Raw genomic sequence first — 51,727 nt, 5'->3', positions numbered from 1 at the left:
TTTTTTGTGTTGGTGTGTGGGGTGGAGGGGGGTTGTGTGGTGTGGGGTTGTGGGGTTGTGTTGGGGGTCCAGCTAGCGTGGGTTTAGGAGCACCTGGGGTGTTTTTACTGGGATCTTGTGAATGGCCTCTTTTTAAAACCAATAAATTTTCAGGATTTAATTTAACGAGCTTGGGTTTTGAAGGAAAAAAATCTTCTCTGTGTTCAAATAAAAAATAAATCAACCAGTGTAACAATACAGACAGAATGAGAGAAAAGAAAAAATTCCTGTTAGAATGATCCACAGGGTCAAAATTTTTCCCTAACTTAGCAGGTTGTAGTTTAGAATTTTCCGTCATATAAATTTCCTAATTTTGAATTCTTTATATTATTTTCAGCTTCTTTAATCAGTTCTTCTTTAGATGTTTTTGGGCTTATTTTGTCTAAAAGCAGGGCGTATTTATCGCTTAGTAAGACCAAGTAACGCTCCTTATTGGTTTCTATGGAAATGATTTTATGGTTTGCATCAACACGACCCAAAACACTAACTTCTAACTTGAAATCTTTTGCAGAAAAAGACCCTTGTGTGGGAACAATTTTTTTTTTGATTATATACAATATTAAGAGTAAGGTAGCAATAACCGCTAGCGCCTTGTAAGCATGGCTTAAATCCAGTGGGGGTTTTAACTCTAGAGTGTTTAAAGGGCTTTGGGGTTGCTCGTTGGTGTCTTTTTGTGCAAGGTTAGTTTGCTGAGATTTTTCTTTCAGGCTAGGCGGTGGGGCTAAATGAAAACCTTTAGGCAAAAAAAGAAAGCGGAGCTGTTTTTTATCCTTGCTGCTTGAAGCTTGGATTTCTAATTCCACTTTAGCTTTTTTAGACAAGAGATAGATGTCATTTTGATAGGAAAACATTTCTAAGGCATTCAAAGAGGCTTCTTTAAAATCCATCATTTTTTTAGAATCCAATTGAGCGTTTTTTAAAACGATCACTTTTTGCCCTTCAACTTCCATGATTTTAGGCGTTTTGTTAAAAGGCGTTTCAAAAGTGAGCGTGGTTTGCACGGCTTTTATGGGTAGTGTTGCTGAATCGTTTGAATCAGGTTGGACTTCTTTTAATGCATTTTGCCAATGCATAAGTTTAATGGGAGCGTCATCGTTTAAAGGTATTTTTTCTTCAGCCAGTAACATAAAAGTAGCGCTCAATAACAAGAATAACAATCTCATGAATTTTTAGCGAGATAATACACAATGGCGTTAGAATCTAGGATTTCATTCAAACGAATGGCTAAATTCCTTTCAAAAACCATCACCTCACCCTTACCAATCACGCGCCCGTTCACAAAAGTGTCCACGCTCTCTCCGGCGGGTTTTTGCAAATCAATCACAGAGCCTTTTTCAAAACGCAAAATTTGTAATAAAGGGATTTGTGTAGAGCCAAGTTCTGCGCTAAAAACAATCTCCATGTCTAAAAGGTTTTTATAATCGCAAATGAGTTCTTCTAAATAAGTGGAAAGCTCTAGTTCTCTTTCTTTATTCGCTTTCTCTTTTTCTTTTTCGGCTATTTTTAACTTATTAGCTTCTGTTTCTGACATAAAACCTTACTCTTTCAAGAATGATTTGACTTTGATTATAAAATCTTAATTTTACTATAAATTTTATAACAAATAAAGCCACTACGCTTTAAAGCTAGCTTTAGAAACGCAAAATTCCTTTAAAAAACACGCACCGCATAAGGGGTTTTTAGCCTTGCAGGTGTAGCGGCCAAACAAGATTAAGGCATGGTGGAGTTTGGATAGGTTGTCTTTAAAAAGATCGCTGAGTTCTTCTTCGGTTTTAATGGGCGTGTTAGCGTTGCTTAAACCTAAGCGGTGTGTCGTGCGGAACACATGGGTATCTACCGCTATATAGTTTGCATCAAAACACACTGAAAGCACCACATTAGCGGTTTTTTGCCCCACGCCATCTAGGCTCATCAATTCTTTTTGCGTAGAGGGGATAACGCCCTTAAAATCCCTAACCACTTTTTGCGCCATACTGATTAAATGCTTGCTTTTATTGTTAAAATAAGAAACGGATTGGATGATCTCTTTAACTTCTTCTAAAGAAGCGAGTGCTAAATCATTCACGCTTGGGTATTTTTCAAATAACTTGGGCGTTATTGTATTCACTCTAGCGTCCGTGCATTGAGCGCTTAAAATGGTAGCCACCAGCAATTCATAGGGGTTTTTATGGCGCAATTCGGTGGTTTGGTTGGGGTAATGTTTTAAAAGCAGTTCTTTGATTTGTTGGGCTTTTTGGTAAGTTTTAGCGCGTTTTAAACCCATTTTCACACGCTTTCTTTGATGAGAAGGTATTGCGCTTCATGGGATCTTAAAGCCACTTGAATGCGGTTGATTTTAACCGAAAGTGTGGCTTTTTTCATGGAATAATGCAAAAGGGTGCATTGAACCCCTTCATGGATACCAAAAGACAGAAAGCGTTTTTTAAGGGATTCATCGCAGTTAGCGATTTCTACGATTTCATAAACTTTGTCTTTAATGGCTTCATTGAGCGTCATTTTAATTTCCTTTTTGATTCAATATTTTTTTTGACTTCATCCACGATGATGTCAATGGGCGTGAAAATGCGGCGCAAGATTTTAAAAGGAGCTTGGATAATATCTGTCGCTAAAGTCACTTTGGTTTTAGGGTTATCCAGCGTGCCTTTGACATTCACATTAGTGGTTACTTTTCCTTCTTTCCCTAAAATGAGGTAACCCACGATAGGGATTTTACTCAAAACATTACTCAAAGCCTTGATGGTGGAAACTTCTAAATTCAAATCTAATTTGTTTTTGTCTAATTCAATGATCCCATTGCCAGCAACATCAAGCGTTTTGCCGATAAGATCAATTTTTTCTAACCCTAAATATTCTTTAGTGATCCCAAAAACAACAGACCCCTTTTTGATTTGATAGCCATTAGCCCCTAAATGAGGGTTCCTAAAGACAATGAGAGAGGGAATGGTGTTGATGAGATTGATCATGTTTTGCATGAGAGCGAAATTTTTTAAGCTTGTGTTTTGGAATTTCAATTCGCCGTTGAAAACCTGATCTTCAAGAGCCCCAATAAGTGTGAATAAGCCCCCTTCTACGAAATCTTTTTGGAGAATAGTGTTGATATAATCCCCGCTAAAATTATGAGCCTTAAGATACAAAGCCCCATGCACTAAATCCGCCATGATCATGGCGTTTTTATAATTGCCATCAATTTTCACTCTGTCATCTTGAGCGACAATATCAAGATTTTCTAAAGGAAAAGGCATTTTTTTATAGATTAACACGACATCTTTAGCATGGATGCGTGTAGAGATAGGGATAATTTTGTGGGCTTTTTCATAGCGTTGTTTGGCGCTAATGAAAATATCTTCATCTTGGATTTCTTTAGAGCTAGGCTTTTCTTTTCGTTCTTTTGAGAATAATCCCGCAATCGCTGGCATTTTGCTATCTAAAAAATCGTCAATACTCAAATCAATATTATTAAGGGTAATATCCTTTTGATCCCCCTTAACTTTTATAGATATGCTTTTGCTTGGAGTATAGACAGAAATTTCATCTTTATTGATAGAGCCAAATAAAGAGAGGGAATTAAATTGATTGCCGTTGCTATGATAGATGGGTAAAGTGATTTTTAAATCCTTAGCAAAAAAATCAATATTGACAAAATCGCTCGTAGAAACTTCTAAAGAGCCATCTTCTAAGGCGAAATATTTCATAATAGGGGAATAGGGCTTGATTTTTTTCAAATCTTTGACTCTAAAAACATAGGCGTTATCTTTAAATTCGCCCTCTAATAAAAGTTGTGGCACGCTCCATTGCATGTGGTTGGGGTTAGAAAAATCAAAGTTCAAAGAAAGGTTTTTAAGAGTGTCTCCTGTAGCATAGAAAACATCTTTGGTGAATTTATCTTCACTTTGGGCTTTAATGGTGTCTATGATTTTTCTTCTAAACGCCTCTGAGTTTTCACCCTCTTGAATAACAGAATGCAAGCTTTTTAAATCTAAAGAAAATTTAGTAGGCTGTGGGTTATCTGGGTCGTTATTCAAGCCATAAGAACGCATGTTGATATTATTGTTAGTGTTGAATCGTATTTTATGGACTAAAGAATCTAAAGAAAGGGTTTTTTTATTCAAATCTAAAGCGATTTTAGCGTCTAAATCCAGCATGTTTTCATAGCGGGTGTGGGTAGTTTCTATGTAGATGTATTGGTATTCTTGGGTAATATCCAGGCTTACGCTAGCGTTTTGCGTATAAAGGGGGATATTATAGAGTGAGAGGGTGCCTTCTTGCAAATTAACATTGCCTTGAACGCTAAATAAAGGGGCGGTGTTTTTTAAGAATTGCAAGGTGAGTTTCAAATCCGCGCTAGATGGCATGCTGATTTTATCCAAAGGCAAAACGACTTTATAAGCGCTCAATAAATCCTTAATGCTATCGCCATAATAATTAGGGGTCGTTTTTAAAAAAATCTCCAACTTAGGGGCTTCTAACAAATTGGAAAAAGTGGCGTAAGAGCCGGTTAATTCCATGGTTTCATAAGTGATTTTTTGGGGCTGTATGAGGAGCTGTTTGTTTTTGAAGATCAATTCGGTTTTATCCATTTTAATGGGCGATAAGCCATCATTAAAAACGACTGAAGGCTTCATCAAAGTGGCTTTAACTACAGAATTTTCCAAAAGCGATGGGACAAACTCGCTAGGAGTGAAATTAGCTTTGATTAAAGCGTTATCAATCTTAAAGCTAGCAAATTGGATTTTATCAAAAATCCATGTTTTTAAATTTTTTTGCGATTGGTGTTGGAAAAGAGACTTTAAAAACGCTAGGCTTTTCATTACAGAAGTGTTAATTTTTAATTCTATGGTTTTTAAATCGGTTAGTCCTTGCAAATAAATTGCAGCGCTGGGTTCGATTAAGGGCTTGACAATCAAATTAAACGCCATTTTCCTAGCTTTGGGTGAATAGTGGGCGTTGCCATCCACTTGGACTTTAATATCTTTAAAAAGCAGATTGATGATTTTAAGCTTGATATTTTTATCATCTTCTAGGGAAAATTCCCCTTTGACTCCTGGGAATTCCAACTCGTATTTATTCCCGTCAAAAAAGATATTGGCTTTATTTTTATCGTCTAAAATGATTTCTTTGACTTTAAGTTTTTCAAAATAAGACACCGCCCAAATGCCATAGCGGATATTTTTAATCAGATCAGAAACTTCTAAACGCTTTTTAGTGGGTTTTTGATGGAAGAAAGAAGAGAGATCAATGCGTTCAACTTCTAAAGAAAGCTTGTTGTTAAGTTTTAAGTATAATTCAGAAATGCCAAGCTTCCCGATTTTTAAATTTTGTATGTGAATGCCGTTTGAAAGGGTTTTGTGAATGACAACTAAAAGAGTGAATACTGCCACAAACAAGATAATGACATTAAATACTTTCTTGGATACATGTTTTCTTTTATTCATCAGTATTCTTTTTTACTTAAGTATACCAATTTATCCTAACAAAGTGGTGGTTGTCCCACAAGGTTCGCTCAAAAAAGTGTTTTTTTCTTTAAAAGAGCAAGGCGTGGATATGAACGCTTTGGATTTGCTTTTTTTACGCCTGATGGGCATGCCTAAAAAAGGTTATATTGATATGGGCGATGGGGCTTTAAGGAAGGGGGATTTTTTAGTCCGTTTGATTAAAGCAAAAGCGGCGCAAAAAAGCGCGACTTTAATTCCTGGAGAAAGTCGCTATTTTTTCACGCAAATTTTGAGCGAGACTTATCAGTTAGGAGTTGGCGATCTCAATGAAGCTTATGAAAGCATCGCGCCACGATTGAATGGCGCTGTGATAGAAGATGGGGTGATATTACCAGACACTTATCATTTGCCTTTAGGGGAGGACGCTTTTAAAATCATGCAAACTTTAATCGGTCAATCTCTCAAAAAACACGAAGCCTTAAGCAAGCAATGGCTTGGATACTACCATAAAGAAGAGTGGTTTGAAAAAATCATTCTCGCTTCCATTGTGCAAAAAGAAGCCGCTAACACTGAAGAAATGCCCTTGATTGCGAGCGTGATTTTTAACCGCTTGAAAAAAGGCATGCCTTTGCAAATGGATGGGGCTTTGAATTATCAGGAATTTTCACACGCTAAAGTGACAAAAGAGCGCATTAAAACCGATAACACCCCCTACAATACCTATAAATTCAAGGGCTTGCCTAAAAATCCCGTAGGGAGCGTGAGCCTAGAAGCGATTAGAGCCGTGGTTTTCCCTAAAAAAACTGACTTCTTGTATTTTGTGAAAATGCCGGATAAAAAACATGCTTTCAGCGCGACTTATAAGGAGCATTTAAAAAATATTAATCTTTCTAATAATCATTTTTAAAATTAGGGTTAATGGGGCGTTTTTTCTTTTAAATTGGTTAAAAAGTGTTTAGTATTTTCTCATTTTAATTTTAAGTTCTTACTATTAAAGCATTTTAGATTTTGTTAAAAAAGGCTTGCTACAATTTTAGGCAAATTTTGATTGCTAGGGCTTAAAACAGCTTTTAGCACAAAGGAGAATGAATGGCTAAAATGAGCGCTCCAGATGGGGTTGCCGTTTGGGTGAATGAAGACAGGTGTAAGGGTTGTGATATTTGCGTATCGGTATGCCCTGCTGGGGTTCTTGGCATGGGGATTGAAAAAGAAAGGGTGCTTGGAAAAGTGGCCAAAGTAGTCTACCCAGAGAGCTGTATCGGTTGCGTGCAATGCGAGTTGCACTGCCCGGATTTTGCGATTTATGTGGCTGACAGGAAGGATTTCAAATTCGCTAAAGTTTCTAAAGAAGCCCAAGAAAGAAGCGAAAAGGTTAAGGCCAATAAATACATGCTCTTAGAAGAGACTATTTTAGAAGGGAGAGGCAAATAATGCGTGAGATTATTTCTGACGGGAATGAATTAGTCGCTAAAGCGGCGATTGAAGTGGGGTGTCGGTTTTTTGGGGGCTATCCTATCACGCCAAGTTCGGATATTATGCATGCGATGAGCGTGGCTTTACCCAAATGCGGCGGCCATTTTATCCAAATGGAAGATGAAATCAGCGGGATTAGCGTGTCTTTAGGGGCGAGCATGAGCGGGACGAAGTCTATGACAGCGAGCTCTGGTCCTGGTATTTCATTAAAAGTGGAGCAAATCGGTTATTCTTTCATGGCAGAAATCCCTTTAGTGATCGCTGATGTGATGCGTTCAGGCCCATCAACCGGAATGCCCACTCGTGTGGCTCAAGGCGATGTGAATTTTTTAAGACACCCCATACATGGGGATTTTAAAGCCGTTGCGCTCGCTCCTGCTAGTTTGGAAGAAGCTTACACCGAAACCGTTCGTGCGTTTAACCTGGCTGAAATGCTCATGACTCCTGTATTCTTGCTCATGGATGAAACCGTGGGGCATATGTATGGCAAGGTGCAAATCCCGGATTTAGAAGAAGTGCAAAAGATAACCATTAATCGTAAGGAATTTGTGGGCGATAAAAAAGACTACAAACCTTATGGGGTCGCACAAGATGAGCCGGCTGTCTTAAACCCTTTCTTTAAAGGCTATCGCTACCATGTTTCAGGCTTGCACCATGGACCTATTGGCTTTCCTACTGAAGACGCTAAAATCGGGGGGGATTTGATTGACAGATTATTCCATAAGATTGAATCCAAGCAAGACATTATCAATGAAAATGAGGAAATGGATTTAGAGGGCGCTGAAATCGTTGTTATCGCTTATGGTTCGGTTTCTCTAGCGGTTAAAGAGGCCTTGAAAGATTACAACAAAGAAAGCAAGCAAAAAGTCGGCTTTTTCAGGCCTAAAACCTTATGGCCAAGCCCGGCTAAACGCTTGAAAGAAATAGGGGACAAATACGAAAAAATCCTTGTGATTGAATTGAATAAGGGGCAGTATTTAGAAGAAATTGAAAGGGCTATGCAAAGAAAGGTGCATTTCTTTGGGCAAGCCAATGGGCGCACGATTTCGCCCAAACAAATCATCGCAAAATTGAAGGAGCTTTAAAATGGCGTTTAATTATGATGAATATTTGCGTGTGGATAAAATACCCACTTTGTGGTGTTGGGGCTGTGGCGATGGCGTGATTTTGAAATCCATTATCCGCACGATTGACGCTTTAGGCTGGAAAATGGATGATGTGTGTTTGGTGAGTGGGATTGGTTGCAGCGGACGCATGAGTTCGTATGTGAATTGCAACACCGTTCATACCACGCATGGTAGGGCTGTGGCGTATGCGACAGGGATTAAAATGGCTAACCCTAGTAAGCATGTGATCGTGGTTTCTGGCGATGGCGATGGCTTTGCGATTGGAGGCAATCACACCATGCATGCATGCAGAAGAAACATTGATTTGAATTTTATTTTAGTGAATAATTTCATTTATGGTTTGACCAACTCCCAAACTTCGCCCACCACGCCTAATGGCATGTGGACGGTTACGGCTCAATGGGGGAATATTGATAACCAATTTGACCCATGCGCTTTAACCACCGCTGCAGGGGCGAGCTTTGTGGCTAGAGAGAGCGTTTTAGACCCTCAAAAATTAGAAAAAGTGCTTAAAGAAGGCTTCTTGCACAAGGGCTTTAGCTTCTTTGATGTCCATAGTAATTGCCATATCAATTTAGGGCGTAAGAATAAAATGGGCGAAGCGTCTCAAATGCTAAAATGGATGGAAAGCCGATTGGTGAGCAAACGCCAATTTGAAGCCATGAGCCCTGAAGAAAGGGTGGATAAATTCCCTACCGGCGTTTTGAAGCATGACACGGACAGGAAAGAATATTGCGAAGCGTATCAAGAAATCATTGAAAAAGCACAAGGAAAACAATAATGGAAGCGCAATTACGATTTACGGGCGTTGGAGGGCAAGGCGTGCTGTTAGCGGGAGAGATTTTAGCTGAAGCGAAAATTGTGAGTGGGGGCTATGGCACTAAGACTTCCACTTACACTTCGCAAGTGCGTGGAGGACCCACTAAAGTGGATATTTTGCTAGACAAAGATGAAATCATTTTCCCTTATGCTAAAGAGGGCGAGATTGATTTCATGCTTTCAGTCGCTCAAATCAGCTACAACCAGTTTAAAAGCGATATTAAACAAGGCGGTATCGTTGTCATTGATCCCAATCTGGTAACCCCCACTAAAGAAGACGAAGAAAAGTATCAAATTTATAAAATCCCCATTATCAGTATCGCTAAAGATGAAGTGGGTAACATTATCACGCAATCTGTGGTAGCGTTGGCCATTACCGTGGAGCTTACTAAATGCGTAGAAGAAAATATCGTGCTAGACACCATGCTTAAAAAAGTCCCTGCAAAAGTTGCTGACACCAACAAAAAAGCCTTTGAAATTGGCAAAAAACATGCTTTAGAAGCTTTGAAAGTTAGGGCTTAATGGCTCTAAACTCTTGTTTTGAATTGATTTTCTTAATAAATTTTTGAGAACTTGATTGTAATGGGTTCAAGATAACTCAAGCTCTAAAAAGGGGCTTTGCTTTTTTACCCATTTCAGATTAAGACGCTCGTAAACACCAAAGGCAAAAACACCAATGATTTTTGAAAAGCAAGACTACCAGCAAGAGTGTATTAATAACATTATCACGCTTTTAGATGGCTTTGATTTTAAGCGCCACGATGCCTTAAATCTAAAAGATTGTTTAAATCAATTTCATGCTGCATGCGAAATTCCTGTCAAAAATTTAAGCGGCAAGCTCAATGTTGATGTCTTGATGGAAACAGGCACGGGCAAAACTTTCACTTATTTGAATTTGATTTTTGTGCTCCACAAGGCTTACAAGCAAAATAAATTCATCATCTTTGTCCCACGAAAAGCCATTTTGGAGTCGGTTAAGCAAAATATCCGCCTTACGAAAGATTATTTTTATTTAGAATTCAAACGCCACCTGAAAACCTACACTTATGAAGGGGTTAGATCGCCAAGCAATATTATCAATCATTACATTAAAAACCAAGATGAACTGAGCGTCTTGCTCCTCACTAACAGCGCGATTGACAAGGAGGGAAACATACTCAATAAAAACAGCGAAAACCTTTTTAACACCAAAAGCATTTTTGAAAATATCGCTGATTTAAAGCCTATTTCCATCATAGACGAGCCGCATTTGCTTAAGGGTGAAGCGTTTGGTAAGTATTTTAGTAAAATAGGCGCGCTTTATTTTCGCTTTGGGGCGACTTTTGCCAAAGAAAAAGAGCATGCTTTAAGCAATGTAGCCTTTTGTTTGGATTCAATCAGCGCGTTTAGAAATTACCTTGTCAAACAAATCCGCATCCATTCTGTCATGCAAGATGTGCAAAGCCCGTTTTTGCTCAATGCGGATTCAAAAAGCGCAAAAATTGCCTTTTACAAAGCGGGCATTCTTAAACAAATCACGCTTTCAAAGGGAGAGGATTTAGGCAAAATTAACGCTTCTTTTAACGGCGTTAGCTTGGTCAAAACCACCAAAGACAAGGTTTATTTGAGCGATGGCGCTACGCTTGAAAAGGCTTCTTATAAACTCGCGCAAGATGAAATCAGCACTCTTTTAGAAAAAGCCATTGACTTGCATTTTGAAAAAGAGGCGTTTTTATTTGATCAAAACATTAAAGCGTTAAGCCTGTTTTTTATCCCAAAAATTGAGGATTTTAGGCAAATTGATAACAAAGGCACGCCCTTTATTAAAACCGAATTTGAAAGGCTTTACAAACTCAAACGCGCTTCAATTCTAGCAAAGGAAAATTTATCGCCAAGCTATAGAGAATATTTGAAAAGAGATTTTGATGATAGCGGTAATTTACGCGTCCATCAAGGCTATTTTAGCGGCGATAGCATAGTACTCAATAAAGGCAAAAAAGAAAGCAGCAAAGAAAATATTGAAGCCAACGACATTAAAATGATTTTAAGCGAAAAAGAAAAACTGCTTTCATTCCAAACGCCTTTGCGTTTTATTTTTAGCGTGTGGGCTTTGCAAGAGGGTTGGGATAATCCAAACATTTTTACCCTTATTAAACTGGCAAATTCCACCAGCGAAACAAGCCGCCATCAGCAAGTGGGGCGCGGGTTAAGAATCGCGCTTAATCAAGAGGGCAAGCGCATTACGCATGGATTTTTAAAAGGCAATGACAACGCCTTTTATAAAATAAATTACCTTGACATGCTAGTGAGTGGCGAAGAAGTGGGCTTTATAGAGGATTTGCAAAAAGAGATTGAAGCGAGTAACTTTATTGGTGGTGGCAGTGCACTAGACAGAGAGATTTTAGCCAGGTTAGGGCTTAATGAAAGAAAGATCAATAAATTTTGCGATGCATTAGAAACATTAAACGCCGTAGAATTTGACGAAACAAACAACGCTTACAAAATCATTGCCCCTATTTGCGAGATAATGCAAAACAACGAAGAAAGGATAAAAAGCTTTTTAAGCGATGAAGAATATCACGCCGTTTTAAGTGCCTTTAAAATGGCTGAAGATCCAACCAACAAGCGCGATCAAATTATAAACGCTAACCAGCCTCCAGAAAAAATCAAAATCCGCCAAAATTTAGCTAAGGAATTTAAAGAGTTATGGCAAACCATCAACGCGCAAAGCCAATTAAGCTATCAAAATATCCAAAAAAACAAGCTGATAGAATCTATCGCCAAAGCGTTTAATGAAAGCCATGTGATGTGTGAGGCAATCATCTTTGAAAGCAAAAGGTATGATGCAAAAACAAATCAAATCATCACAGAGCAATCAAACACCCTAAAAATCAAAAACTACGCTAACGCTTTACAAAAAGAAATAAACGCGCTTCTGCTTGACTTTGCCAAAGATGAGCGCTTACCCTTAAAATTCACGCTTGAACTCTACAACGCTTTAAACAAAGAGCATTTCACAAACTCACCCAAAAAAGCCTTTAAATTGCTTAAAGGCATCATTAAAGATAAGTTGCATGAAAACTTGCTTTCTTGCGTGAGTTATGGATTTTGCCAAAACGCCTTTTCTAATACGGCTTTTGATAAAACCGATCCGCTTTATTGTGAAGATGGCTCGCCCAAAAATGAGATTGAAAAACACAAATTAGGCAAATACAAAAGCGTGCAAACTCCAAGCCCAAACTATCTTTATGAGACGATCATTTATGATTCTAAAATTGAAGAAGAAGTGAGTGAAGAGGGGGTGCAAACACTGGAAGGTAAAAGCATAGAAGTTTTTGCCAAGCTCCCTAAATTTAAAATCCCAACGCCTTATAAAAACTATGAGCCCGATTTTGCTTATTTGCTTAAAGATGAAAAGGGTGCAAAAATCTTTTTTGTTTGCGAAACCAAAGGTTATGACAAAGAAAGCGATATCCCACCAGATGAAAAGCGTAAAATGGACTACGCTAAGATCTTTTTTGAAACGCTATCTCAAAATTTAAAGAACGCGAAAAAAGAAATACGAGTCGTTTTTGCCACACGCATTAACAAACAAGATTTATTGAGCGCGCTTAAAAGTGCATTAAAGGAAACGCCATGACAGACAAAAATCAAGCCAAAAAAATGGGTATCAACATTATCCAAAGCCAGCAAGAAAATAACCCCCTTTTTGACATGCTTTTAAAGAATTTCCCGCAAACGATAAAAGACGGACAAGTGAGCTTAAGCGCTATCAAAATGCTTTTAGGCTTTAATGAAAGCATGAATGATAAAGCCGGCTATGAGCTCACTTGGACGGGAAAAGGGCTTGCCAACGCCCTTTATTCTGAACCTTGCCAAAAACAACTCAAATTACAAGAAATTTTTACGCCCCAAACTTCAGCAAGCAAACACCCCAACAACGCTATTATCATAGGCGACAATCTTGATGCGCTCAAACTTTTAAAATCCGCTTACAGTGAAAAAATCAAAATGATTTACATTGATCCGCCTTACAATACGACAAACGAAAATTTTATTTATCCGGATAATTTCAGGCAAGATTATCAAAAGATTTTAAGGGAAGTGGGCTTAATGGAAATAGATGAAAACGGAAAGGAGATAGAAAGCGAGAGCTTGAAATTTTTTAAAAACACTCAAGGGAGCGGAACGCATAGCGGTTGGCTTTCTTTCATGCTGCCTCGCCTAAAATTAGCGTGCGATTTGCTTAAAGAAGACGGCGTGATTTTTATTAGCATTGACGATAACGAGTGCGCGAATTTAAAAATCTTGTGCGATGAAATTTTTGGGGAGAATAATTTTGTAGCTGAAATTGTTAGGAATACTAATAGTTCTAAAAATCAAAGTTTGTTCATTTCTGTTTCGCATGAGTATTGTTTAATTTATGCAAAAAATATTTCATTTTTAAGTAAAAAACATGAAAATAATAAATGGCAAGTTTCAAAAAATAATGTTAAAGAATATTATTCAAGGGTTAAGACTTTACAAAATAAAGATTTAAGTAGTGATGAAATTACAGAAGAATTAAAAGAACTAACAAAATATCCAAGATTTATGGATTTTACAAATTATTGGTATTTTGATGAAAAAGGGCTTTATCGTAAGGATAATTTGGGAGGTGTAAAGAATGGTAATAAGTTTAAGATTATAAACCCCTTGACTAATCAAGAAGACCCTATTCCGCCCGGTGGATTTAGATATTCCAAAGAAAAATTACAAGAGTTAATTAAAGACAATCGCATTCATTTCCATACAGATGGGAGTTTGCCTACTCTTAAAAGATATCTAGATGAAAATCATACACAGCGTCCTAAATCTATAATGAGTGATGATCAACGCCCTGACTATGCCCTATTACAAGAATTGTTTAATGGGATTATGGTTTTTGATAATCCTAAGCAAATGGCATTTATGCAGAGAATTATTGAGATTGCTACCGAAAAAGGCGACATCATCTTAGATTTTTTTGCCGGGAGCGGGACAACCGCTCATGCGGTGATGGAATTAAACGCAGAAGATAAAGGCAATAGGGAATTTATTTTAGTTCAAATTGATGAAGAGATAAAAGAAGATAAAAGCGCTTATGATTTTTGTAAGAATGTTTTAAAAAGCGCAAAGCCTATCATTAGCGATATTACCATAGAAAGGGTTAAAAGAGCCGCTCAAAAAATCATCGAATCTTCAAAAGATAGCGGTTTGGATTTGGGTTTTAAGGTTTATACTTTACAAGACAAAGCGCAACTTACAAACGACAAAGAAGAAATAACGCTTTTCAACCATTCCCATTTAACGCCCTTTGACAAAGCCCTAAATTTAGCCTTACAATGCGGCAAAACGCTCAATTGTGCGCTAGAAACTATCATCAAAGACAAACTCTACAAGTGTGAAGACGCTTACTTTTGTATCGTGTGCGATAAAGAAGTGCAAGAGTGTTTAGCCAAAAGCAAAAACGAAAGGATATTTTTAGACGGCTATGAAGAGATTGATTTAGAAGCCTTTCTCAATCTCAACGCCAGCTTTAAAGAGCGTTTAAGCGTGGTGTATTGACTGAAAAGAAAAGGGGTTAAAAACCGCTTGAGTGGTCTTGCCTCTCATTTTTTATTTATTTTGTTTTTGAGTATAATCCTACGAAAATTTTAAGGAATGGCATGGAGTTTTTGGGACTGCTTTTGAGTCTAGCCGCTATTTTGATAGCGTTTAAAAAGCCTGAAAAAGAAAATTGGGCGTTTGGGATTTTGATTGTGGTGTGGTTGGTGGAGCTGATTATTTTTATAGCCCACAGCTCTAGCGTTTTGCCTAATATGAATTTATAGGGGGATGCATGGATAAAGAAACCCGATTTTATAATCTTTTTTCTTTGGCGATCTTAGGGATTTTAATCTTTCCTGTGGGTTTGGCGAATTTTTATTTTGGCTATGTTTTGAAAGATTCGCCTTGTATTTTTTGCTGGGCGCAACGCATCAACATGATTTTAATAGGGGCTGTGGCGCTTTTGGTGGTGCGTTTTGGGTTTAAGCCTAAATACATCGCCTTACTATTACTCATGGCTAGTAGCGGGTTATATGAGAGCTTTTATCATACCAGTAGCCATGCTTTAGAAGATGTGGGGCAGGGCTTTGCGATCGCTATTTTGGGCTTGCACACGCAGTTTTGGGCGCTTTTTGTCTTTTTTAGCGTGGTGGTGCTTTTAGCGGTTTTGCTCTTCTTTGCCCCTAATGCCCAACTTTTTAAAGATGATTCATTAAACGCGCTCCAAAAAAGCGCTTTTTATATTTTCTTTATTGTGGTGGGTTCTAACGCCGTGCAAGCGTTTTTCTCTACCGGGCCTTTCCCTTACATAGGGCAAAGCGATCCAGTGCGTTTTTCTTGGAATTTGAAAGAATCTGTTTGGTCTATGGAAAATTGGAATCATTTGAAATTCCCAAGAAGCGTTTTGGGCAGAAGAGATGTGGGCGAGCCTTTGAAATTGAGCACTTTGCCTAAAGATAATGATTATGAGCGTTCGCCTCTAGAAATTACAAAAACTCTAAAGATTGGAAAAAAAGAAGAGCTTTTTTTAAAACTGAATGGAGCGATCACGGATTTGAGTTTCAATGAAGACAGGGCGATCCTTACTACAGAAAACCAAGGCCTTTATCTTGTGGGTAACGATTTGAAAACCATTCATAGCCATATGGTGCTAGATAGCTATTATAGCGTGACGGTGGGGTCGTTCGTGGGGGCGGATTTTAACGAAGATGAAAACATTGTGATCATGGGCAATAATAAAACGAGCGTAGAAATCACTCCTAACAAAAACGCTAACGCGCTTAAAAATTTCCCTTATTTTTTAGAGGGGGCTGACTCTTTTGATGAAGTGGAACGTAGCCGCTTAAAAACTTCTAGGGCGAAAAACTATTATGTGAGCGCTGCAAGAAGAGGGGCTAAATCCACTTATTTGATCACCGCTCCTAACAAGCGTTATAAGGATTTGATTATCATCTCCATGCTTAATAGCGATAAGCAAGTGCATGGGGAGTTTTTACTTGAATTGGGCAATGCCAAACTTAAAGCAAAAAGGGAACTGGGCGAGTTAGTTATCAGTGCGTTAGCGTTAAAGGATAATAAGCTTTATGCGTTCAGTAAGGAATTTAACACGCTTTTAGTCATAGACCCTACAAAAGAAGAGATTCTTGAAGTTTATGGCTTGCCTAAAGAGATTAAAAATATCAGTGCTGGAGGGTTTAGGGATAATGAGCTTATCCTTGTGAGCTATGAGAATGATAAAAATATTCTCTACACCCTTAATTTTTAAACTCTTTTAAAGCTACTTTTTTCTAATATATTAACGCATTAGAAGATGGTCGCTATTTTAGAATAGAGGAAAGTCCGGGCTACATTAGACAAAATTCCATCTAACGGATGGCTAGCGCAAGCTAAGGGAAAGTGCCACAGAAAGCAAACCGCCTTTTTAAGGTAAGGGTGAAAGGGTGGGGTAAGAGCCCACCAGAGCTAAAGCGATTTAGCTTGTTTGGGCAAACCCAATTTGTAGCAAGAAGTGCATGGTAAGTCTAAATTGATACACGCTTCGCTTGAGGAATATTGCAAAATATTTCCCAGATAAATGGCCATCCATTGACAGAACCCGGCTTATTCTAATGCTCAACTGCGTGTTGATTTTTTAAATAAAGTTTCAATCATTTTATTTTTTTTATTTTTTACCTAATTATTGCTTAAAACCTTAAAGATTTGTGTTACACTCTGTAGAATTAAAATCAAAGGAGATAGCGTGTTAGAAAAATCTTTTTTAAAAAGCAAGCAATTGGTTTTATGCGGATTGGGTGTTTTGATGTTGCAAGCTTGCACTTGCCCAAACACTTCACAAAGGAATTCTTTCTTGCAAGATGTGCCTTATTGGATGTTGCAAAATCGCAGTGAGTATATCACGCAAGGGGTGGATAGCTCGCACATTGTGGATGGTAAGAAAACTGAAGAGATAGAAAAAATCGCTACCAAAAGAGCGACAATAAGAGTGGCGCAAAATATTGTGCATAAACTCAAAGAGGCTTACCTTTCCAAATCCAATCGCATCAAGCAAAAGATCACTAATGAAATGTTTATCCAAATGACACAGCCCATTTATGATAGCTTGATGAATGTGGATCGTTTAGGGATTTATATCAATCCTAACAATGAGGAAGTGTTTGCGTTGGTGCGTGCGCGTGGTTTTGATAAGGACGCTTTGAGCGAAGGGTTGCATAAAATGGGATTAGACAATCAAGCGGTGAGTATCCTTGTGGCTAAAGTGGAAGAAATCTTTAAAGATTCTATCAATTACGGAGATGTTAAAGTCCCTATAGCCATGTAGGATTAGAACAATAAGGGTTCTTCGCTATCGTCTGTTTTTTGGGGGGTGGGGGTGATGGAATTGGGAGTTGAGTAATAGGGGATTTTATCCACGATTTCTTTACGCAAGCCTTTGGGGACATCAAACTTTCTTTTTAAAGAAGGTTCAATCGCTAAAATGTTACGCATGAAATACGAATACACAGGCGCGCTCACAACGCCTCCTGTCGCTCCTTTGCTAATAGGCGTGTTATCGTCCCTCCCAAACCAGATCACGCTTTGTAAGGTGGGGGTAAAACCAATGAACCAAGCGTCAATATTGTTGTTAGAAGTCCCGGTTTTACCGGCAATTTCTAAACCTTTAATGCGAGCCAAACTCCCTGTGCCGTTTTCTACCGCATTCATCAGCACTGAAAGGGTTAAAAAAGCCTGTTCTTTGGAAGTGATTTTCCTGGTTTCCATAGGCGTGAAAGTTTTGACATCGTTTTGTTGGTTGGTGATGCTTTCAATGAGCATGGGTTTGAGCATGGTGCCGTAATTAGAAAATAAAGAATACTTTTCAGCCGCTTCAATCGGTGAGATAGCAAAGCTCCCTAACACAATAGACAAGTCTTTAGGGAGGTTTTTAAACCCCATATCGCTTAAAGATTGATAAATTTTTTCAAAGCCAAGCTGATCGCTTAAATTGATCGTGGCTAGATTTAACGAATGGCTCAAGGCTTCTTGCAAGGTTACAAGCCCTAAAAACTTGCGAGAATAATTGCTGGGGTGCCATGCATGGTTTTGTTTGCTGTTTTTACTATAATTGCCATTTTCAAAGTTTCGCGCGGTATCAGGGATTTTAGAAGTCGTGGAATAGCCATTATCAAAAGCGATTTGATACACAAAAGGCTTGATCGCGCTCCCAAACTGCCGTTTGGCTTGCGTGGCGCGATTGAAAGCGCTTTTTTTATAATCAATCCCCCCCACTAAAGCTAAAATCTTACCGGTGCTCGTGTCTGTAACGATCATGCTAGCGTTCAAGTTGTCTTCATCTTCATTAGATGCGTTAGTTTTTGGCTCTTCTTTAGCGATTTTTTCTAAGATTTTTTGATGCCCAAAACGCAAGGACTCTAACGCTAAGCGTTGGTAATCCAAATCTATCGTGAGCTTTATGGTATAGCCTTGAGTTTTTAACCCGTCTAATTGATCCAATTGCTTCAACACTTCATCTACAACATAGGGAGCGGTATTTTGCGTGGAAGTTTGGTTATAGACGATTGGCACTTCATTGAGAGCGGATTTGAGCTCGTTAGAAGAGATCCAACCCAAAGAATACAACCGCCTTAAAATATCATTAGCCCTAGAAAGTGAAAATTCTAAATTTTTGGTAGGGTCATAAAAACTCGGAGCTCTGGGCAAGGCGACTAACATGGTGATTTCTTTAAGCGTGAGTTTGTCAAGGGGTTTTTTAAAATACCCTAAACTTGCGGTTTTCACGCCATAATACCCATGCCCAAAAAAAGTTTGGTTCAAATAACGCTCTAAAATTTCTTCTTTGCTTAAGACTTTTTCAATGCGTAAAGAAATGATAGCTTCTTTGAGTTTTCTGGTTAATGTTTTTTCTCGTGTGAGCACCATGTTTTTAACGAGTTGTTGGGTTAGGGTGCTACCCCCTTCAGTGTAACGACCGCTTTTAGCGTTTTTAATCATAGCACGCATGATAGCGTCTAAATTGATCCCCCCATGTTCAAAAAAGAGGGTGTCTTCTACCGCTAAAAGGCTTTCAATAAATCGTGGGGGGATTTCTTCAAAACGCGCATAAAAACGAAATTCCTTATCATAGATATTAGCGATCAATCGCCCTTTTCGGTCTAAAATCTGTGAAGCGACGCCCGGGCGATAATCTTTAATTTTAGCAATATCCTTATCCGTAGTTACCCAAACTTGAGCGATAAGAATGGCTAACAACCCTATGATAATTAAAAATAAAACGATAAAACCATAAAAAATCTTTTTTAGCATTTAACCACTCTTAAAAGAAGATTGTATTTTAGAATAATCTAAAAGGGTGTTCGCAAGCTCTTTAGTGTCTTCTAGGCTGTTTTTGAGGGACAAAGAGACGCGTAAAAGGGGTTTAGAAACCGTGGGGGGGCGGATAGCCCCCACTAAAAACCCCTTTTCTTTCAAAAAATGATGGGCGTTTAAAAGAGCAAGATTGTTTTCAAATTCTAAAGTAAAAAATCCTGTGGGCGTTCTAATACCTAAGGTTTCAAAAATAATTTGTTGGTGTCTGCTAAGCTCATTTTTTAATTCTTGTTTTTGCACGATAAAGTATTCTAAATGGGCTAAAGTTAAAGCGGTGTCTAACAGGCTTAAAGCGGTGGTGTAAATCACGCTTTTAGCGCGATTAGTTAAAAACTCTATGATTTGTAAAGGGGCTAAAATACACGCCCCATAGCTCGCAAGCGCTTTAGAAAAAGTGCTGAGCTTAATGATTTTGTCTTTTTCCTTGATGCGATAATATTCTAAAAAACCCAATAAATTCTCGCCGATAGTCCCAAAACTATGGGCTTCATCAACGATTAAAAAAGCGTTAGGAGTCTCTTGAGTGATTGCATAAAAATCATAAGGAGCGATGCTCGCATCCATAGAATAAACCCCCTCAATGGCTATGAATTTGAGTTTATTTTTAGGAGCGTTAAAGAGTTTTTGTTGTAAATCTTTAGCGTCATTGTGCGAGAAAAAAACCACTTGATCAGGCTTTGCTTTCGTGCTAAAAATCCCGCTTGCATGGTAGTGATCGTCTATGAATAAGAGAGCGTTTTTGACTAAAAGGGTGTCTATTAAAGCCAGATTACCCAAAAAACCACTCCCCACTAAAAGAGTGCTTTCAAACCCCAACAAATCCGCTAATCGTTCTTCTAATTCTGCATGCAAAGGGTGGTAGCCATTCACTAGCATGGAAGCCTTGGGGGAATGAGCGTCAAAGGATTGGAGCTTATCAAAAGCGTTTTGAAACAAGTCTTTTTTAACGCTCAAACCCAGATAATCATTAGAAGCGTAATCCTTTAATGAAGGGTCAAACAACTCTCTTTTGCGGTATCGTTTGGCATGGTGTAGGGCTTCTAAGGATTTAGAAAACATCAAAACACTTCATTGAATGGAATCATTCGCCTTTTTGAATTTTTTCAATGATTTTATTGAGCTCGTCTTGTTTTTCGTAAAACATCTTATCAATATTTTCTTTAACATGTTTAGCGCTATCTTCCATTAAATGCACTTTATGCTCTAAGTATTTTGAATCGGTAATGTGGTCTTCTTGAACGGCTTTAACCAAATCATTAGCTTCAGCATGCACGCTCGCATGGTGGCTTTCTAAAGCTCTATAGCCTGAAGTGTTGGAAAAATTCTCTTTGCCCGCGCCCTCATAATACCATTTGCCTAAGCGGCAATTCTTATGGCTGGTGATGTCAAAGGAGTTGAGGCCAAAAACCATGCCATAAAGATTGTTTTTAAAGACCACATGATCAAGTTTAGCTAGACCGCAAAACACCCGGTTATTGATATTGTAGATGGTGTATTTTGCCGCTTGCGCGACAATCATGTTATTTTTCACGGTGGATTTAAGCTCTTCTACATCGCCCTTAATAGAGCCTACAATAGAATTAATATCGTGGGTGTTGGTTTGAATATCGTTCGCTTCTTGTTGCATGCTTTTAACCACGACAGCGATTTCTTTAGTGGCTTTTTGGGTTTTTTCAGCGAGTTTTCTCACCTCATCAGCCACTACCGCAAACCCTCTCCCATGCTCGCCCGCTCGCGCGGCCTCAATAGCGGCATTTAGGGCTAATAGATTGGTTTGTTCTGCAATATCATCAATCAAAGAAATGACTTGAGTGATTTCATTGCTCCGTTGGTTTAGGGAGTCCGCTAATGAAGTGGCGTTTTGCATCTTTTCATAAAGCGATTCAATGTCTTGACCCGTTTTATTAACCGTCCCTAATCCTTCAGCAGAATGCTCTTCACCATTTTTAGCCGCATTTAAGAGTAAGCCAGTTTCTTGATGGAAATACTGCATGCTTTCTTGCGCGTTCTCTAAGCCTTCTTTTAAGCTCGCGCAAAAAGTCTTAAACAAATCATTTTTATGGTATTCCCCCACACCCCCTGTTTTTTTGGCTAGTGAAAAATACTGCACGCCGTCAATATTTTGGCTTTTTAAAGAATAAGAAACCCCTTGTAAATTAATGCTCTCTGCATTTTCTTTGAAATGAACGCTTTGTTCTTCTAAATTGTTCAAGCTTGCAAGATTCCCACTCTTAAAAACGACTTTATTGTTTTTAATACCTACAAAACCTTCATGCAAGCACAAATTTAAAAGGCTTTGATAGAGGTTGATTTCTTTTTTTAACTCCGTAATTTCAGAATCTTTTTGATGGATTTGAAGTTGCAACTGCTTATTCCCAAACATGGTGGCATTCCTTATTTAAATTTGAATCTTTTGAGATTATACCCAAAATTACCAAACATTTTAACCGCTCGTTAGTATTGTTGCTTCAAATACAATTCAGAAAATAAACCCTGTTTATCCATAAGGGTTTCAAAGTTGCCTTGTTCCACAAGTTTTCCTTTGTCTAACACAATAATTTCATTAGCCTGTCTGACACTACCCATGCGGTGCGTAATGATTAAAGCCATCTTAGATTGCGATTTTTTAAAAATAAAATCCAAAAACTCTTTTTCTATAATAGGGTCAATAGCGCTGCTTGGCTCATCTAAAACAACACAATGACTTGGTTTTAAAAAGGCTCTTATAGCGGCTATGCGTTGCTTTTGGCCCAAAGAAAAATCTATTCCATTATATTGTGTTCCAAATAATGCGTTGCTGTAATCATTAAGACAATTTTGAAAATTTTCATCAAAAGATTTTAAGATTTCTCTCTTTTGCTTTAATTGCTCTCTTGTGGGGTTGTTTTGCATGAAAAGATTATCATCAATGCTATACCCAGCATAAAGAGAAAAATCTTGGAATAGAGCGCTCATTTGTCGGTGGTAGCTGTTTAGCTCTAAATCTTGTAACGAGTATTTGTTATTGATAATAATTTGACCTGAATTTGGGATATAAAACCCTAGCAATAATTTAATCAGCGTAGTTTTTCCGCTAGCATTCTTGCCGACTAATGCATAAATTTTATCAGAGTGTAAAGAGAGATTAAAGTTTTCAAAAATAAGCTTTGAATTAGGATAAGAGAAACTAACATTTTCAAATGTAATGCTATGGATTTTTTCTTCTAATTTGATTTGCGTTTCTGGTTTTGGTGTTTTGTAATCTAAAATACAGAAATAATTTTCAAAGTATTTATTGATAGCAAAAAACCACTTTCCATAAAATGATAAATCTTGTAGTTGCTGCTGGGTAGAGCTAAATGCTTGGATATACCCAGCAATTGCTCCCACACCAATTGATTTTGAAAGGATAATAAAACCATTAAGAAGAATAATGCGACACTTAGAGTGGTGATTAAAATATCAGCATATATGGTAAGCATTAAGTTTTTTTGGGCGATTTTCACAAAATTATTAAGATACAATTCTTTGTTTTCAATGAATTTATGATGAAAATTTAGCATGAAGTTAAATAATAGGTTGTCCTTGTTCTTTTGGTTATCTAGTCCAGAATATAGATAATTTTGTATGCTCTCTTTTTTGTCTTGAAGCTTATCTATGGAAGCACTATGTTTTTTTGCTATATGATTGGAGATGAAAATACAAGGCACTGTTGCAAAAATCATTATAAAGGGTAGATAAATACTAATGGAAAATAATATCCCAAACAGACTCACAAGCCCTATAATGCGTTGCAAGTTAAAAAATAGATTACTGACATAATTTAGGGGACGGATGTATAGACCGTTATGGATAGCGTTAAGCTTAATAGTGTGATCTTTGTTTTCAAAAAAATTTAGATTTTTAACTTTTGTGAGTTTATTAGCAAGCTGAGTGATGATGTTTATAGAAAATTGTTCAGCAATAATGGTTTGCAAGCTTGATGAAATTCCTGAGAACACATGCGTTAAAAACAGCAAGGCTCCCCATAGTAGCAAAGTTGGTAACAGCAAGCTGTATTCAAAATGCGTATGCTTTTGTAATAGATTTACCACAATATCAATCAATCTTATCATAACAAGAATATTTAGAGATGGAAGAATGCCGACAAATAGCACTATAATTGATGCCAACACGACATATTTTGGTGAGCTTTTATAGAGTAAAATAAAAGTCCTTAGGGGAATGTTTTTTATGGTATCCATTGGTGTTTGCATTCAATAAGATTTGGTATAAATTTTCTTTATTATAGCCCATTTTCATGCTCCTTTAAATTTTGCTTTTCAAATAAAGCCCTTTAAAATTTCAAACTTTAACCGATAATAGTTCCAACCAAAAGCAAGGATGCCTTTGGGTTTTTTATAACAAGGAGTTACAACAATGGCTTTTCAGGTCAATACAAATATCAATGCGATGAATGCACATGTGCAATCCGCACTCACTCAAAATGCGCTTAAAACTTCATTGGAGAGATTGAGTTCAGGTTTAAGGATTAATAAAGCGGCTGATGATGCATCAGGCATGACGGTGGCGGATTCTTTGCGTTCACAAGCGAGCAGTTTGGGTCAAGCGATTGCCAACACGAATGACGGCATGGGGATTATCCAGGTTGCGGATAAGGCTATGGATGAGCAGTTGAAAATCTTAGACACCGTTAAGGTTAAAGCGACTCAAGCGGCTCAAGACGGGCAAACTACAGAATCTCGTAAAGCGATTCAATCTGACATCGTTCGTTTGATTCAAGGTTTAGATAATATCGGTAACACGACTACTTATAACGGGCAAGCGTTATTGTCTGGTCAATTCACTAACAAAGAATTCCAAGTAGGGGCTTATTCTAACCAAAGCATTAAGGCTTCTATCGGCTCTACCACTTCCGATAAAATCGGTCAAGTTCGTATCGCTACAGGCGCGTTAATCACGGCTTCTGGGGATATTAGCTTGACTTTTAAACAGGTGGATGGCGTGAATGATGTAACTTTAGAGAGCGTGAAAGTCTCTAGTTCAGCAGGCACAGGGATTGGCGTGTTAGCAGAAGTGATTAACAAGAACTCTAACCGAACAGGGGTTAAAGCTTATGCGAGCGTTATCACCACAAGCGATGTGGCGGTCCAGTCAGGAAGTTTGAGTAATTTAACCTTAAATGGGATCCATTTGGGTAATATCGCAGATATTAAGAAAAACGACTCAGATGGGAGATTGGTCGCAGCGATCAATGCGGTTACTTCAGAAACCGGCGTGGAAGCTTATACGGATCAAAAAGGGCGCTTGAATTTGCGCAGTATAGATGGCCGTGGGATTGAAATCAAAACCGATAGCGTCAGTAACGGGCCTAGCGCTTTAACGATGGTTAATGGCGGTCAGGATTTAACAAAAGGCTCTACTAACTACGGAAGGCTTTCTCTCACACGATTAGACGCTAAGAGCATCAATGTGGTTTCGGCTTCTGACTCACAGCATTTAGGCTTCACAGCGATTGGTTTTGGGGAATCTCAAGTGGCAGAAACCACGGTGAATTTGCGCGATGTTACCGGGAATTTTAACGCTAATGTCAAATCAGCGAGTGGTGCGAACTATAACGCTGTCATCGCTAGCGGCAATCAAAGCTTGGGATCTGGGGTTACAACCTTAAGAGGTGCGATGGTGGTGATTGATATTGCCGAGTCTGCGATGAAAATGTTGGATAAAGTCCGCTCTGATTTAGGTTCTGTGCAAAATCAAATGATTAGCACCGTGAATAACATCAGCATCACTCAAGTGAATGTTAAAGCGGCTGAGTCTCAAATCAGGGATGTGGATTTTGCTGAAGAGAGTGCGAATTTCAATAAAAACAACATTTTGGCACAATCAGGCAGCTATGCGATGAGTCAAGCCAATACCGTTCAACAAAATATCTTAAGGCTTTTAACTTAGTTTTAAGAAAGGTGTTTGTATGGGGCTAACGCTTTAAGCGTTGGCTTTTGGCTTTAATTTTTACTTCTTTTTTAATAAAATACTCTTTTTGATTCCTTTTTATTACAGGCGGTTATTGTGTTGGATAGTTTTGAGATTTTAAAGGCTTTAAAGAGCTTGGATTTATTGAAAAACGCCCCTGCTTGGTGGTGGCCTAACGCTTTGAGATTTGAAGCTCTACTGGGGGCGGTTTTAACGCAAAACACGAAATTTGAAGCCGTTTTGAAATCTTTAGAAAATCTAAAAAACGCTTTCATTTTAGAAAATGATGATGAGATCAATCTTAAAAAAATCGCTTATATAGAGTTTTCAAAGCTTGCAGAGTGTGTCCGCCCTAGTGGGTTTTATAACCAAAAAGCCAAACGACTGATTAATTTGAGCGGAAATATTTTAAAAGACTTTCAAAGTTTTGAAAATTTTAAACAAGAAGTAACCAGAGAGTGGCTTTTAGACCAAAAGGGTATTGGCAAAGAAAGCGCGGATGCGATTTTATGCTATGTGTGCGCTAAAGAAGTGATGGTGGTGGATAAATACAGCTACCTTTTTTTAAAAAAATTAGGCATAGAGATAGAAGATTATGACGAATTGCAACATTTTTTTGAAAAAGGCGTTCAAGAGAATTTAAATGCCGCTTTAGCGCTTTATGAAAACACCATTTCTTTAGCGCAACTTTATGCGAGATTCCATGGAAAGATTGTAGAGTTTTCCAAACAAAAATGGGAATTAAAGCTTTGATTTTTAGATTTTTCTTAATCTTAAGCCTTTTAAAAGGCGTTTTACTGGCCAAAAAGGATGGGGTTTTTTTCAAACCTTTAGAGCCTACTAAAAAATATTTTGGCTCTTTTAAAATCGGCTATCTTTACCAGCATGCAGAAACGACTAAAAGATCCCCCATCCGCCCTAAAAACCGCCCTCCTATTTTAATGGATAAAATTTACCATGACGCTTCTTTAGGCTTTCAGGCAGGATATATTTTAAAAAAGAACGCTTTATTAGGGGGGTATTTGGATGCAGGAATGGGCGATTCGTATTTCATGAGCGCTGGGTTTATGGCTGGAGTTAGGCTTTTTAAGGGGTGGGTTATCCCTAAAATCGCCTTAGGCTATCAGCTTCAAATTTTAGGGGCTAAGATTGATAAGTATCAATTCAATATCCAATCAGCAGTGGGGAGTGTGGGCTTGTTTTTCAATGCGGCTAAAAATTTTGGCTTGAGTATAGAAGCAAGGGGCGGCATCCCTTTTTATTTTATCCAAAGCAAATTTTCTAAAGCCTTTGGCACGCCGCGATTGAATATCTATTCTGTTGGTATCACTTTTACTTTTTATGATTTTACCAGATTTTTAGGGTAAAATATTCGTTTTAAAAACAGACTATAGAGTATAAAAACCATGATTAGACAAACCTTTAAGGATTTATGATGATTTTCATTGATGCATGTTTTAGAAAAGAAACACCTTATACGCCTATTTGGATGATGAGGCAAGCGGGGCGTTACCTTAGCGAATACCAAGAGAGCCGTAAAAAAGCGGGGAGCTTCTTGGAATTGTGTAAAAATAGCGATTTAGCCACAGAAGTTACCCTACAGCCAGTAGAGATTTTAGGCGTGGATGCGGCTATTTTGTTTAGCGATATTTTAGTAGTGCCTTTGGAAATGGGCTTGAATTTGGAGTTTATCCCTAAAAAGGGGCCGCATTTTTTAGAGACTATTACGGATTTAAAAAGCGTGGAAAGCCTGAAAGTAGGGGCTTATAAACAACTAAACTATGTCTATGATACGATTTCTCAAACGCGCCAAAAGCTTTCTAAAGAGAAAGCGTTAATCGGTTTTTGCGGATCGCCTTGGACTTTAGCGACTTACATGATAGAGGGCGAGGGGAGCAAATCGTATGCCAAAAGCAAGAAAATGCTTTACAGCGAGCCTGAAGTTTTAAAAGCGCTTTTAGAAAAATTAAGCCTTGAATTAATAGAGTATTTGAGCTTTCAAATCCAAGCAGGGGTCAATGCGGTGATGATTTTTGACTCATGGGCTAGCGCTTTAGAAAAAGAAGCGTATTTGGAATTCAGTTGGGATTATTTGAAAAAAATCTCTAAAGAGCTTAAAAAACGCTATGCGCATATCCCAGTTATCCTTTTCCCTAAAGGGATTGGTGCTTATTTGGATAGCATAGACGGGGAATTTGATGTGTTTGGCGTGGATTGGGGCACGCCTTTAACTGCGGCAAAAAAGATTTTAGGCGGTAAGTATGTTTTGCAAGGGAATTTAGAGCCCACCCGCCTTTATGATAAAAACGCTTTAGAAGAAGGGGTTGAAAGGATTCTAAAAGTCATGGGCCATCAAGGGCATATTTTTAATTTAGGGCATGGGATGTTGCCGGATCTGCCTAGAGAAAACGCGAAATATTTAGTGCAATTAGTGCATGCTAAAACCAGACGATAGGGGGATTGATGAAAACGATTATAAGATATGCTAGTTTATGGGGCTTGTGTGCAGTTTTAACTCTAGCCCAAACCCCCTCTAAAACCCCCGATGAAATCAAGCAAATCCTTAACAATTATAGCCATAAGAATTTAAAGCTCATTGATCCGCCGACAAGTTCTTTAGAAGCAACACCGGGTTTTTTGCATTCGCCTAAAGAAACAGCGACCACTATCAATCAAGAGATCGCTAAATACCATGAAAAAAGCGATAAAGCCGCTTTGGGGCTTTATGAATTGCTAAAAGGGGCTACCACTAATCTTAGTTTGCAAGCGCAAGAACTCAGTGTCAAGCAAGCGATGAAGAACCATACCATCGCCAAAGCGATGTTTTTACCCACCTTAAATACGAGTTATAATTTTAAGAATGAAAATAGGGATACTCCGCACTTTAAGCATTACAACACGCAACAACTCCAAGCTGAAGTCAAATTGAATGTGTTTAATGGCTTTAGCGATGTGAATAATGTCAAAGAAAAGTCTGCGACTTACCGATCCACTGTGGCTAATTTAGAGTATAGCCGCCAAAGCGTGTATTTGCAAGTGGTGCAGCAATATTATGAGTATTTTAATAATTTAGCTCGCATGATCGCTCTACAAAAGAAATTAGAGCAAATCAAAACAGACATTAAAAGGGTTACCAAACTCTATGATAAAGGGCTAACCACGATTGATGATTTGCAAAGCTTAAAAGCGCAAGGGAATTTGAGCGAATACGATATTTTGGACATGCAATTTGCTTTGGAGCAAAACCGCTTGACTTTAGAATACCTCACCAATCTCAGTGTGAAAAATTTGAAAAAGACTACGATTGATGCGCCTAATTTGCAATTAAGAGAAAGGCAGGATTTGGTTTCTTTAAGGGAGCAGATTTCCGCAATCAGATACCAAAACAAGCAACTCAATTATTACCCCAAGATAGATGTGTTTGACTCATGGCTTTTTTGGATCCAAAAACCCGCTTACGCTTTGGGGAGTTTTGGGAACTTCTTCCCCGGTCAGCAAAACACGGCTGGGGTTACTGCGACTTTGAATATTTTTGATGATATAGGGTTGAGCTTGCAAAAACAATCCATCATGCTAGGCCAATTAGCGAATGAAAAGAATTTAGCGTATAAAAAACTAGAACAAGAAAAAGACGAACAGCTTTACAGAAAGTCGCTTGATATTGCCAGAGCCAAGATTGAATCTTCAAAGGCTAGTTTGGATGCGGCTAATCTTTCTTTTGCCAATATTAAAAGGAAATATGACGCTAATTTAGTGGATTTCACCACCTATTTAAGGGGCTTAACCACGCGCTTTGATGCGGAAGTGGCTTACAATTTAGCGCTCAATAATTATGAAGTGCAAAAAGCCAATTACATTTTCAACAGCGGGCATAAAATAGATGACTATGTGCATTAAGGGAATAAAAATGATGCGAAAAATTTTAATAGGACTTTTTTTGAGTTTTTTGAATTTGGAAGCTGGCGAAAAAGTGTATGCGATTTTCAATGTGAAAGCGACACAAGATTCCAAGCTCACCCTAGACAGCACAGGGATTGTGGATAGCATTAAGGTTACTGAGGGGAGCGTGGTCAAAAAGGGCGATGTTTTGTTGCTTTTGTATAATCAAGACAAACAGGCTCAAAGCGATTCTACCGAGCAACAACTCATTTTCGCTAAAAAGCAATACCAACGATACAGCAAAATTGGGGGTGCTGTGGATAAAAACACTCTAGAGGGTTATGAGTTCACTTACAGGCGCTTGGAGTCTGATTACGCTTATTCTATTGCGCTATTGAATAAAACCATTTTAAGAGCCCCTTTTGATGGCGTAATAGCGAGTAAAAACATTCAAGTGGGCGAAGGGGTGAGCGCAAATAACACGGTGTTATTGAGACTAGTCAGCCATGCCAGGAAATTGGTTATTGAATTTGATTCTAAATATATTAATGCAGTCAAAGTGGGGGATACTTACACTTACTCCATAGATGGGGACTCCAATCAGCATGAAGCTAAAATCACCAAGATTTACCCCACGGTTGATGAAAACACCAGAAAAGTGAGCGCTGAAGCCCTTTTGTCTAAGCCTATGGCAGTGGGGCTTTTTGGCGATGGGTTTATCCAAACGAAATAATAGGATATTTTGATGTATAAAACAGCGATTAATCGTCCTATTACGACCTTGATGTTTGCTTTGGCGATTGTCTTTTTTGGGACTATGGGTTTTAAAAAATTGAGCGTGGCGCTTTTCCCTAAAATTGATCTGCCTACGGTGGTGGTTACTACGACTTATCCTGGGGCTAGCGCTGAAATCATAGAGAGTAAGGTAACCGATAAGATTGAAGAAGCGGTGATGGGGATTGATGGGATCAAAAAGGTTACTTCCACGAGCTCTAAAAATGTGAGTATTGTTGTCATTGAATTTGAGTTAGAAAAGCCTAATGAAGAAGCCTTAAACGATGTGGTTAATAAAATTTCTTCGGTGCGTTTTGATGATTCCAATATTAAAAAACCCTCTATCAATAAATTTGATACCGACAGCCAAGCCATTATTTCATTGTTTGTGAGCAGTTCAAGCGTGCCGGCTACAACCCTTAATGACTACGCCAAAAACACCATTAAACCCATGCTCCAAAAAATCAATGGGGTAGGGGGCGTGCAGCTCAACGGCTTTAGGGAGCGCCAGATTAGGATTTATGCCGATCCCACTTTGATGAATAAATACAACCTGACTTATGCGGATCTTTTCAGCACGCTTAAAGCGGAGAATGTGGAAATTGATGGGGGGCGCATTGTCAATAGCCAAAGGGAATTGTCTATTTTGGTGAATGCGAATAGTTACAGCGTGGCGGATGTGGAAAAGATTCAAGTGGGTAATCATGTGCGTCTTGGCGATATTGCAAAAATTGAAATCGGGTTAGAAGAAGACAACACTTTTGCGAGTTTTAAAGACAAACCCGGTGTGATTTTAGAAATCCAAAAGATTGCCGGAGCGAATGAAATTGAAATCGTAGATAGGGTGTATGAAGCCTTAAAACACATTCAAGCCATTAGCCCTAGCTATGAAATCAGACCCTTTTTAGACACCACGAGCTATATCCGCACCTCTATTGAAGACGTGAAATTTGACCTAGTCTTGGGGGCGATTTTGGCGGTTTTAGTGGTGTTTGCGTTCTTGCGTAACGGCACGATCACTCTCGTTTCAGCGATCTCTATCCCAATTTCTATCATGGGAACTTTTGCGCTCATCCAATGGATGGGCTTTTCATTAAACATGCTCACCATGGTGGCTTTAACGCTAGCGATAGGGATTATCATTGATGATGCGATCGTGGTGATTGAAAACATCCATAAAAAGCTAGAAATGGGCATGAACAAACGAAAAGCAAGCTATGAGGGAGTGAGGGAGATTGGCTTTGCTCTAGTGGCGATTTCAGCGATGCTGCTCTCTGTTTTTGTGCCTATAGGGAACATGAAAGGCATTATTGGGCGCTTTTTCCAAAGCTTTGGGATCACGGTGGCTTTAGCGATCGCTCTCTCGTATGTGGTGGTCGTTACGATTATCCCCATGGTAAGCTCAGTCGTGGTCAATCCCAGGCATTCTCGTTTTTATGTGTGGAGTGAGCCTTTTTTTAAGACTTTAGAGTCTCGTTATACCAGATTGCTCCAATGGGTATTAAACCACAAGCTCATTATCTTTATAGCGGTGGTTTTGGTGTTTGTGGGTTCGCTTTTTGTGGCTTCTAAATTGGGTATGGAGTTCATGCTGAAAGAAGATAGGGGGAGGTTTTTAGTGTGGCTTAAGGCTAAACCGGGCGTGAGCATAGATTACATGACGCAAAAGAGTAAGATCTTTCAAAAAGCGATTGAAAAACATGCTGAAGTGGAATTCACCACCTTGCAAGTGGGTTATGGCACCACACAAAACCCTTTTAAGGCTAAGATTTTTGTGCAGCTCAAGCCTTTAAAAGAGCGTAAAAAAGAGCATGAATTGGGGCAATTTGAGTTGATGAGCGTTTTAAGGAAAGAGTTGAGAAGCTTGCCTGAAGCTAAAGGTTTAGATACTATTAATCTTTCTGAAGTTGCTCTTATAGGGGGCGGTGGGGATAGTTCGCCCTTTCAAACCTTTGTGTTCTCCCATTCTCAAGAAGCGGTGGATAAAAGCGTAGCGAATTTGAAAAAATTCTTATTGGAAAGCCCTGAATTAAAAGGCAAGGTTGAAAGCTATCATACAAGCACGAGCGAATCGCAACCGCAATTGCAACTCAAAATCTTAAGACAAAACGCTAACAAATACGGCGTGAGCGCTCAAACCATTGGATCAGTGGTGAGTTCTGCTTTCTCTGGGACTTCTCAAGCGAGCGTGTTCAAAGAAGATGGTAAAGAATACGACATGATCATTAGAGTGCCTGATGACAAGCGCGTTTCTGTAGAAGACATCAAACGCTTGCAAGTGCGTAACAAATACGATAAATTGATGTTTTTAGACGCTTTAGTGGAAATCACAGAAACTAAAAGCCCGTCTAGTATTTCTCGCTATAACCGCCAACGCAGCGTTACGGTGCTTGCTGAGCCTAATAGGAATGCGGGCGTTTCTTTGGGCGAGATTTTAACGCAAGTGAGCAAAAACACTAAAGAATGGCTGGTTGAAGGAGCGAATTACAGATTTACCGGAGAAGCGGATAACGCTAAAGAGAGTAATGGGGAGTTTTTGATCGCTCTAGCGACAGCGTTTGTGTTGATTTATATGATTTTAGCGGCGTTGTATGAGTCCATTTTAGAGCCTTTTATCATCATGGTTACCATGCCTTTAAGCTTTTCAGGGGCGTTTTTTGCTCTAGGTTTAGTCCATCAGCCTTTGAGCATGTTCTCTATGATAGGCTTGATCTTGCTCATTGGTATGGTGGGTAAAAACGCCACGCTTTTAATTGATGTAGCGAATGAAGAGCGTAAAAAAGGTTTGAATATCCAAGAAGCCATTTTATTTGCCGGCAAAACCCGTCTAAGACCGATTTTAATGACGACCATTGCGATGGTTTGCGGCATGCTGCCTTTAGCGTTGGCGAGTGGGGATGGAGCGGCGATGAAATCCCCTATAGGGATTGCGATGAGTGGGGGCTTAATGATTTCTATGGTGTTAAGCTTACTGATTGTGCCGGTGTTTTATCGTTTGCTCGCTCCCATAGACGATAAAATCAAGCGGTTTTATCAAAACCAAAAAGCTTTAGAATGAAAAAGATTGTTTTCATTTTGGCTCTATGGGTGGGCTTGTTGGGGGCGTTTGAGCCTAAAAAAAGTCATATTTATTTTGGGGCTATGGTGGGTTTAGCCCCCATTAAAATAACCCCAAAACCGGCTAGTGATTCTTCTTATACGGCTTTTTTATGGGGGGCTAAAGGGGGGTATCAATTCGCTTTTTTTAAAGCTTTAGCGTTAAGGGGTGAATTTTCCTACCTTATGGCAATCAAACCCACCGCATTGCACACGATTAACACTTCTTTATTGAGCATGAATGTAGATGTGTTGAGCGATTTTTACACTTACAAAAAATACAGCTTTGGGGTGTATGGGGGGCTTGGGATAGGGTATTTTTATCAAAGTAACCATTTAGGCATGAAAAATAGTTCGTTTATGGGTTATAACGGCTTGTTTAATGTGGGGCTTGGCAGCACGATTGATTACCACCACCGCATAGAGCTTGGGGCTAAAATCCCTTTTTCAAACACCAGAAATTCTTTTAAAAATCCTTATTTTTTAGAGAGCGTTTTTATCCATGCGGCTTATAGTTATGCGTTTTAAAAAAGGTTCCAAATAGCCCAATGATGGCTTCCATTTGCAAGATACGATCCCTATAACCACACAAAGAGATCGCACATTCTTTTTTAATTGTTATAATGGATAAAAAGTATTAGCAAGTATTAGCATGACCGCATGAAAGGGTTTAAAATGATTGATAAAAATGATAAAATAAATTTAAAAAACAAACGCTTTAGTAAAAACCGCTCTTTTAAGGGCATTAAAAAGAAAATCGCTAAAAAATATAAAATCAAAAACTCGCCTTTGACGATTTATTCCTTAAAAATGCATTCAAATTCTTCCGTATCCTTTAACAAAAAAATCTTCTTAGGGCTAGGGTTTGTTTCAGCTTTGAGCGCTCAAAGTGAAGATTATAAGAGTTCGGTGTATTGGCTCAATAGCGTGAATGAAAATAACAGCAACAAATCCTACTATGTCAGCCCTTTACGCACTTGGGCTGGGGGGAGTAGGAGTTTTACGCAAAACTATAATAATAGCAAGTTATACATAGGGACAAAAAACGCTTCCGCAACGCCCAATCATTCTTCTATATGGTTTGGGGAAAAGGGCTATGTAGGTTTTATTACAGGGGTTTTTAAGGCTAGAGACATCTTTATCACAGGGGCTGTTGGATCGGGTAATGAGTTAAAAACCGGCGGAGGGGCGATACTTGTTTTTGAAAGCTCAAACGAATTAAGCACTAATGGGGCTTATTTTCAAAATAACAGAGCCGGGATGCAAACTTCTTGGATCAATTTGATTTCCCATCATAGCGTGAATTTGACAAACACGAATTTTGGCAACCAAACCCCTAATGGGGGCTTTAATGTGATGGGGCGAAAGATCACTTATAATGGCGGGATCGTCAATGGCGGGAATTTTGGCTTTGATAATGTGGATAATAATGGCGCAACCACCATCAGCGGAGTAACTTTCAACAATAACGGCACGCTCACTTATAAGGGGGGGAATGGTATCGGGGGGAGCATCACCTTCACTAACTCTAATATCAATCATTATAAACTCAATCTTAACGCCAATAGCGTTACCTTTAATAACAGCACTCTAGGGAGCATGCCTAATGGCAATATTAATACTATAGGGAATGCCTACATTCTTAATGCAAGCAATATTACTTTTAATAATTTGACCTTTAATGGAGGTTGGTTTGTTTTTAATAGACCTGATGCTCATGTTAATTTTCAAGGCACAACCACGATCAACAACCCCACTTCACCCTTTGTCAATATGAGCGCTAAAGTTACCATTAATCCTAATGCGATTTTTAACATTCAAAATTACACGCCTAGCATAGGGAGCGCTTACACGCTTTTTAACATGAAAAATGGCTCTATCACTTACAATGATGTCAGCGACTTATGGAATACCATCAGGCTTAAAAACACACAAGCCACAAAAGACAACAGCAAAAGCGCCACTTCCAACAACAACACCCACACTTACTATGTAACCTACAATTTAGGCGGCACGCTCTATCATTTTAGACAAATTTTTAGCCCTGATTCTATTGTTTTACAATCTATTTATTATGGCGCGAACAATATTTACTACACCAATAGCGTGAATATCCATGACAATGTCTTTAATTTAAAAAATATTAATGATGATAGAGCTGACACGATTTTCTACCTCAACGGCTTAAACACTTGGAATTACACTAATGCGAGATTTGCTCAAACCTATGGCGGAAAAAACAGCGCTTTAGTCTTTAACGTTACGACCCCTTGGGCTAATGGCAGTATCCCTAAATCTAACAGCACGGTGCGTTTTGGGGGGTATGAGGGAGTCAATTGGGGGAAAACGGGCTATATCACCGGCACTTTCACAGCCGATAGGGTTTATATCACCGGTAACATGATGACTGGTAACGGCGCTCAAACCGGTGGGGGGGCGACTTTGAATTTTGTGGGCACGGCTGAAGTCAATATTGCCGGGGCTACTTTTAAAAACCTAAAAACCACTTCACAAAACTCTTACATGACTTTTATGGCGTTAGGGGATAGCTCTGGGAGCGGCAAGATCAATGTCTCTCAGTCTGATTTTTACGATTGGACGGGTGGAGGATATGATTTTACCGGTAATGGTGCTTTTGATAGCGTGAATTTCAACAAGGCTTATTACAAATTTCAAGGCGCTAAAAATTCTTACACCTTTAAAAACACGAACTTTTTAGCAGGGAATTTTAAATTTCAAGGCACAACCACCGTTGAAAAATCCGTTTTAGATGACGCTTCTTACACTTTTGATGGCGTAAATAACACCTTTAATGAAGATAAGTTTAATGGCGGTTCGTTTAACTTCAACCACGCAGAGCAGACAGACGCTTTTAACAACAACTCGTTTAATGGCGGATCGTTTAATTTCAACGCCAAGCAAGTGGATTTTAATCATAACTCGTTCAATGGGGGGGTGTTTGATTTCAATAACACCCCTAAAGCCAGTTTTACTGATGACACTTTCAATGCGAATAACCAATTTAAAATAAATGGCGCTCAAACAACTTTTACTTTCAATAAGGGCGTTGTTTTCAACATGCAAGGGCTCTTGAGTAGCTTAAGCGTAGGCACGACTTATCAATTGCTTAACGCTAAAAGCGTGGATTATAAAAATAATAACGCTTTGTATCAAATGTTGCGTTGGACGAGCGGGGAAAACCCTAGCGGCACGCTAGTTGATAAGGATCAATCCGTGCCAAGTAGCGCTAAAATTTATAATGTCCAATTCATTGATAACGGCTTGACTTACTACATCAAAGAAAATTTTAATAATGGGATCACGCTCACTCGTTTATGCACTCTAGGCTATACGCATTGCGTGAGTATCAATAATGATGTATTCCATCTTAAAAATATCAATAATAACGCCAGTAACACCGTGTTTTATCTCAACGGCATGACGACTTGGAAGAACGCTGGCACAGGCGTTTTCACGCAAGATTATAGCGGCGCTAACAGCGTTTTAGTGTTCAATCAGACCACCCCTTTTCTTGATGGGGCGAATCCCGCTTCCAATAGCGTGGTGAGTTTTGGGAAAACTTCAGGGGCTGAATGGGGGCTAGTGGGCTATATTCAAGGCGTTTTTAAAGCCAATCAAATTGATATTACTGGCACGATTCGCTCTGGTAACGGCGCTCAAACCGGTGGGGGCGCGACTTTAGTGTTTAACGCTCAAAAGCGTTTGAATATCGCTAACGCTAATTTGAATAACGATAAAGCCGGTTTGCAAGATTCATGGATGAATTTCATTGTCAATAACGGCAACTTGAATGCAACAAACGCAAATTTTAGCAACCAAACTCCGCATGGAGGCTTTAACCTTAAGGCCGATAACATTACTTGGGATAAAGGCTCTGTGAATGGAGGGGGGAATTTTGGCGTGGATAACGCTAGCGCTAACGGAAATGCCGTGATTAAGAATGTTAATTTTAGCGATAACGGCACTTTGATTTATAAAGGGGGTGAAAACAACGCCGGGAATTCCCTGACCCTAGAAAACAACACTTTCAATTCCTATAATATCAACGCCAAAGCGCAAAACCTTATTTTTAATAATAACTCGTTTAATGGCGGGAGCTATTCGTTTAACGACACTAAAAACACCACCTTTAAAGGCACAAATACGCTTATTAATAGCGATCCTTTCAGCCGCCTTCAAGGATCAATCGCTATTGACAATAATAGTGTTTTTAACATTGAAAGGGATTTGACCAACAACACCACCTACACGCTTTTAAGTGGGAATAACATTAAATACAATAATGAAATTTTGGCGGATAACGCTTTTTCAAAAAATTTATGGAATCTGATCCATTATGGTGGCGAACGAGGGACTTTATTAAGAACGGATAATAACACTTTTTTTGTGCAATTCACGCAGAGCAACGGTCAAAAATTTGTTTTTGAAGAAACTTTTAACCCGGGCTCTATCACTTATAGATACCTTACGCTCAACTCTTCGCCTTTCCACACAGAAACTGATTCTAAGGATATTTGGAGTCAAGTGAGGAAGCAATTTGATTTCATTCCAGGGAAAACCCCTGTGTGTGTTGGCGTGTGCTATATCGCACCCTATAAAAATCAAGACCTTATTGGATCTAGCGCTTTTGCGTGGTCGCTGAATTTTGGGGCTACGGTGGTAGGGACTTTGCTTTTAGGGAGCGCTCAAGAAAAGGCTAATGACAATGGCGGATCGATCTGGTTTGGTAAGAATAATTTGCTGTATTTGCATGGCAATTTCAACGCGACTAATATCTTTTTAACGAATAATTTTAATGTCGGCAACCCTAATGCTGGCGGTGGGGCGACGATTAGTTTTAACGCTGATGAAACCTTGAACGCTGACGGGTTGAATTACACGAATTTCCAAACCGTGGCTATGGGCTTACAAACCAGCGCGAGCCAGCATTCTTGGGCGAATTTTAATTCCAGGCTTTCTATGGAGATTAAAAACTCTAACTTTAGGGATTTCACATGGGGAGGCTTTAATTTTAATTCAGGGCGTATCACTTTTGAAAACACCACTTTTAGCGGCTGGACCAATATTAACGGAGCGACTGAGAGCGGCTCATCGTATGTGAATATGGTTGCGAATACGGATTTGGTATTTTCTAATTCCATTTTAGGAGGGGGTATCCGCTATGATTTGAAAGCTAATAACATTATTTTCAATAACTCTCAAATAGTCATTGATGTGTCTAAGAATGTGAATCAGTCTTCATTGAATGGGAATGTTACTTTCAATAATTCCAGGCTTTCAGTCAAGCCCAACGCTGCTATTAATGTTGGGGATAGCCAAACCCAAACGGCTTTAGAAAACGCTTCAAGCCTTTCTTTTTACAACAACAGCGTAGCGAATTTTAACGGCGCAACCGCTTTTAACGGGGTGTCTTATTTGAATTTGAACCCTAACGCTCAAGTCAGCTTCAATCAAGCAAATTTCAATAACGCTAATGTAACCTTTTATGGCATCCCATTATTTGGTAAAACGCCTGATTTTGGCAATTCTGCGCGCCTTATCAATTTCAAAGGGAATACGAATTTTAATCAAGCCACACTCAATTTAAGGGCTAAAAATATCCATATCAATTTCCAAGGGGCTTCCACTTTTGAAAATAACTCTACGATGAATTTGGCTGAAAGTTCTCAAGCGAGCTTCAATACGCTTAGCGTAGAAGGGGAAACAAATTTCAACCTCAACGGCTCAAGCTTGTTGAACTTCAATGGCAACAGCGTTTTTAACGCTCCTGTGAATTTTTACGCTAATAATTCTCAAATTTCTTTCACTAATGTGGCGACTTTTAATTCTGACGCTTCTTTTGATTTAAGCAGCAACAGCACCCTGAATTTTCAAAGCGTTCTTTTAAATGGTGCTTTAAACCTTTTAGGCAATGGCGCTAACGCTCTATCCATTAATGCAAGCGGGAATTTCAGCTTTGGAACTCAAGGGATTTTGAATCTGTCTAATGTGAATTTATTTGATGCAAAAAACAAACCATTAGTTTATAATATTTTACAAGCTCAAAACATTCAGGGTTTAATGGGGAATAACGGCTATGAGAAGATCCGTTTTTATGGCATACAGATTGACAAGGCTGATTACTCGTTTAATAACGGCGTTCATTCTTGGAGTTTCACTAACCCGCTCAATACGACTGAAACGATTACAGAAACCTTGTATAACAACCGCTTGAAAGTGCAGATTTCTCAAAACGGTGCTTCTAATAATACGGTATTTAATCTCACTCCTAGTTTGTATGATTACCAACAAAACCCTTATGATGAAAGCGCGAATTCCTATAATTACACAAGCGATAAGGCTGGCACTTATTATTTGAATAGCAATATCAAAGGTTTTAATCAAAACCATGAAATACCAGGGACTTATAACGCGCAAAACCAACCCTTACAAGCCTTACGCATTTATAATCAGGCTATCACTAAACAAGATTTAAGCGTGATTGCCAGTTTGGGCAAGGAATTTTTGCCTAAAATGGCTAATCTTTTATCTTCAGGGGCTTTAGATCATCTCAATCTCAATAACCCGAATAGTTTTGAAACTCTTTTTGGTATCTTTGAAAAATATGGTATCACTTTAACTCAAGCAAATTGGAAGAGCTTATTGGGTATTATCAATAATTTTTCCAACACGGCTAATTATCATTTATCTCAAGGCAATCTCGTTGTAGGAGCGATCAAAGAGGGGCAAACGAACACTAAAAGCGTAGTATGGTTTGGAGGCGATGGGTATAAAGAGCCATGTGCGGTTGGGGATAACACTTGCCAGATGTTTAGACAGACTAATTTAGGGCAATTGATCCATTCTACCTCGCCTTATTTGGGCTATATTAACGCTAATTTTAGGGCTAAAAACATTTACATTACTGGGACAATTGGCAGCGGGAACGCTTGGGGGAGCGGAGGGAGTGCGAATGTGTCTTTTGAAAGCGGCACTAATTTAGTGCTTAATCAAGCCAATATTGACGCTCAAGGGACCGATAAAATCTTTTCTTATCTGGGGCAAGGTGGCATTGAAAAGCTTTTTGGGGAAAAGGGCTTGGGGAATGTCCTTTCTAATATCATTTATGAAGAGAGTTTGAACAATAACGCTATCCCTAAAGATCTAGCTAACATGATCCCTAAAGATTTTGGATCTAAGACTTTAAGCTCATTGCTTAGCCCTACTGAAGTGAATAATCTCTTAGGCGTGAGCGCTTTTAAAAACGCAATCATGGAAATTTTAAATTCTAAAACGGTGGGCGATGTTTTTGGTGAAAACGGGCTTTTAAACGCTCTAGATCCTATAAAAAGAAAAGAGATCGATCAAATGCTTTTAGAGCAAATCCAAGCCCATTCTTCAGGGTTTGAAAAATTTATTGTTAAAACTTTAGGGATTGAAAATGTAGAGAATTTTATCAATACTTGGTATGGAAAACAAAGCTTGAGTTCTTTTGCCAATAATTTTGTGCCTGGAGGCTTAAATCAAGCCCTTGATAAAATAGGCTCTAACTCTGATGCCAAAGACTTACAGAATTTCTTGGATAAAACGACTTTTGGGGATATTCTCAATCAGATGATCAATCAAGCCCCCTTAATCAATAAGCTCATTTCTTGGCTAGGCCCACAGGATTTGAGCGTGTTGGTGAATATCGCTTTAAATAGCATCACTAACCCTAGCGAAGAGCTGACTAATGTCATTTCTAGCATAGGTGAAAAAGCGTTAAATGACTTGTTAGGCGAAGGTGTAGTGGATAAAATCATGAGCAATCAAGTCTTAGGGCAAATGATCAATAAAATCATCGCTGATAAGGGCTTTGGAGGCGTTTATCATCAAGGTTTGGGATCCATACTGCCTCAATCCTTACAAGATGAATTGAAACAATTGGGCATGGGCTCTTTGCTCAAACCTAAAGGCTTGCACAATCTTTGGCAAAAAGGGAATTTTAATTTCGTGGCTAAAAACCATGTGTTTATAAACAACAGCTCGTTCAATAACGCCACAGGGGGGGAATTGAATTTTGTAGCGGGCAAGTCCATTATCTTTAACGGGAAAAATACGATCAATTTCACGCAATATCAGGGCAGGCTTTCTTTTGTTTCTAAAGATTTTTCTAACATTTCACTAGATACCTTAAACGCTACCAACGGCTTAACGCTGAATGCTCCTAAAAATGACATTAGCGTTCAAAAAGGTCAGATTTGCGTGAATGTTTTAAATTGCATGAGCGAGAAAAAAGCTAATCCTTCAACTTCAAGCGCTCCAACCGATGAAACTTTAGAAGTGAATGCGAATAATTTTGCTTTCTTAGGAACAATTAAAGCGAACGGCTTAGTGGATTTTTCAAAAGTCTTACAAAATACTACGATCGGAACTTTGGATTTAGGGGCGAACGCCACTTTTAAAGCCAACAACTTGATCGTGAATAACGCTTTTAACAACAACTCTAATCATAGGGCTGATATCAGCGGTAATCTCAATGTGGTAAAAGGAGCGGCTCTCAGCACGAATGAAAATGGTTTGAATGTGGGGGGCGATTTCAAGAGCGAAGGGCCATTGACTTTCAATCTCAAGCACCCAACTGATAAAACGATACTGAGCGTAACTAACACTTCTACGATCATGTCTTACAACAATCAGGCTTTAATCAATTTTAATACTCAACTCAAGCAAGGCGCTTACACGCTTATGGATGCTAAACGCATGCTTTATGGCTATGACAATCAAATCATTCGTGGAGGGAGCTTGAGCGATTACCTCAAACTCTACACTTTGATTGACTTTAATGGCAAACGCATGCAATTAAATGGCGATTCGTTAAGCTATGACAACCAACCGGTCAATATTAAAGATGGGGGTCTTGTGGTAAGCTTTAAAGATAATCAAGGGCAAATGGTGTATTCATCTATCCTTTATGATAAGGTTCAGGTCACTGTTTCAGAGAAACCCATGGATATTCATGCACCTAGTTTGGAATACTATATCCAACACATTCAAGGCAGTGCCGGTTTGAATGCGATCAAATCTGCAGGCATTAATTCCCTTATATGGCTGAATGCGCTTTTTGTGGCTAAAGGAGGTAATCCCTTGTTCGCACCTTACTATTTGCAAGACACGCCCACCAAACACATTGTGACTTTAATGGAAGATGTGAGCAGCGCTTTAGGCATGCTCACTAAACCCAGTCTCAAAAACAACTCCACCGATGTTTTGCAACTCAACACTTACACGCAACAAATGGGCCGTTTAGCCAAGCTTTCTAATTTCGCTTCCTTTGATTCAACGGATTTTAGCGAACGCTTGAGCAGCCTTAAAAACCAAAGATTTGCCGATGCAATCCCTAACGCGATGGATGTGATTTTAAAATATTCTCAAAGGAATAAATTAAAAAACAACCTTTGGGCAACCGGCGTTGGGGGTGTGAGCTTTGTGGGAAATGGCACAGGAACGCTCTATGGTGTCAATGTGGGCTATGACAGATTCATTAAGGGTGTGATTGTTGGAGGGTATGCGGCTTATGGGTATAGCGGGTTTTATGAACGCATCACTAGTTCTAAATCGGATAATGTGAATGTGGGCTTGTATGCGAGGGCTTTCATTAAAAAGAGCGAGCTGACCTTTAGCGTCAATGAAACTTGGGGGGCTAATAAAACCCAAATCAGTTCCGCCGACACTTTGCTTTCTATGATCAATCAGTCTTATAAATACAGCACATGGACGACGAACGCGAGAGTCAATTACGGGTATGATTTCATGTTTAAAAACAAGAGCGTGATTATCAAGCCTCAAATTAGCCTAGGGTATTACTATATCGGCATGACCGGTTTAGATGGGGTGATGGATAACGCACTCTATAACCAGTTTAAAGCGAACGCGGATCCATCTAAAAAATCCGTTTTAACGATTGATTTTGCTTTTGAGAACCGCCATTATTTTAACACAAACTCTTATTTTTATGCGATTGGCGGCATTGGTAGGGATCTATTGGTGCGATCAATGGGAGATAAATTGGTGCGTTTCATTGGCGATAACACTTTGAGTTACAGAAAGGGCGAGCTTTATAACACCTTTGCGAGCATCACTACAGGCGGGGAAGTGAGGTTGTTTAAAAGCTTTTATATGAACGCTGGGGTGGGGGCTAGGTTTGGATTGGATTACAAAATGATCAATATCACCGGAAACATTGGAATGCGTCTAGCGTTTTAAAAGTGGGGGGCTTACTCCTTTCTGAGCCATTAAATAAATCAATGGTGGGATTAAGTATTTAACGCATGCGTTCTTTTGGTGTTAGTAACATGCGATTAGCGCTTAGTAAAAATAAAATAATGCCACCAATAATGAAAAATGTTGAAGTTGCTAAAACCAGTATAGTATCAATCCCTTGAAAAGCTTTGATTAGAAGTTGATTAAGGTAGTAAAAAATAGATGTTTTGATAAATAATTGACCAATATTAGGTAGGTATTCTAAAGGAACAAAAACATTACAAGACATTAGTGCATAGAGATTGATGATATTACAAAATCCTAAGATGCTTTGTTCGTTTTGAAAAATTCTAGCTACAAAAATTGCCAAGCAAAAACAAAACAATGCGCTTGAAAAAACACTAACAAACCCCAAAATAAGCGCTTTAAAATTAAGAATAGTGATGATATTGAGCGCATAAAAAGAGAGAACAATAAAGATAAAAGCATATAGGATTACAACGATTAGTCTTGAAGCGATTAATGCTAGAGTTATTTGTTTGAAAGTTGCTGGTGATAGCATGTAGAACAAGAATATATTATGCGATCTAGAGCTTGTTATAGCTTGAGCGAGACCAAAGATCGCGCTAGAAATAATAAGGAGTCCCATTAGACCTATAATATTATTAAAGTAAAAAATTTCAGTGGTATTTTTTGAAAAAACAAAAATCAGTAATAGGAGCATTAAAATAGGATAAATAAAAGTTCAAAATAGCGCGCTTGTATTGGTGAGATAAAATTTGATTTCAAGTTTTAGGATAGATAGAATTGCTCCCACTAAATATCCTTTAGTAATGCTAATAAGTCTTTTGTGGTTGGTTTTTCTTTAAAGTTAAAAGTTTTAGCTACAGATTTTAATATAGAATTTAAAGGTTTGTATTGAGCAATGTTGCCATTCTTAAGGAGCAATACCCATTCGCAACTATCTAAGACAATAGGATCATGAGTGGCGATGATACTTGTAAGTTGTTGGGTGTTGCGCAAGCTTATGAGATTTGATAGTCTTATAAGAGTGTTTTGCTCTAAACTAGTTTCTGGTTCATCCATAATAATTAATTGGGGGTGGTGGATAAGAGCTAAGTCAATCTTTAAGCGCTGTTTTTGTCCATCGCTTAGGTGTTCGTAGGTTTTATTCAAAAGATTTTTTTCAAATAGATTTGGAGTGCAGTTTTTGTGAAAAAATTGATAGAATTTAAAAAGGTCGTTTGCGTTTAATCCAGGTGGATAGTTGAATAGGTTAGAGACAACTCCCAATTGTTTGCGTTGTGGTATAACATTGTCGTGGTATGGAATATTATTGTTTTGTGCTTTAAAATTATAGTCTGATCTAATGCCTAGAATAGTGTTGATAAGCGTTGATTTTCCAGCGCCATTTGTGCCAATAATGGCTGTGCTAGTATGATTTTTAAATGAAAAATCTTGTATATTTAAAGCGTTTTTAAACATGGTTTTTGGGTGTATGCTGATGTTAGAAATCATAAAATCCCCTTTGCATAAAATCCCTTTTGATAGAAACGATTTAAAATCCCATCTAAGGTCATTGTATTCAAATGATGGTTTGATTTAGCGTAGCGTTGCTGAAAAATTAACCAATCTTTGTTAAAACGAGCCAAAAGCGTTACTAATAGATACGCTTAACCGCATGAAACGATTTTAAAAAGCGTTCCAACTCCAAAAAACAGACAAAGCCAAAGCTTTAAATAAGAAAGACCCTAAAAAACCAACGGAGTTTTTGATTTTTCATTATCAAAACCCCAAATACCCTCTTATTTTTTGTCCGTTATTGGTTTTATGGGTGTTTTAACATGTAAAATTCCAACGCTTTTTCAAAGAGGAGCGAGCGGTTAGAAAAACCTTTCTCTTTCATGTATTCATCCACTTTAGCCATAAAACTGGGCGAGAGTAAAACGCTATGATTAATCCTTCGCTCTTTACTTGTTTTTTCTTCGTATTCTATCTCTTCTATTTCAGCTAACAAACTGGGCGAGAGCGAAATGTTAAAACTGCTCCTTCGTTCGCTACTCACTTTTATTTCTGCTTCTAATTCGGCTAATTCGGTTAGCAACTTTTTGCGTTTGGCTTGTAAAGCCTGAATGGTTGTGTGTGCTTTATGGTGTTCCATTATTGTTCCTTAAAATATCTTTATTTTTCGCATTCTACTATAAAATAGGATTTTGTGAGTAAATTCATTAAGAATGAAAATTGGAATTTTTCTTTAGAATTTAACTAGATATTTGATTTTAATTTTAATCCAATTCTTTAAGGCGCTTTAATAATTCTTCTTCATTCAAAACGCTCACGCCATGTTTTTTTGCTAGAGCGAGTTTTGAGCCGGCGTTTTCTCCAACGATTAAAAAATCGGTTTTAGTGCTCACGCTTGAAGAAATTTTTGCCCCTAAATTTTCTAACATTTGAGCGTATTCTTGCCGTGGTTTAGAAAGCGTGCCGGTTAAAACAATCGTTTTATCACTGAAAACAGAAGAGCTTTTTTGCTTTTCTTCAGCCATATCGCTACTTTTAGGGTTTAATAAATCAAATAACGATCGGATAAATCCCTGATTGCTCGCATAAAAATTGACTAAAGAACGCGCCATTTCCACCCCAAAGCCTTCCATTTCTAAAAACTCAGCTTCGCTTTTTTCTAACACATGTAAGCCGTATTTGGCTAGCGTTTTACTCGCTCCCTTACCGATATGCTCAATCCCTAAAGCGTTGATCAAACGCCATAAAGGAGGGTTTTTGCTCTTTTGAATAGCGTCTAATAGATTTTGAGCTTTTTTGATTTTGAATTTGTCTAGCCGCATTAAATCTTCCAATTTTAAAGCATACAAATCTAGGGCGTTAACAATGAGTTTTTCTTCAAAAAGTTGCTCTATGACTTTATCGCCCAAGCCTTGAATATTTAAAGCGTCTTTAGAAGCAAAATGAATCAAGCTTTCTTTCAACCTTGCCGGACAATTAAGGTTTTGACAATAAGTAAAAATCTCTTCGCATAAAAGCTCATGCGAACATATGGGGCAAACTTTGGGGCACATGATTTTTTGTTGCGAGCCGTCTCTATAAGTTTCTAAAGGCTTGATGATTTTAGGGATCACATCGCCGCTTCTAATGACGACCACCCTATCATTGAGCATGATATTCTTTTTTTCAATTTCAGAGTAATTGTGCAAGGTCGCTCTATTAACCATAGCCCCAGCAATTTCTACAGGCTCTAAAAGAGCGACCGGGGTTATCGCCCCACTGCGCCCCACTTGGTTAATGACTCCTACAATTTTGGTGTGTTTTTCTAGAGCCGGGAATTTATAAGCGCAGGCGAATTTAGGGGATTTTTGCGTGTAGCCTAGCTCCTTTTGAATATCCAATTCATTCACAACGATCACCATGCCGTCTAAAAGGGCAAAAAAGCCCTCCCTTTCTTTAATCAGGGTGTGGTAATTGTCTTCTATTTCTTGGTGGTTTTTGTTTAGGTTTAAGTATTGAATGGCGCTAAAACCTAACGAGACGATAAAATCCAAACACTCCTTAAAGCTTAAAAAATTTAAAGAATGCTTGCCCACGCCCCAAGGGATGAATTGCAATTTACGCTTTTTAGTGATTTCGCTATCAAGCTGCCTCAAACTCCCTGATGCGGCATTTCTGGGGTTAGCGAATAGGGGCTCGTTAGCGTTTAAGCGCTCTTTATTCAAAGCGTCAAAATCCTTTTTAGAAATGATCACTTCGCCCCTGATTTCTATTTCTCCATCATAAGCGATAGAATGGGGGATATTAGCGATGTGTTTGGCGTTGTGGGTAACAAGCTCTCCTTCTAAGCCATTACCCCTAGTGGTCGCACTCACTAGCTTGCCATGGTGATACAAAAGATTGAGCGAAACCCCATCAAGTTTGGGCGAGCACACGAACGAAGTGCTAGGATAGGCTTTTAAAATGCGTTGCAACCACGCTTGCAATTCGTTTTGATTGAACACATCATCTAAGCTCCACATCCGCATTAAATGGGGGTTTTTATTGAACGAATTGGGGGTAGTAGCCCCCACTTTTTGGGTAGGAGAATTGGCTTGAATGCTATTAGGGTTTTTTTCTTCATAAGCTTTTAATTCTTGATAAAGTTCATCATAGACCGCATCGCTTACGATTGACTCATCAAGGTTGTAATAATGGTGCGATAGCGTGTTTAAGTATTCAATTCTTTCTAAATATTCTTTTTGGCTTTTTATCATTTTTGTAAAAACCTTTTAAACTAAATTAGGGTAGTATTATAACATTTAATCTTTGATAGGGCTTTAGGGGAAAATAGGTGGTAAGAGATATTGACAAAACGACTTCGTTGCACTTAAATAATGAAGCGCAATTTCTGTGCTTTAGATTAGATGCAGAAAAAGACGCCCAACTTTATGGCATGAATATTTTTAAGATCCGAGAAATCATCCATTATGACGGAGAGGTTACAGAGATTCTTGGGGGGAGCGATGGTATGATGCTCGGGTTTCTTAGCGTTAGGGGCGAATCCATTCCTTTAGTGGATGTGAAAAGGTGGTTGCATTATAACGCTAGTGATAAAAGTCGTGATTTAACAGAATGCAGCGTTAAAGATGACCATAATTTGGTGGTTGTGTGCCATTTTTCTAACCATTCCATCGCTCTAAAGGTTTTAAAAATTGAAAAAATCATTCATAAAAATTGGACTGAGATTAGTGCCGGGGACAAACAAGGCATTAATGAAGAGGGTAAGCTTAGCGCTATCACCCGTTTTGATGAAGAACGAGTGGTGCAGATCTTAGACGTGGAAAAGATGGTTAGCGATGTTTTCCCTAGCTTGAAAGATTTAGACGATTTGACTTTGCGTTGCATAGAAGCCATTCAAAGCCAAAAACTCATTTTAATCGCTGAAGACTCCTTGAGCGCTCTTAAAACCCTAGAAAAAATCGTTCAAACTTTAGAATTGCGTTATTTAGCCTTTCCAAACGGGAGAGAATTGTTGGATTATTTGTATGAAAAAGAACATTACCAACAAGTCGGCGTGGTCATTACGGATTTAGAAATGCCTATTATTTCAGGGTTTGAAGTGTTAAAAACCATTAAAGCTGATAGCAGAACCGAACACATTCCTGTGATTATCAATTCGTCCATGAGCAGCGATTCTAACCGCCAATTAGCCCAATCTTTAGAAGCGGATGGTTTTGTGGTAAAATCTAACATTCTTGAAATCCATGAAATGCTTAAAAAAACGCTTTCATAAATTTAATTTTTGTTTTAATTTAAAGGGATAAAACATGCGAAGTCATTTCTGTGCAGAAATTAGTGAAAAAGATGTGGGTAAAACCATCAAAGTGGCCGGGTGGTGTAACACTTATAGAGACCATGGAGGCGTGGTTTTTATTGATTTAAGGGATAAAAGCGGTTTAGTGCAACTAGTCTGTGATCCTAGCTCTAAGGCTTATGAAAAGGCTTTAGAAGTTAGGAGTGAATTTGTGCTAGTGGCTAAAGGAAAAGCGCGTTTAAGAGGGCCTGGTTTAGAAAACCCTAAACTAAAAACCGGTAAAATTGAAATTGTTTTAGAAGAGTTAGTCATTGAAAATAAAAGCGCTACCCCGCCGATTGAAATTGGCAATAAAAATGTGAATGAAGATTTGCGCTTGAAATACCGCTATTTGGATTTGCGCTCTTTGAATGCTTATGAAATCTTTAAATTGCGCAGCGAAGTGGCTTTAACCGCTCGTAACGCTTTAGCTCAAAAGGGCTTTTTAGAGATTGAAACCCCCATTTTGTCCAAAACCACGCCTGAGGGGGCTAGGGATTATTTAGTGCCAAGCAGGGTGCATGAGGGCGAATTTTTCGCGCTCCCTCAAAGCCCGCAATTGTTCAAACAGCTCTTAATGGTGGGGGGAATGGACAGGTATTTTCAAATCGCTCGTTGCTTTAGAGATGAAGATCTAAGAGCGGACAGGCAGCCAGAATTCACCCAGATTGATGCGGAAATGAGTTTTTGTGATGAAAATGATGTGATGGGCGTGGTGGAAGATTTGTTGCAAGAGATTTTTAAAGCGATTGGGCATGATATTTCTAAACCTTTTAAACGCATGCCTTATAAGGAAGCGATGGAAAATTACGGGAGCGATAAGCCGGATTTACGCTTTGAATTGCCTTTAATAGAAGTGGGGGATTGTTTTATAGACAGCTCAAACGCTATTTTTTCTAATATCGCGCAAGATTTTAAAAACAAACGCATTAAAGCTTTGAACGTTAAGGGGGCTGATGCGGTTTTTAGCCGCAGCGTTTTAAAAGAATTAGAAGAATTTGTACGCCAATTTGGGGCTCAAGGCTTAGCGTATTTGCAAATTAAAGAAGATGGGATTAAAGGGCCTTTAGTTAAATTTTTGAGCGAAAAGGGGCTTAAGAATATTTTAAAAAAAACTGGTGCAAAAACTGGGGATATTGTCTTTTTTGGGGCCGGGGATAAAAAAATCGTGTTAGATTACATGGGGCGTTTGCGCTTGAAGGTGGCTGAAACGCTTGATTTGATTGATAAAGACGCTTTGAATTTCTTATGGGTAGTCAATTTCCCCATGTTTGAAAAAACCGAAAACGGCTATCATGCCGCGCACCACCCTTTTACGATGCCTAAAAATATAGAATGCGAAGATATAGAAGAGATTGAAGCGCATGCGTATGATGTGGTGCTTAATGGCGTGGAGCTTGGTGGGGGGAGCATTAGGATTCATAAAGAAGAAATGCAAAAAAAAGTCTTTGAAAAAATCAATATCCATGAAGAGGAAGCGCAAAAGAAATTTGGCTTTTTACTGGAAGCGCTAAAGTTTGGCGCTCCTCCTCATGGGGGCTTTGCGATAGGCTTTGATCGCTTGATCATGCTAATGACTAAATCCAATAGTATTAGAGATGTGATCGCTTTCCCTAAAACGCAAAAAGCTTCATGTTTATTGACTGACGCTCCTAGCCCCATTAATGAAGAGCAACTGAGAGAATTACACATTCGCTTGAGAAAATAATTTGAAAGGATAAGATATGAAACAACTATTTTTGATTATTGGAGCCCCAGGGAGTGGTAAAACCACTGATGCAGAGCTTATCGCTAAGAATAACAGCGGAAAAATCGCTCATTTTTCTACCGGGGATTTACTAAGGGCTGAGAGCGCTAAAAAGACTGAGCGAGGCTTATTGATTGAGAAATTCACTTCTCAAGGCGAATTAGTGCCTTTAGAAATTGTGGTAGAAACGATCCTTTCAGCGATTAAAAGCTCTAGTAAAGGGATCATTTTAATTGATGGCTATCCTAGGAGCGTGGAACAAATGCAGGCTTTGGATAAGGAATTGAACGCGCAAAGCGAAGTGGTTTTAAAAAGCGTGATTGAAGTAAAAGTGAGTGAAAACACCGCTAAAGAAAGGGTTTTAGGGCGCTCTAGGGGGGCTGATGACAATGAAAGGGTGTTTCATAACCGCATGCGGGTGTTTTTGGATCCGTTGGGTGAGATCCAAAATTTTTACAAAAATAAAAAGGTGTATAAAGCGATCAACGGCGAAAGAAGCATTGAAGAAATCGTGCATGAAATGCAAGAATACATCTTGTCTTTTGGGAATTAAAATGTGCTCCAAAGAGAATGAGCTGTGATTGGTGTCTATATCATTTCTTTAAAAGAAAGTCAAAGGCGTTTGGATACTGAAAAACTCGTTTTAGAATCCAATGAAAAGTTTAAAGGCCGTTGTGTTTTTCAAATCTTTGACGCTATTAGCCCTAAACACGAAGATTTTGAAAAATTCGTTCAAGAGCTTTATGATTCTTCAAGTATGTTAAAATCCGATTGGTTCCATTCTGATTATTGTTATCAAGAATTATTGCCCCAAGAATTTGGGTGCTATTTAAGCCATTATCTTTTGTGGAAAGAATGCGTCAAAACAAACCAACCGGTCGTCATTTTAGAAGATGATGTAGCGCTAGAGCCTAATTTCATGCAAGCTTTAGAAGATTGCTTGAAAAGCCCTTTTGATTTTGTGAGACTCTATGGGCATTATTGGGGAGGCCATAAAACCAATTTGTGCGCTCTCCCTATTTATACAGAGAATGAAAATGAAGAGGTTGAAGCGCCTATGGAAAATCATGCAGAGACCGAAGCGTCTATTGAAAAAACACCTACTGAAAACCATGAAGTTACCCCCCCCCCCCCCCACCCCCAAAAAATGCACAACAAGATTTTTTTATTGAACACAAAAAAAACCCCAACAAAACAATGGAGCTATGCAACAAAAACACACAAAAACAACCTTCTATACCAGTAACTTTTATAAAAATAAAAAAAAAACAAAAACACATAACAGTAAAAATTATAACTCAGAAAAAAATGTAAAAAAAAAATCACGCAAAAAAAAAAACACACAACCCCGCCGCCATAACCCACGACGACCCCGCCCCACCCCACCCGTGAGAGCGCTCGG

33 protein-coding genes, 1 other RNA gene and 4 pseudogenes are annotated in these 51,727 nt (G+C 38.6%); 24 read left to right on the top strand and 14 right to left on the bottom strand.

The features are described 5' to 3' along the window. The 6 genes and pseudogenes from FIM44_RS06950 to FIM44_RS06925 form a co-directional block, all read right to left on the bottom strand. Positions 1-337 (bottom strand): annotated as a pseudogene (locus tag FIM44_RS06950) (siderophore-mediated iron transporter); the annotation flags it as partial. Beyond that, on the bottom strand, positions 321-1,202 hold the full coding sequence (locus tag FIM44_RS06945; protein WP_140579533.1) for a hypothetical protein: 882 nt from the start codon (positions 1,200-1,202) through the stop codon (positions 321-323). The pseudogene FIM44_RS06950 and the gene FIM44_RS06945, both read right to left, overlap by 17 nt. Further along, on the bottom strand, positions 1,199-1,570 hold the full coding sequence (fliN, locus tag FIM44_RS06940; protein ID WP_000004825.1) for a flagellar motor switch protein FliN: 372 nt from the start codon (positions 1,568-1,570) through the stop codon (positions 1,199-1,201). The genes FIM44_RS06945 and fliN overlap by 4 nt, the downstream gene beginning before the upstream one ends. Before the next feature lie 81 nt (positions 1,571-1,651). Then, complete coding sequence (gene nth / locus FIM44_RS06935; protein ID WP_194148153.1) at positions 1,652-2,302, bottom strand: endonuclease III; 651 nt, start codon at positions 2,300-2,302, stop codon at positions 1,652-1,654. Between the two features lie 2 nt (positions 2,303-2,304). Further along, positions 2,305-2,535 (bottom strand): FeoA family protein, encoded by a 231-nt coding sequence (locus FIM44_RS06930; protein WP_000174143.1) that lies wholly within the window; start codon positions 2,533-2,535, stop codon positions 2,305-2,307. Then, positions 2,532-5,471, bottom strand: a complete 2,940-nt coding sequence (locus tag FIM44_RS06925) for a DUF3971 domain-containing protein (protein ID WP_140579531.1) — start codon at positions 5,469-5,471, stop codon at positions 2,532-2,534. Before FIM44_RS06925 ends, FIM44_RS06930 begins: the two co-directional genes overlap by 4 nt. On the opposite strand from FIM44_RS06925, the gene mltG reads away from it, so the two are divergent. The 11 genes from mltG (at position 5,389) to FIM44_RS06870 (ending at position 17,255) form a co-directional block, all read left to right on the top strand. Further along, positions 5,389-6,378 (top strand): endolytic transglycosylase MltG, encoded by a 990-nt coding sequence (gene mltG / locus FIM44_RS06920; RefSeq protein ID WP_140579530.1) that lies wholly within the window; start codon positions 5,389-5,391, stop codon positions 6,376-6,378. The two genes, FIM44_RS06925 and mltG, sit on opposite strands and share 83 nt — an antisense overlap. Positions 6,379-6,560: 182 nt before the next feature. After that, on the top strand, positions 6,561-6,902 hold the full coding sequence (locus FIM44_RS06915) for a 4Fe-4S dicluster domain-containing protein (RefSeq protein WP_140579529.1): 342 nt from the start codon (positions 6,561-6,563) through the stop codon (positions 6,900-6,902). Continuing rightward, complete coding sequence (locus tag FIM44_RS06910; RefSeq protein ID WP_140579528.1) at positions 6,902-8,029, top strand: 2-oxoglutarate synthase subunit alpha; 1,128 nt, start codon at positions 6,902-6,904, stop codon at positions 8,027-8,029. The genes FIM44_RS06915 and FIM44_RS06910 overlap by 1 nt, the downstream gene beginning before the upstream one ends. Before the next feature lies 1 nt (position 8,030). Then, positions 8,031-8,852: a 2-oxoglutarate ferredoxin oxidoreductase subunit beta gene (locus FIM44_RS06905; protein ID WP_000885320.1), complete on the top strand. Its 822-nt coding sequence runs from the start codon at positions 8,031-8,033 to the stop codon at positions 8,850-8,852. Beyond that, complete coding sequence (locus tag FIM44_RS06900; RefSeq protein WP_000388030.1) at positions 8,852-9,412, top strand: 2-oxoglutarate:acceptor oxidoreductase subunit OorC; 561 nt, start codon at positions 8,852-8,854, stop codon at positions 9,410-9,412. The genes FIM44_RS06905 and FIM44_RS06900 overlap by 1 nt, the downstream gene beginning before the upstream one ends. A 154-nt stretch (positions 9,413-9,566) precedes the next feature. Further along, complete coding sequence (locus FIM44_RS06895; RefSeq protein ID WP_140579527.1) at positions 9,567-12,509, top strand: restriction endonuclease; 2,943 nt, start codon at positions 9,567-9,569, stop codon at positions 12,507-12,509. Next, entirely contained in the window at positions 12,506-14,455 is a 1,950-nt protein-coding gene (locus FIM44_RS06890) for a site-specific DNA-methyltransferase (protein WP_140579526.1), read from the top strand. Before FIM44_RS06895 ends, FIM44_RS06890 begins: the two co-directional genes overlap by 4 nt. A 101-nt stretch (positions 14,456-14,556) precedes the next feature. Continuing rightward, positions 14,557-14,721 (top strand): hypothetical protein, encoded by a 165-nt coding sequence (locus FIM44_RS06885; protein WP_000394819.1) that lies wholly within the window; start codon positions 14,557-14,559, stop codon positions 14,719-14,721. 8 nt (positions 14,722-14,729) lie between these two features. Next, a complete protein-coding gene (locus FIM44_RS06880) occupies positions 14,730-16,202 on the top strand; it encodes a disulfide bond formation protein B (RefSeq protein ID WP_140579525.1) in 1,473 nt (490 codons plus the stop codon). Between the two features lie 35 nt (positions 16,203-16,237). Then, an RNA gene (rnpB, locus tag FIM44_RS06875) (RNase P RNA component class A) lies at positions 16,238-16,553 on the top strand. Between the two features lie 123 nt (positions 16,554-16,676). Beyond that, the gene (locus FIM44_RS06870) at positions 16,677-17,255 is read left to right on the top strand and encodes a tumor necrosis factor alpha-inducing protein (protein ID WP_000890877.1); all 579 of its coding nucleotides are present in this window, start codon (positions 16,677-16,679) and stop codon (positions 17,253-17,255) included. A 2-nt stretch (positions 17,256-17,257) separates the two neighbouring features. On the opposite strand, the gene pbp1a is transcribed toward FIM44_RS06870, so the two are convergent. The 4 genes and pseudogenes from pbp1a to FIM44_RS06850 all read right to left on the bottom strand — a co-directional run bounded on the left by pbp1a (position 17,258) and on the right by FIM44_RS06850 (position 23,535). Next, the gene (gene pbp1a, locus FIM44_RS06865) at positions 17,258-19,237 is read right to left on the bottom strand and encodes a penicillin-binding protein 1A (protein WP_140579524.1); all 1,980 of its coding nucleotides are present in this window, start codon (positions 19,235-19,237) and stop codon (positions 17,258-17,260) included. Beyond that, positions 19,238-20,359, bottom strand: a complete 1,122-nt coding sequence (locus FIM44_RS06860; RefSeq protein WP_140579523.1) for an aminotransferase class I/II-fold pyridoxal phosphate-dependent enzyme — start codon at positions 20,357-20,359, stop codon at positions 19,238-19,240. Positions 20,360-20,381: 22 nt separating this feature from the next. Beyond that, entirely contained in the window at positions 20,382-21,683 is a 1,302-nt protein-coding gene (gene tlpD, locus FIM44_RS06855) for a chemotaxis chemoreceptor TlpD (protein ID WP_140579522.1), read from the bottom strand. Between the two features lie 71 nt (positions 21,684-21,754). Then, positions 21,755-23,535: pseudogene (locus FIM44_RS06850) on the bottom strand (ATP-binding cassette domain-containing protein). Positions 23,536-23,698: 163 nt separating this feature from the next. On the opposite strand from FIM44_RS06850, the gene FIM44_RS06845 reads away from it, so the two are divergent. The 9 genes from FIM44_RS06845 (at position 23,699) to FIM44_RS06805 (ending at position 43,246) form a co-directional block, all read left to right on the top strand. Next, positions 23,699-25,231 (top strand): flagellin A, encoded by a 1,533-nt coding sequence (locus FIM44_RS06845; protein ID WP_000885496.1) that lies wholly within the window; start codon positions 23,699-23,701, stop codon positions 25,229-25,231. 117 nt (positions 25,232-25,348) lie between these two features. Next, a complete protein-coding gene (locus FIM44_RS06840; RefSeq protein ID WP_140579521.1) occupies positions 25,349-26,005 on the top strand; it encodes a 3-methyladenine DNA glycosylase in 657 nt (218 codons plus the stop codon). Next, complete coding sequence (locus FIM44_RS06835; protein WP_194148715.1) at positions 26,002-26,619, top strand: hypothetical protein; 618 nt, start codon at positions 26,002-26,004, stop codon at positions 26,617-26,619. Before FIM44_RS06840 ends, FIM44_RS06835 begins: the two co-directional genes overlap by 4 nt. A 68-nt stretch (positions 26,620-26,687) precedes the next feature. Next, on the top strand, positions 26,688-27,707 hold the full coding sequence (gene hemE, locus FIM44_RS06830) for a uroporphyrinogen decarboxylase (RefSeq protein WP_194148714.1): 1,020 nt from the start codon (positions 26,688-26,690) through the stop codon (positions 27,705-27,707). Positions 27,708-27,715: 8 nt separating this feature from the next. Continuing rightward, a complete protein-coding gene (hefA, locus tag FIM44_RS06825) occupies positions 27,716-29,149 on the top strand; it encodes an efflux RND transporter outer membrane subunit HefA (RefSeq protein ID WP_140579519.1) in 1,434 nt (477 codons plus the stop codon). Positions 29,150-29,159: 10 nt separating this feature from the next. Then, the gene (gene hefB, locus FIM44_RS06820) at positions 29,160-29,864 is read left to right on the top strand and encodes an efflux RND transporter periplasmic adaptor subunit HefB (RefSeq protein WP_140579518.1); all 705 of its coding nucleotides are present in this window, start codon (positions 29,160-29,162) and stop codon (positions 29,862-29,864) included. Between the two features lie 12 nt (positions 29,865-29,876). After that, positions 29,877-32,963, top strand: coding sequence for an efflux RND transporter permease subunit HefC (gene hefC / locus FIM44_RS06815; RefSeq protein ID WP_140579517.1), 3,087 nt, complete (start codon positions 29,877-29,879; stop codon positions 32,961-32,963). Next, a complete protein-coding gene (locus FIM44_RS06810; RefSeq protein WP_140579516.1) occupies positions 32,960-33,529 on the top strand; it encodes an outer membrane beta-barrel protein in 570 nt (189 codons plus the stop codon). The genes hefC and FIM44_RS06810 overlap by 4 nt, the downstream gene beginning before the upstream one ends. A gap of 147 nt (positions 33,530-33,676) precedes the next feature. Then, positions 33,677-43,246 (top strand): vacuolating cytotoxin domain-containing protein, encoded by a 9,570-nt coding sequence (locus tag FIM44_RS06805; RefSeq protein WP_140579515.1) that lies wholly within the window; start codon positions 33,677-33,679, stop codon positions 43,244-43,246. A 58-nt stretch (positions 43,247-43,304) separates the two neighbouring features. Here the strand turns inward: FIM44_RS06805 and FIM44_RS06800 are convergent. From FIM44_RS06800 to ligA, 4 genes and pseudogenes are all read right to left on the bottom strand, one after another. Then, positions 43,305-44,060 (bottom strand): annotated as a pseudogene (locus FIM44_RS06800) (ABC transporter permease). Further along, on the bottom strand, positions 44,060-44,761 hold the full coding sequence (locus FIM44_RS06795; protein ID WP_140579514.1) for an ATP-binding cassette domain-containing protein: 702 nt from the start codon (positions 44,759-44,761) through the stop codon (positions 44,060-44,062). Before FIM44_RS06795 ends, FIM44_RS06800 begins: the two are co-directional and overlap by 1 nt. 310 nt (positions 44,762-45,071) lie before the next feature. Continuing rightward, positions 45,072-45,404 (bottom strand): ribbon-helix-helix domain-containing protein, encoded by a 333-nt coding sequence (locus FIM44_RS06790; protein ID WP_000399905.1) that lies wholly within the window; start codon positions 45,402-45,404, stop codon positions 45,072-45,074. A 124-nt stretch (positions 45,405-45,528) separates the two neighbouring features. Further along, complete coding sequence (ligA, locus tag FIM44_RS06785; RefSeq protein WP_140579513.1) at positions 45,529-47,499, bottom strand: NAD-dependent DNA ligase LigA; 1,971 nt, start codon at positions 47,497-47,499, stop codon at positions 45,529-45,531. Positions 47,500-47,576: 77 nt separating this feature from the next. Here ligA and FIM44_RS06780 point away from each other — a divergent pair, with 77 nt between their 5' ends. The 4 genes and pseudogenes from FIM44_RS06780 to FIM44_RS06765 form a co-directional block, all read left to right on the top strand. Next, a complete protein-coding gene (locus FIM44_RS06780) occupies positions 47,577-48,518 on the top strand; it encodes a chemotaxis protein (protein WP_140579512.1) in 942 nt (313 codons plus the stop codon). Positions 48,519-48,552: 34 nt separating this feature from the next. Beyond that, entirely contained in the window at positions 48,553-50,286 is a 1,734-nt protein-coding gene (gene aspS, locus FIM44_RS06775; protein WP_140579511.1) for an aspartate--tRNA ligase, read from the top strand. Between the two features lie 16 nt (positions 50,287-50,302). Then, positions 50,303-50,878, top strand: coding sequence for an adenylate kinase (locus FIM44_RS06770; protein WP_140579510.1), 576 nt, complete (start codon positions 50,303-50,305; stop codon positions 50,876-50,878). A gap of 24 nt (positions 50,879-50,902) precedes the next feature. Further along, positions 50,903-51,636: pseudogene (locus FIM44_RS06765) on the top strand (glycosyltransferase family 25 protein); the annotation flags it as partial. Positions 51,637-51,727: the final 91 nt, after the last annotated feature.

This window comes from Helicobacter pylori, assembly GCF_006440215.1.
Classification (GTDB): Bacteria; Campylobacterota; Campylobacteria; order Campylobacterales; family Helicobacteraceae; genus Helicobacter; species Helicobacter pylori_CS.
Note: the sequence above shows the minus strand (reverse complement) of the source record. Positions and strands in the feature narration are given on the sequence as shown.

Bases quoted from the DNA above. Each gene is read 5' to 3' on its own strand.
- FIM44_RS06945 (WP_140579533.1), bottom strand. From the start codon at position 1,202: ATGAGATTGTTATTCTTGTTATTGAGCGCTACTTTTATGTTACTGGCT.
- fliN (WP_000004825.1), bottom strand. From the start codon at position 1,570: ATGTCAGAAACAGAAGCTAATAAGTTAAAAATAGCCGAAAAAGAAAAA.
- nth (WP_194148153.1), bottom strand. From the start codon at position 2,302: ATGGGTTTAAAACGCGCTAAAACTTACCAAAAAGCCCAACAAATCAAA.
- FIM44_RS06930 (WP_000174143.1), bottom strand. From the start codon at position 2,535: ATGACGCTCAATGAAGCCATTAAAGACAAAGTTTATGAAATCGTAGAA.
- mltG (WP_140579530.1), top strand. From the start codon at position 5,389: ATGACAACTAAAAGAGTGAATACTGCCACAAACAAGATAATGACATTA.
- FIM44_RS06925 (WP_140579531.1), bottom strand. From the start codon at position 5,471: ATGAATAAAAGAAAACATGTATCCAAGAAAGTATTTAATGTCATTATC.
- FIM44_RS06915 (WP_140579529.1), top strand. From the start codon at position 6,561: ATGGCTAAAATGAGCGCTCCAGATGGGGTTGCCGTTTGGGTGAATGAA.
- FIM44_RS06910 (WP_140579528.1), top strand. From the start codon at position 6,902: ATGCGTGAGATTATTTCTGACGGGAATGAATTAGTCGCTAAAGCGGCG.
- FIM44_RS06905 (WP_000885320.1), top strand. From the start codon at position 8,031: ATGGCGTTTAATTATGATGAATATTTGCGTGTGGATAAAATACCCACT.
- FIM44_RS06900 (WP_000388030.1), top strand. From the start codon at position 8,852: ATGGAAGCGCAATTACGATTTACGGGCGTTGGAGGGCAAGGCGTGCTG.
- FIM44_RS06895 (WP_140579527.1), top strand. From the start codon at position 9,567: ATGATTTTTGAAAAGCAAGACTACCAGCAAGAGTGTATTAATAACATT.
- FIM44_RS06890 (WP_140579526.1), top strand. From the start codon at position 12,506: ATGACAGACAAAAATCAAGCCAAAAAAATGGGTATCAACATTATCCAA.
- FIM44_RS06885 (WP_000394819.1), top strand. From the start codon at position 14,557: ATGGAGTTTTTGGGACTGCTTTTGAGTCTAGCCGCTATTTTGATAGCG.
- FIM44_RS06880 (WP_140579525.1), top strand. From the start codon at position 14,730: ATGGATAAAGAAACCCGATTTTATAATCTTTTTTCTTTGGCGATCTTA.
- pbp1a (WP_140579524.1), bottom strand. From the start codon at position 19,237: ATGCTAAAAAAGATTTTTTATGGTTTTATCGTTTTATTTTTAATTATC.
- FIM44_RS06860 (WP_140579523.1), bottom strand. From the start codon at position 20,359: ATGTTTTCTAAATCCTTAGAAGCCCTACACCATGCCAAACGATACCGC.
- tlpD (WP_140579522.1), bottom strand. From the start codon at position 21,683: ATGTTTGGGAATAAGCAGTTGCAACTTCAAATCCATCAAAAAGATTCT.
- FIM44_RS06845 (WP_000885496.1), top strand. From the start codon at position 23,699: ATGGCTTTTCAGGTCAATACAAATATCAATGCGATGAATGCACATGTG.
- hemE (WP_194148714.1), top strand. From the start codon at position 26,688: ATGATTTTCATTGATGCATGTTTTAGAAAAGAAACACCTTATACGCCT.
- hefA (WP_140579519.1), top strand. From the start codon at position 27,716: ATGAAAACGATTATAAGATATGCTAGTTTATGGGGCTTGTGTGCAGTT.
- hefB (WP_140579518.1), top strand. From the start codon at position 29,160: ATGATGCGAAAAATTTTAATAGGACTTTTTTTGAGTTTTTTGAATTTG.
- hefC (WP_140579517.1), top strand. From the start codon at position 29,877: ATGTATAAAACAGCGATTAATCGTCCTATTACGACCTTGATGTTTGCT.
- FIM44_RS06810 (WP_140579516.1), top strand. From the start codon at position 32,960: ATGAAAAAGATTGTTTTCATTTTGGCTCTATGGGTGGGCTTGTTGGGG.
- FIM44_RS06805 (WP_140579515.1), top strand. From the start codon at position 33,677: ATGATTGATAAAAATGATAAAATAAATTTAAAAAACAAACGCTTTAGT.
- FIM44_RS06795 (WP_140579514.1), bottom strand. From the start codon at position 44,761: ATGATTTCTAACATCAGCATACACCCAAAAACCATGTTTAAAAACGCT.
- FIM44_RS06790 (WP_000399905.1), bottom strand. From the start codon at position 45,404: ATGGAACACCATAAAGCACACACAACCATTCAGGCTTTACAAGCCAAA.
- ligA (WP_140579513.1), bottom strand. From the start codon at position 47,499: ATGATAAAAAGCCAAAAAGAATATTTAGAAAGAATTGAATACTTAAAC.
- aspS (WP_140579511.1), top strand. From the start codon at position 48,553: ATGCGAAGTCATTTCTGTGCAGAAATTAGTGAAAAAGATGTGGGTAAA.
- FIM44_RS06770 (WP_140579510.1), top strand. From the start codon at position 50,303: ATGAAACAACTATTTTTGATTATTGGAGCCCCAGGGAGTGGTAAAACC.